Genomic DNA, 54008 nt, shown 5'->3' with positions numbered 1-54008 from the left:
ATGCGGCTGTTCACCTGCGCGAACATCGACGAGCCGCCGCCCCCGGCCCCGCCGCGCTTCCACGCGTCCTCGGTGACGGTGAACTCCGTGTCCATCGACAGGCGGCCGGATTTCAGCGCCTCGAACACGATGTCGGTGGTCATGAGCTTGGCCATGCTGGCCGGCGAGAACCGCTCGTCGGCGGCCTTCTCGAACAGGACCGAGCCGGAATCGGCGTCGATCAGGATCGCGTGCGGGGCCGCGGTCTGGAAAGTCTGCGCGGCGGCGGCGGCGAGGCCGGCGCCCAGCGCGCAGGCGGCCGCGAGAAGGGTGAGAAGGGGTCTGCGCATCACCGTTCCGTCCCGCGCCTGCCGTCGGGCCGGAAGCGTCCCGCCCGTATCCCAATAACAAGCGTGACCATATTACGGTTTCGGCGCCGGATCGAATGCGAAATGCCGCATCGGCCGCCACATCGGCCGCCACATCGGCCGCCACATCGACCGCCACATGGGCCGCCGGACCCGTCGGGCGGCCGCGGGTCGGCCCGGGCGCCGCCGTCAGTAGATCCCGGCGAGGCGGGCGTGTCCCGCCTTGCCGGCGGTCTTGGTGGCCGGCCCCTTGGCGGCGGGGGCCTTGGGGGCGGTCTTGGCAGAGGTGGTCGCGGAGCCGTTCGCGGCCGGCGCACCGGCCTTCGTGGCCGACGCCCTGGCCGGCACCGCGGCGAGGCGCGCCATGGCGAGCTTGGCCGAGGCCGGCATCGCGGCGGGCATCGCGGCCGGGGACGCGCCGTGCGGCGCGGAGGACGGGCCCGACGACGCCTTGGCGAGCTTCACGGTCCCGGGCGCCGGGACCGCCCGGCGATGGACCTCGGCGAGGGCCGGGCCGGCCTTCGGGCCGGCCTTCCCGGCGGCATGACCGTGCGCCGGCGGCGCGGCCGGGGCGAGGCCGGGGGTGTGGGCCGGGTTGAGGCCCGCGACCTTCAGGGTCCCGGCCCCGAGGCCGCCCCTGGCGGCGACGGCCGGCACGGGGGCGGGCCGGAACTCGCGCACCCGCGGGGCGGTGGGCTGCACGGCCGCCGGGACCGTCACGGCGGCCGAGGCCAGCACGATCGGCGCGCGCACCGGCGCCGTCCGCTCGGGCCGGGCGGCCGGGGCCTCGGCGGGCGCCTTCCCGGCCGCCGTCCCGGCCTCCGTCCCGCTCTCCTCCGCCTCCTGGGCGGGTTTGAAGGCCAGCGCCGGGGCGGAGCGCGTGTAGCGCTCGGTGTCCTCCGTCGGGCCGAGATCGGCCACCATCACGGTCGAGCGGCCGGCGGGCCGCCCGTCGGTGCGCAGGCTCGCGAGGAGCTTGCGGTCGTCGCTGCCGGCCACCGAGGCCTTGCCGACATACTCGACGCGCACCCGCGCGGTGCCCCTGCGGTGGAAGCCCAGCGCTTCGGCCGCATCCTCCGACACGTCCATGACCCGGCCGGCATGGTAGGGGCCGCGGTCGTTGACGCGCACCAGCATCGAGTAGCCGTTCTCGAGGTTCGTCACCCGGGCGTAGCTCGGCAGCGGCAGGGTCGGGTGGGCGGCGGCGATCGAGTGGCGGTCGAAGACCTCGCCGTTGGCGGTCATGCGGCCGTGGAAGGCCGAGCCGTACCAAGAGGCGAGCCCCTCGCGGACGTAGCCGCTCGGATTCTCCTTCGGCACGTAGGTCTGGCCGGCCACCACGTAGGGCTTGCCGGTGTAGCGGCGCCCGCCGCCCTTCGGGATCACGTCGCCCTCGTTATAGAGGCGCGGGCTCGCCTTGACCCCGTATTTCGGGTCGATTCCGTTCCCGGCGGCGAGCTTCTGCTGGGGCGAGGTCGCGCAGTTGGCCGTGGCCAGGGCCACGCCCGAGACGGCGATGAGCCGCAGGGCGAGGCGCGCCGGCCGGGGAAGCGTCGTGCGCACCATCGTGGGGTTCACCAAACTCTACGCGTGAGCGGGGCCCGACCGGACCGGAGCCGGCCGCGTGCACTGGGCCGCGATCGGTCCACCCAGATTTGTAGCGGTCGCGTAAAGGAAGCCTGAACGATGGGCTGCGGCCGGGTTCAGGAAGCGGGCCGCGCGGCCGGTCGGTTCTCGAGCATTGCGCGCGGATCGACGGGCAATATCTTGTTCGGGAACGGATTTTTCAAATTCTAACTGGCGCGCCCGTCCGACCGCCCCCGGGCGCGGCGCTCCACTTTTCCGTGTGGGAGCGGGGCCAGGATCGCGATGGCTCGGGACCGAGCCGGTGCGGAGGCCGCGGGCCGCTTGATCCGCGCCGGCCCTCCGCGGCGCCGCGGTCCCGGAGGGCCGGAAGGCGCCGCGCGCAGCAGCGGCACGCTCCGGAGCGGCCGCGCCGCCCCGGGTGTAATAGGCCGAAGGCCGAGTTCGCCCTCAGCGGGACTGCGTGTCGGTGAGCTGCCCGATCGACTGGGCGCCGCGCTGCTTGAACAGCAGGTCGAGGCCTTCCAGCATCAGCGCGTGCATCTTGGTCCGCTCGGCGTAGGCGAGGTCGCGCAGCTGGTCGTAGACCGGCGGCTCCAGGTAGACCGACATCTGGCGGGCGCGCTGCTTGAGCGTGGCCGCCTGCTTCGGCGCCGGGGGCGCGAGGGTGAGCGACACGATCTCGGCGCCCTGCGGCCGGGCCGCCTGGGGCCGGGCCGGCGGGCTCGCCGAGGCCACGATCGCCGCGAGGCTGAGCTTAGGCGGCTTGGACATGCTGGCCCGTCCTCAGGGACTGCGTGCGGCGCTCGATCCACGACCAGAGGCGGCGGACCTCGCCGGCGGCCTGGCCCTTGGGGTTGAACTCGGTGACGCCCTGGCCGAGGCCGATCGCGTCCTGGTGGTCGGTGCGGGCGACGATGTTCACGTCGGGCAGGATGCCGAGCACCGCGAGCCCGTCCGCGGCGTCGCGGACCCGGTAGGAGCGCGGCGGGGTCTGGTTCAGCACGAAGGCGAACTTCTTCTCCAGCCGGTAGACGGCGGCCAGGGTCGGCTTGAACGCCCGCAGGTCCGCGGGGGTCGGCCGGCACGGGATGATGCACAGATCCGCGGCGCGGATCGCCGAGAGAGTGCCGGTGGAATCGACGCCGGGCGTGTCGATGAACACGTAGTCGTAGGCGGAATCGCGCAGGCGCTCCATCACGGCGTCGATCTGGGTGGCGTCGATCTGCGCCACCTCGGGACCTTCGGCCGTGCGGTGGTCCAGCCAGTCGGAGATCGTGGCCTGCCGGTCCATCTCCAGGATGCAGACCGTGTGGCCCGCCTCCCGGGCGGCCACCGCCAGGGAGATGCACAGCGTGCTCTTGCCGCTGCCGCCCTTCTGCGTGACGAAGGTGATCGCTTTCATCCCGGGCGTCCTCCAGAAGGCCCCATGCATCCGTCCGGGCGCCCGCAACTGCCGGTCGCCGCGCCGTCTGTGCCAACCTCAGGTATGGGATTCGCGGCGTGCCGCGATCCTGTGACCCAAGGATGTCGGGGCACAGGTTGGGGCCGACATGGTTAACGAGCCGTTAAGACAACGGTCCCTCGCGGATATCCCCGCCCAGTGCGGCAGCAGGACAGCAGTCTAAACTTCAAGTTAAGATTCTTGGCATATAGAGGGTTAACAGCCTTTCCAGCGACGCCCGGATACCGTAGCGTGAGCGCGGGTGAGACGAGGAGCTTGGTGGGGGTGAAAACCTCAAGTTTAAAGACAAGGATCGCCCCATCGAGGAATGGCATGTCCGAAGCCCCGATCCCGCAATCCATTCTGGAGGCCTCCGGCGTCGTGGGCACCTGGGCCCACGATTACTGGGCGGGGCAGCTGGCGCTCTCGGCCCCGCTCGCGGATCTGCTCGGCCTGGACCCCGAGGCGGCCGCCGCCGGCGTGTCCCTGGAGGCCTTCCTCGACCGCACCCATCCCGAGGACCGCGTCCGGATCGAGAGCTATCTCCACGCGGTGGCCGAGACCGGCGGTCCCGTCGAGGCGGAGTTCCGCACGAAGGACACCCGCACCGGGATCCGCACGCTGCTGATGCGCGGCCGGATCGAGCGCGACCCCGCCGGCGGGGCGACCCGCGGGCGCGGCATCGCCATCGACCGCACCGAGGAGCAGGCCGCGAACCTCGTGCAGAGCGAGCGGGTGGTGAACCGGATGGCCGAGCACGTCATCGCCCTGCGCGACCTCGCCCGCGCCCTGCACCGGCCGTCGCTGACCGACCGGATCGAGCACCTGATGATCGAGATCGGCTTCGAGCTCGCCCGCTTCCTGCCCGAGCCCGAGGACGAGCCGCGCCACTGAGCGTGCCACTGAGAGCGCGACGGGGCGCGGAAGCCCCGCCGGACCGATTGATCGCGCCCGTTCCGGCAAGCTACTGTCCCGGCAACACTTTGCCGGGAGGACGGGGATGGCCCGCGACACGATCTACGACCGCGACCTCGACCGCGTCCCGGCCAACCACCAGCCGCTGACGCCCCTGCTCTACCTGGACCGGGCCGCGCGGGTGTTTCCCGACCACGTCGCGGTGGTCCACGGCCCCCTGCGGCGGCCCTACCGGGAGGTCTACGCCCGGGCCCGCCGCCTCGCCTCGGCGCTGGCGGCGCGCGGGATCGGCCGCGGCGACACCGTGGCGGCGCTGCTCGCCAACACCCCCGAGATGATCGAGTGCCACTACGGCGTGCCGATGACCGGGGCGGTGCTCAACACCCTGAACACCCGCCTCGACGCCGACGCGATCCGCTTCTGCCTGCAGCACGGCGAGGCCAAGGTGCTGATCACCGACCGCGAGTTCTCCCGGACGGCCGCCGGGGCCCTGGAGGGGCTGGAGCCCAAGCCCTTCGTGATCGACGTCGACGATCCCGAGTACGACGGCCCGGGCGCCCGCCTGGGCGCGACCGACTACGAGGCCTTCCTGGCCGGCGGCGACCCGGAGCACGACTGGCGGCTGCCGGACGACGAGTGGGACGCGATCACCCTGAACTACACGTCGGGCACCACCGGCGACCCGAAGGGCGTGGTCTACCACCATCGCGGGGCGGCGCTGCTGGCCCTCGGCAACGTCATCACGGGCGGGCTCGGCCAGCACCCGGTCTATCTCTGGACCCTGCCGATGTTCCACTGCAACGGCTGGTGCTTCCCCTGGACCCTGTCGATCGTGGCCGGGACCCATGTCTGCCTGCGGCAGGTGCGGGCCGAGACGATGTACCGGCTGATGGCCGAGCACGGGGTCACGCATCTCTGCGGCGCGCCGATCGTCATGCAGATGCTGATCAACGCCCCCGATGCCGAGCGCCGCGACCTGCCCCGGCGCGTCGCCTTCTTCACCGCCGCGGCCCCGCCGCCGGAGGCGGTGCTGGCCGGCATGTCGGAGGCCGGGTTCGACGTGACCCACCTGTACGGCCTGACCGAGAGCTACGGCCCGGCGGTGGTCAACGCCTGGCACGCCGACTGGGACGCGTTGGCGGCCGACCAGCGGGCAGCCCGGAAGGCCCGCCAGGGCGTGCGCTACCCGGTGCTCGAGGCCCTGGACGTGCGCGACCCGGAGACGCTGGAGCCGGTGCCCGCCGACGGGGCGACGATCGGCGAGGTGATGATGCGCGGCAACGTGGTGATGCGCGGCTACCTCAAGAACCCGGCGGCCACGCAGGCCGCCTTCAAGGGCGGCTGGTTCCGCACCGGCGACCTCGGGGTGAAGCACCCGGACGGCTACGTGCAGCTCAAGGACCGCTCGAAGGACATCATCATCTCGGGCGGCGAGAACATCTCGTCGATCGAGGTCGAGGACGCCCTGTTCAAGCACCCGGCGGTCGCCGCGGCCGCGGTGGTGGCCAAGCCCGACGCGAAGTGGGGCGAGACGCCCTGCGCCTTCGTCGAGCTCAAAGCCGGCGCGACCCCCACGGCCGACGAGCTGATCCAGTGGTGCCGGGGGCGGCTGGCCTCCTACAAGCTCCCCCGCCACGTGGTCTTCTGCGAACTGCCGAAGACCTCCACCGGCAAGGTGCAGAAGTTCATCCTGCGCGAGCGGGCCCGGCAGGACGGGGCCTGATCCGCGCCCGGCCCGACACCCGTCGATCGGAGCGGCGGGCCGGTCAGGCCTGCGGCGGATCCCGGCGGTCGACGCGCACCGGCACCGGCACGGGCTTCGGGGCGGACCCGGCGTCGCGGAGGTCGGCCAGGATCTGGGCGACGAACGCCTGGAGCGACACGAGGCTGAACAGGGTGATCGACGCGACCAGGGCGGCGGAGACCAGGGTCTTGGCGGTTTCGGGATCCACGGCGGGAGTCCTTGGCTTCGCCCCGCCGCGGGCGATCCGGGCGGGGGGCGCCGCTGTGGCGCCGGTGCCTCCCCAAGGTGGGCGCGCCGCCCGCGCCGCGCCAGCGCCGCCGCGGTCGCGCCTGGCATGCGCGGAGGGCCGGGCTCGGCCGCGATCCCGGTCGCCGCGACGCTTCGTCCGGCCGGGGATGATCGCGCGGGACCGTGCAGCTTTCCTGGCTGGTGGAACGTTGCGTTTCCCGCAATAAGCGCCGGCGCGGAGCGGCGCGCATCCGGGAGAGACGGCATGGCCGGCAGCGGCATCGCGGGCGGCATCGCGAACGGCACCGCGAACGGCACCCGCGCGGCGCTGCGCGCCGCTCAGGGGCTGATCCTGGCCGCCGGACTGGGAACTGTGCTGGGAGCCGGGCCTGTCGCGGGCCCCGCCCGGGCGCAGGGGCCTGTCCCGGCCCAGCCCGCGCCCCTGCCCGCTCCCCAGCCCGCGACGCCTCCGAACGCCCCGCCCCGGAGCGCGGCGCCCGCCCCCGCCGCGCCGGGAGCGCCGGCGGAGCCGGGCCCGGCCGAGCCGGTGACCCGCGCCGGCTACTTCTACATCGGCGGCCGCTACCAGAAGCTCGGCGACAAGACCGTGATGGTCGGCCAGATGTTCGTGCAGTCGCGCACCCCGGCCCGGGTCACGCAGCCCTACCCGGTGGTGATGGTCCACGGCCTCGCCCAGACCGGCGTGAACTACCTCGCCACCGCGGACGGCCGCCCGGGCTGGGTGCAGCGCTTCGTCGAGAAGGGCTACCAGGTCTACGTGGTCGATCAGGTCGGGCGCGGGCGCTCGGGCACCAACCCGGAGGTCTACGGCCCCTACGACCGGCTCGGCACCCGCAGCCTGGAGCGCACCCACACGGCGCCCGAGGTCTACGACCTCTACCCGCAGGCCAAGCTCCACACCCGCTGGCCGGGCGGGGCCGGCGTGCAGGGCAACGCCGCCTTCGACCAGTTCTTCGCCAGCCAGGTCCCGTTCCTCGCCAACAGCCAGCAGACCGAGGAATGGGTCGACCCGGCCCTGGTGGCGCTGCTGGACAGGATCGGGCCGGCGATCCTGCTCACCCACGGTCAGGCGGCCCTGTTCGGCTGGGCGGCCTCGGACGCGCGGCCGGACCTCGTGAAGGCCCATGTCGCCGTCGAGCCGAACGGCCCGCCCTTCTTCGACGTGCAGTTCCGCGGCGGCAAGGAGTTCTGGGAGAAGACCGGCGACGGGCGCGCCCGCGCCTACGGGCTGACCCGCATGCCGCTGACCTTCGACCCGCCGGTCCGGGCGCCCGAGGACCTGACGGTGGCGCAGGCGGCCAAGGGGTCCGAATCCAAGTCCGACAGGGCGGCGGACGGGCGGATCCGCTGCTGGCTGCAGGGCGAGCCCGTCCGGTCCCTGCCGAACCTCGCCAAGGTGCCGGCCGTGGTGGTGACCGCGGAGGCCTCCTTCCACGCGACCTACGACGACTGCACCGTCGCGTTCCTGACCCAGGCCGGCGCCAGGCCGGACGTGGTCCGGCTGGCCGACCGCGGCCTCCACGGCAACGGCCACATGATGATGCTGGAGACGAACAGCGACGCCGTCGCGGACGTCCTGGCCGGCTGGCTCGCGGACCGGGTGAAGTAGCCCCGCGGGACCGCCCCCCGCCGCACCACCGATACGTGTCGCTACGGCAACAGGCGTCGCCTTCCGCGTGAAGGCCGCTTGCGGCCGCGTCCGGCTGCCCGTAGTCCGGATGGAGAAAGATCAAGTTTTACAGTACTTTATCACAATTCTAAACAGCGCGGCCGAGACGCCGGGGTGGGTCCCGGCGCGCGCGGTCGGCTGCCCGCAGCGTCGCATCCGGCAAGAGACCATGAGAGCCGTCCACCCCCTCCCCGGCATCACCCTGCGCGCCCTGCTCGCCGGGGCCTCGCTCGCCGTGCTGGCGCAGGCCGCGCCGAGCCTCGCCCAGGACGCGTCGCGCCGCGGCGGCGCCGGCCCGACCGCCGGCGGCAGCGTGCAGCTCGAGGAGCTGAGCGTCACCGGCCAGGGCGGCGGCCCAGCTTCCGGGGCCCCGGCCGGCGCACCCGTGCGCGGTGCGGAGAGCCCGACCGGCCCGATCGACGGCTACGTGGCCCGGCGCTCGGCGACCGCGACCAAGACCAACACCCCGCTGATCGAGACGCCGCAATCGATCAGCGTCGTGGGCCGCAAGCAGCTCGACACCCAGAACGCCCAGACCCTCACCCAGGCGACCCAGTACGTCGCCGGCACCTACGCGGGCACCTTCGGCGCCGACACGCGCCTCGACTTCTTCCAGCTCCGCGGCTTCGTGGTCAGCGATTACGGCCTCTACCTCAACGGCCTGCAGCTCCTGAACTACGGCTTCGCCTACAGCCGCGTGAACACGTTCGGGCTGGAGCGCATCGAGGTGCTGCGCGGCCCCTCCGCGGTGCTGTTCGGCGCCGGCAATCCCGGCGGCCTGATCAACCAGATCAGCAAGCGCCCGACCGAGACCCCGTTCGGGCTCGTCGAGGTCGGCGGCGGCTCCTTCGACCAGCGCTACGCCGCCTTCGACGTCGGCGGTCCGGCCGACGCCGAGGGCCACTGGTTCGGCCGCCTGACCGGCTACGCCCGCAACGGCGGCACGCAGGTCCAGGGCGCGCCGGACGACAGCTACTACATCGCCCCGGCCTTCACCTATAAGCCGGACGGGTCGACCAAGTTCACGGTCCTGTCGAGCTTCCAGCACGACAACACGGCCGTGACGGCGAACTTCCTGCCCTATTACGGCACGGCCCGGCCGACCGTGCTCGGCCTGCGCATCCCGCGCTCGCTCAACGTGGGCGATGCCGGCTTCAACACCTTCCGGCGCGACCAGGCCTTCATCGGCTACGAGTTCGAGCACGTCTTCGACGACACCTGGGCGGTGCGCCAGAACGCCCGCTACGGCTACACGCAGAGCTTCCAGAACTCCTATATCGGCCAGCTCGGCTACACCGACCCGCTCCAGACCCGGCTCGGCCGCTACCTGTTCCGGGATTCCGCCAAGATCGCGCAGCTCGACGTCGACACGCAGGCCGAGGCCAAGTTCTTCGACGGCTTCTTCCGCCACGACTTCCTGATGGGCGTGGAGTACCGGAACTTCCAGATCCACGACAACCAGGCCTCGGGCTTCCCCGGCCCCGACCTCAACATCCTCGCGCCCTCTTACGGCCCGCAGGCGGTCTCGGCCTCGCCCTACCTGATCAACGCCAACTCGTTCCAGCAGGTCGGCCTCTACTTCCAGGACCAGATCAAGCTCACGCCGGAGCTGACCCTGATCCTCGGCGGCCGCCAGGACTTCGTCCAGAACACCGTCTACGACCGCCTGACGCCCGCCAACACCAACGGCCGCAACGACAGCGCCTTCACCTACCGGGCGTCGGCGATCTACAACTTCGACTTCGGCCTCGCGCCCTACATCATGTACGCGACCTCGTTCCAGCCCCAGATCGGCGTGGACATCAACAACCGCACCTTCAGGCCCGATACCGGCGACCAGGTCGAGGGCGGCGTCAAGTTCGAGCCGCCCGGCCAGGGCTACTTCCTGACGCTGGCGGGCTTCGACATCCACCGCAACAACGTGCTCACCCCCAACCCGGTGAACACGATCTTCCAGACGCAGGTCGGTGCGGTGCGCTCCACCGGCTTCGAGGCGCAGCTCGTCGCCAACGTCGCCGACGGCCTCAACCTCGTGGCGTCCTTCACCAAGTTCGACTTCACCACCGAGCGGGATGCCGATCCGGTGCGGGTCGGCAAGACGCCGGTCAACATCCCCCAGACCCTGGCCTCGCTGTTCGCCGACTACACCATCCCGCTCGGGCCGTGGCGCGGCTTCGGCTTCGGCGGCGGCGTGCGCTACGTCGGCAGCTCCTTCGCGGATGTCGGCAACACCCTGCGGGTGCCCGACTACGTGCTGTTCGACGCGCAGGTGCACTACGATTACGAGAACTGGCGCTTCCAGGTGAACGCCTCGAACCTCGCCGACCGACGCTACGTCGCCTCCTGCCAGTCGAACGTGTCGTGCTTCTACGGCGACGCCCGGCGGGTGCTGGCGAAGGTCAGCTACAAGTGGTGAGGTGGCCCGGGCGGTTCTTGTTTGCGGCCGCCCGCAGCATGGTGACCAGCCCCGTCATCGCGAGCGCAGCGAGGCGATCCAGGGCAGCGCGACATCGGCGGGTGTGGCGCTGCTGGATTGCTTCGCTCCGCTCGCAGCGACGGCGGCGCTCCGATCAGCCGTCCGCAGCCTCCGCCCCGGTGATCGGCTGCGGCCCGGAGAGCCGGGTCGGCAGGGTGTCGATCCGCAGGGACCGGCGGAGCGCCCGCGAGAACGCGTCGACCGCCATCGTCACCAGCGCGGTGGCGGCGATCAGCACCAGGGCCACGTCGAGGCGCAATTCCGAGATCGCGGCGTCGACATAGAAGCCCAAGGTCGTGACCCCCAGGATGCCGAAGATCGCGCTCTCCCGCAGGATCAGCTCCCAGCGGTAAAGCAGGTAGGCCAGGAACTGCCCGTAGAGCCGCGGCACGGTCTCGTAGGCGTAGAGGTCGAGGCCCCGGGGGGCGTCCGCCCGGTAGGGGATCGCGTCGGCGTGCCGGCCCATCAGGTAGGCGACGATGCCGGCATTGTGCAGGGCCAGCGCCAGGATCGCCGGCAGCATCGAGGGGCCGAGCAGCTGCAGGGCGACGTAGGCCAGCATGTATTCCGGCGTGGAGCGCACCACCACGAGGAGCGCCCGCCCCAGCGGCCGCCCGATCGGCCCGGCGAAGCGCCGCGCGGTCAGCGGGAACAGGACGAGGGCCCCGAGGGCGGTGGCGGCCAGGGCGATCTGCGCCAGGATCAGGGTCTGGGCGGTCCCGGGCAGGACCTGCTCGGTCAGGATCGGGCGCAGCCACGACCAGAGCCGCGCCCAGGTCTCGGGCTCGGCGAGCGGCGCGCCCCGGAGCGGGGCCGGCACGACGTCGTGGCCGAGGAAGCGGGCGAGGCTCGGGCCGATCGCCGCGCTGCCGACGGTCGGCGGCAGCGCCAGCACGGCGCCGACGAGGAGGAACGGCAGGGTCCGGGCGCGCACCCAGAGCCGGCGCGTGCCGATCAGCGCGTAGAAGATCAGGAGCAGCGCCCCGGCCTCGGCGTAGCGGCCCTGGCGGAAGGCGGATTCGAAGGCGAAGCCCATGGTCGGCAGGCCGATGAAGCCCAGCACGAGGCTGGAGCGCAGGCCGCATTCGAGGCGATAGAGGGTGTAGTCGCGCATCCGTCCGGCCACTTCGGGCAGGCGCGCGTACAGGAAGGCCGAGACCGCGCCGGTGCCCGCGGGCAGGACGCGGAGCGCCGCGAGGTCGGCCTCCTCGATCAACTCGGCGTAGACCTTGGCGCAGATGCCCGCGTAGGGCAGCGCGATGGCGAGGACGCCGGTGGTCGCCGACAGGCCGAAGACCTGCATCAGCAGCAGCGCCCAGAACAGCTCGTGGACGGCGCGCAGGCCCGCGCAGGCGAGCCGGACGGCGCGCGAGCGGGCGAAGGGGACGGCGAGCAGCAGCCCCGTCCCGGCCCCGAGCCCGACGCCGAGCATCGCGAAGGCCACGGTGTAGAGGACGCTCCAGCCCTCGACGGCGGGGAAATCGGGCCGGATCAGGCCGCCCAGCAGCCGGGCGAGGTCGGCGAAGGGATGGAGGGTCGTGACCTGCAGGTCGGCGACCAGCAGGCCGGCGAGCGCCGCCGCCAGGAACCAGCGGCTCACCGCCGCGTAGCCCGGCCGCGGCAGGAACCCGGCCTTGCCGGCGAGAGCGCCCATCAGGCGGCCTCGTAGAACGGGCTGAGCCGCGCCGGATCGAGGCCGGCCGACGGCGCGTCGAGGACGATCCGGCCGGCCTCCAGCACCACGATCCGGTCGGTGTGGGCGAGGGCCAGGGCCACGTCGTGGAGCGCCAGGATCAGGGTCTCGTGCCCGCGGGCCAGCTCGGCGAGGACCCGGCCGCCCTGCTGGCGGTCCAGCGCCGAGACCGGCTCGTCCGCCACCAGGATCGGCCGTCCGTTGTAGAGGGCGCGGGCCACCGAGACGCGCTGCTGCTGGCCACCGGAGAGTTCCCCGGCCCGGTCCCAGAGCCGGTCCGCGAGCCCGACCCGGTCGAGGACCGCCGCCACGGCGGCGACGTCGGCCCGCGCCGGCCGGACCAGGGTCCGCAGGTTGTGCAGGGTCGAGCGCCGGTCGAGGCGGCCCATGTAAACGTTGTGGAACACCGAGAGCGGCCTCACCAGGGCGGCCGCCTGCGGCACCAGGGCCACCCGCCCGGGGGCCTGCCCGTGGATCAGGCCGATCAGGGTCGACTTGCCGGCCCCCGAGCGCCCCATGAGCGCGACCCGCTCGCCCGCCCGCACGGTCAGGTCGAGGCCCGACAGAACCGGGCGCCCGTCATAGGCCGCGGAGGCGTTCGCCAGGACGATGGCCGCGCCGGACCCCGCGCCCGACTCGTCGCCCGACTCCTCGCCGGCTGCCGCGCCGCGCGACACGCGCGTCAGTCCAGGAGGCCGGTGGAGCGTCCGACCTCGACGAGGGGCTCGTAGGCCGCGTTGGTCACGGGGATGAACTTCGAGCGCCCGAACGGCTCCAGGATCGCCGGGTCGGCGATGCCGGTCAGCGCGGCCCGCAGCCTGTCGGTGAAGCCGGCGCCGTAGGTCTGCTCCACGTCGCCCCGCACGGTCCACTGGTAATCGGGGAAGGTCGGGCTCTCCCAGATCACCGAGACGGCCTTCGGGTCGACCTTGCCGGCCTTCGAGTCGAGGTCCCAGACCGAGTAGTCGACGGCGCCGACCGCGAAGGCGCCGGACTGGACCAGCTGGATCGTCCGGGTGTGGTCGCCCGAGAAGCCGACCCGGGCGAAGACCTGCTCCGGGGTCTTCCCCGGGAAGGCCTGCCGGACGAAGTACTCGGGCATCAGCCGCCCGGAGGTCGAGGCGCGGGCGCCGAACGTGAAGGTCCTGCCCGCGACGGCCTTCGGGAAATCCTTCTCCGGCTTCAGCCCGGTGGCGGCGTTGGCGATGACGTAGGTCTTGAACGCCGCGTCCTCGGCGCCCTGCGCGATCGCCTGGGAGCCCGGCACGGCCTTGCGCGCCTGGACGCCGGTGAAGCCGCCGAACCACGCGAGCTGCACCTGCCCGTTGGTGAAGGCGGTGACCGCCGCCGGGTAGCTCTTCACCGGGATGTAGCGCACCGGCACGCCGAGCTCGGCCTCCAGATAGGCGGCGACCTTGCCGAAGCGCTCGACCAGCCGGCTCTCGTCCTGGTCGGGGATGCCGGTGAAGACGAGGGGCGGGAGCGCCTTCGCGGCCGGCTTCTCCTGCGCCCGCGCCGGCCCGGCGGCGGCCAGGGCCGCCAGGACGCCCAGGGCGAGCCGCCCCAGCCAGCCCGGTCCCGGCTTCGATCCCGACCTCGATCCCGGCTTGGAGCCCGGCTTGGAGCCCGGCTTCGATCCCAGCGTCGATCCCTGCATTGCGTCCTCGTGGCACCACGCCCACGCACGGTGGGCTCGCAACACGGCGGGCGTAGCAGAAGACGCCGCGCGCGCCAGCCTCGATCCTCGCGATCCCGGCGCCCTGCGGCGCCGGGAGACCGCCGAGACGCCGCCGGGATCCACCCGGAAATCCGTCTCAGGCGCCGGGCGCCACCGCGATCGCCGACAGGGTGAGGTGCTCCGGCAGGGCGGCGTCCGGCACCGGCACGGCCCGGATCCCGGCCGGGAGCACGCCGCCGAGCAGGTCCAGGAAGTCTCCCGACGCGGCGATCTCGATCTCGGCCGCCTTGGCCTGGGTCTCGATCCGCGCCAGGGCGTTCATCGCCGGGCCCAGCACCGTGTACTCGGCCCGCACGCCGTCGTCGAAGACCCCGACCAGCAGGTCGCCCGCGTGCAGGGCGACCACGACCCGCAGGGGGAACAGATTCTCCCGGGCGCGGGCCGCGTTGAGCGCGGCGATCCGGTCGCGGATCGACAGGGCGCAGGCGAGCGCCGCGCGCGCCTGGACGTCGGGATGGCCGACGACGAACTGCACCAGCACCGCGTCGCCGATATACTTGTCGACGAGGCCGCCCTGCTCCGCCACCGCCGCCTGGGCCGCCGCCCGGACCCCCAGCAGGGCCGTCACCATGGCCTCGGGCGGGTGCTCGCGGGAGAGCCGCGAGAAGCCGCGGATGTCGAGGATCATCAGGCAGGCGTGGCGCCGGTGGATGCCGAGGCCGGAATCGCCGTCGTCGGCGGCGAGGTCGAGGGCGACCGTGTCGGGCACGAAGCGGGCGAGCTGGGTCCGCTCGTGCTCCATGCGCAGGGCCCGCACCACCGCGGCGCGCAGGCGGACCATGCCGTCGACCACCAGGAGGCCCGCCGCCATGAAGGTGGCGAGCCCGGTGAGCTGCGCGGTCGGGAAGGTGTCGGCGTTCGGGAACAGGTCCGGATGGATCAGGCCAACCAGGAAGGCCGCGCTCCAGCAGACGGTGACGAGCCCGCAGAATAGCAGGGTCTGCGCCACCCGCATGCTCAGGCCGGTCTGGAGCAGGAGCAGGAAGGCGGGCAGGCGGCTCACCGCGTCGGCGCCGAGCCCCGCCCCGCCCCCGGCCAGCATGTGCTCGATGATCACGTAGACGGCGAGCCCGGCATTGAGGCCGGTGCCGGCCCAGCTGTAGACGGTGGCCGCGGGGCCGCCGCCCCGCTCCCGCAGCCCGAACCAGATCGTGCCGAGGCCGTACAGGCCGAGGATGAACCAGTGGCTCAGGGCGTGCAGAGAGCCGTCATAGGCCTGGGCCGCCATCAGCAGCACCAGCACGATCACCACCCGGAGGCCGAGCAGGCGCAGGCCGCCGCCGGCCTGCATGGTCCGCAGCACCGCCTCGTCGTCCGATCCGGGATCCGCCCGGCCCTCGGCAGGAGCCCGCGCGGGCCGCAGCGCGGAGAGCGTCGGGTTGCCGGCGCTGCCCGAGGCCATCAACCGCCCCGGCCGAGGCGCCGGGCCGCCGCGAAGCGGTTGAGGAAGCGCGGCTCCTTCTCGGGGGCGATCCGGATCGCGAGGTGCAGGGTGCCGTCGGCCTCCGACCGGCGGTCGAGGATCTCGGCGTTCTCGTAGAGCCAGTTCAGCGCCGCCCCGTCCTCCGGCGGCAGCGCCACCGCGAAGCTCGCGCGGTTGCGCCCGATCCGCGCCTCGATCCGGGCCGACAGCGCGGCGAGCCCCTCCCCGGTCACCGCCGAGACCAGGACCGGCGCGGCGCTGTCGCGGTCGTTGCGGGCCCTGGCCTGGCCGCTGAGGTTCAGGAGCCGCGCGCGCTCGTCGTCGTCGAGCAGGTCGGCCTTGTTCCAGACCTCGATGATCCGGTCGGTGCTGGTCTCGATGCCGAGCTCGCGCAGGACCTCGCCGACATCCTCGGCCTGGGCCTCGGAATCGACGTGGGCGACGTCGCGCACGTGGAGCAGCACGTCGGCCTCGATGGCGTCCTCGAGCGTCGCCCGGAAGGCCGCGATCAGGGGCGTCGGCAGGTCGGAGATGAAGCCCACCGTGTCCGACAGGATCACGGTCTCGCCGTGGGGCAGCTTGGTCGCCCGCGCGGTGGGGTCGAGGGTCGCGAACAGCATGTCCTTGGCGGTGACCTCGGCCCGGGTCAGGGCGTTGAACAGGCTCGACTTCCCGGCGTTCGTGTAGCCGACGAGCGCGACGATCGGGTACGGCACACGGGCCCGGCTCTGCCGGTGCAGGCCGCGGGTGCGCACCACCGCGTCGAGGTCGCGCTCGATCCGGGTCATGCGCTCCTGGATCATGCGCCGGTCGGCCTCGATCTGGGTCTCGCCGGGGCCGCCCAGGAAGCCGAAGCCGCCGCGCTGGCGCTCCAGGTGGGTCCAGGAGCGGACGAGGCGGGACTTCTGGTAGGCGAGGTGGGCGTGCTCGACCTGCAGCGTGCCCTCGCGCGTGGAGGCGCGGCGCCCGAAGATCTCCAGGATCAGGCCGGTGCGGTCGATGACCTTGGCGCCCCAGGCCTTCTCGAGGTTGCGCTGCTGCACCGGCGACAGGGCGCAGTCCATCACGACGAGGCCGATCTCGCGGGCGCGGATCAGGCCGGCGATCTCCTCGACCCGGCCCTTGCCGAGATAGGTGGAGGGCCGGATCCGCGGCAGGCTGACGGCGAGGCTCTCGACCACGTCGAGCTCGATCGCGGCGGCGAGCCCGGTCGCCTCGTCGAGGCGGGCCTCCACGGAGCGCGACGGCGCGGCCGGTCCGGGGCCGGCCCCCGCCGCGCCACGGGCGAGGTAGGGGCCGATCACCAGGGTGTGGGTCGCCGCGGCGATCTCGCCCTCGGGGGCGGCCTGCGCCTGGAGGCGGGCTTCGCCGGACGTCAGCGTTTCGGTCATACGGCCTTCGGCGCCGCCGCCCCGGGCGACGGCTTCGTTGGAGAGGTCGGAGTATCAGAATGGGGATGCGGGCGGGCCGGGCCAAGATGCCGGCCGCGAACGGGCACAGATATCCGTCGGCGGGCGGGGTCTCCGCCCTCCCCCCGCCGCGGCCGCGCCGGTCGCGCGGCGTCGCCCGCGCGGCGCATCGGGCCTCCGACCCGCCCGATCCCCGGCTTCCGGCCCGCTAGGCGCCGGGGCCGCCGGCCCTCACGCCTTCTCGGCGGTCTCGTCCGGCTCGAACAGCTGCACCGGGTGGCCCGGCATGATCGTGGAGATCGCGTGCTTGTAGACCAGCTGCGAGTGCCCGTCCCGGCGCAGCAGCACGCAGAAATTGTCGAACCACGTCACCACGCCCTGCAGCTTGACGCCGTTGACGAGGAAGATGGTCAGCGGAATCTTGTTCTTGCGGACATGGTTGAGAAAGGTGTCCTGAAGGTTCTGTGCGCGTTCGCCCGCCATCTTCTTGGCCTTCTTGTTGTCCCGGCTCGCTCGGTCCGGGAGGAGTATGCCGCGGGCCGGATCGTCCGATCATCCGGTCCAGGGCCGTGTATACCAACACCATGACGACGTGAAAGCGTGGGTGCAAGCAACCCCCGTTCCAGCCGATCCGTGACGGATCGGCCCCGCCCTCAACGCGCGCGCCGGCGCCGCGGCCTCACGGGCCGATGCCGAGGGACTTCAACTTGCGGTGCAGAGCCGAGCGCTCCATGCCGATGAACTCGGCGGTGCGCGAGATGTTGCCCGAGAACCGCGCGATCTGCGCCACGAGGTACTCGCGCTCGAAGATCTCGCGGGCCTCCCGAAGCGCGAGGCTCATCAGCTTCTCGCCGCCCGCGCCGCCCGGCGTCGTCGGCACCAGGGCGCCGATCTCGGAGGGCAGCATCTCCGAGGTGACCTCCTGCTCCGGGTCGGCCTGGGTCAGGATCATCAGCCGCTCGACGTTGTTCTTGAGCTGGCGCACGTTCCCCGGCCAGTTGTGCGACTGCAGCACCGCCATGGCGTCCTCGGCGATCCGGCGCTTGGGCAGGCCGGTCTGGGACGAGATGTTGTCCATGAAGAACTGGATCAGCTCGGGCACGTCCTCCCGGCGCTCCGACAGGGCCGGGACCCGGATCGGCACCACCGACAGGCGGTGGAACAGGTCCTCGCGGAAGCGGCCGGCGGCGATCTCCTCCTGAAGGTCCCGGGAGGACGAGGAGATGATGCGGACATCGACGTGGACCCGCGTCGTGCCGCCGACCCGCTGGAAGTTCTGGTCGACGAGGACGCGCAGGATCCGGTTCTGGGTCTCCCGCGGCATGTCGGCGACCTCGTCGAGGTAGAGGGTGCCGCCGTGGGCCTCCTCCAGGGCGCCGACCCGCCGGCCGCTCTCACCCTCGACCCCGAACAGCTCGGCCTCCATGGTCTCGGGCAGGATCGCCGCCGCGTTGAGGAGCACGAACGGGCCGTTCGAGCGGGCCGAGGCCTTGTGCAGGCTGCGCGCCGCGAGCTCCTTGCCGGCGCCCAGCGCCCCGGTGATCATCACCCGGGCATTCGTCGGCGCCACCCGGTCGAGGGTCTGGCGCAGCTGGTTGATGGCGAGCGACGTGCCGACGATGCGGTTGGTGGCGCCGGAGCGCGCCGTCAGGTCGCGGACCTCGCGCCGGAGCCGGGAGGCCTCCAGCGCCCGCTCGGCCACCAGGATCAGCCGGTCGGCCTTGAACGGCTTCTCGATGAAGTCGTAGGCGCCCGCCTTGATGGCCGAGACCGCGGTCTCGATGTTGCCGTGGCCCGAGATCATCACCACCGGCAGGTCGGGATTGGCCGCCTTGATCAGGTCGAGCACCTGCAGGCCGTCGAGCCGGGAGCCCTGCAGCCAGATGTCGAGGAAGACGAGGTGCGGCCGGCGCGCCTCGATGGCGGCGAGCGCCTCGTCCGAGCCGCCGGCCGTGCGGCAGCGGTGGCCCTCGTCGTCCAGGATCCCGGCGACGAGGTCGCGGATGTCGGCCTCGTCGTCGACGATCAGGATATCGGCGCTCATGCGTGCATCTCCGCGATCCGGGGGGCCGTCGGCGCGGCGCCCTTCTCCTCTGTCGTGACGGGACTGGTCTCAGGGGCCGCCGCCGCCGGCTCGGGCCCGTGCTCGCGCGGGACCCGCATCCGGACCTGGCCGCCGCGGCCGGCGGGATTGTCGTTCAGCTCGATCCCGCCGCCGTGCTCCTCGAGCACCTTGCTGACGATAGCAAGCCCCAGCCCGGTTCCACCCTCGCGGGTGGTCATGTAGGGCTCGAGCAGGCGCTGGCGCCCCTCGGCCGGGAATCCCTTGCCGTTGTCGGTGACGGCGATCACCGCGAACCCGTCCTCGACGGCGAGGTTCAGGCTGATCTTGCCCTTGCCGAGCTCGGCCTCCGGCACCTCGGCCACCGCCTCGACGGCGTTCTTGAGGATGTTGGTGATCACCTGGCTGAGCAGCCTGATGTCGAAGGCCGCCACGATCTTCTCCGCACTGCCCGCGCCGCCCTGGGCCGAGAACGCGAAGTCGATGTCCGGGTGCGCGACCCGCATCATGAACAGGTTCTGCTTGGCGATCTCGGTGAGGTCGTTCGGCGCGATGGCGGGCTTCGGCATCCGCGCGAAGGCCGAGAACTCGTCGACCATGCGCTTGATCTCGTCCACCTGCCGGACGATCGTGGCGGTGCACTGGTCGAACACCTCCTTGTCGGCGGTGATGACCTTCCCGTACTTGCGGCGGATCCGCTCGGCGGAGAGCTGGATCGGGGTCAGCGGGTTCTTGATCTCGTGGGCGATGCGGCGCGCCACGTCGCCCCAGGCGGAGCTGCGCTGCGCCTGGACGAGGTCGGTGATGTCGTCGAGCGTCACCACCGAGCCGCGGGACGCCCCCTGCGCCTGCTCGCTCGTGACCCGCACCGTGATGGTGCGCTCGCCCCGGGACCGGGTGAGCTGGACCTGCTGCTGCTGCAGGCTGCGCGGGCGCGCCTCGCTCTCGGCCAGCACCGGCGCGAGCTCCGGCACCGCGCGGGCCAGCGGCTCGCCGACCAGGGCGTCGCTCGCGAGGTCGAGCATCCGCTCGGCGGCGGGGTTGGCGATGGTGACGAAGCCCGCCGCGTCGAGGCCGATCACCCCGGGCGAGACCCCCGACAGCACGGCCTCGGTGAAGCGGCGGCGGGTGTCGATCAGGTCGCTCGCGGCGATCAGGCCGGCGTGCTGGCGGCGCAGCTCCTGGGTCATCTTGTTGAAGCTCTCGCCCAGGTGGGCGAGGTCGCCGCTGGTCTTCTTGGTCGGCACCTGGGCGTAGAAATTGCCCGACGCCACCTGGTCGGCGGCGTTGATCAGCCGCCGGATCGGCGCCACGAACCGGTTGGCGAAGTTCATGCCGAACCAGACGGCCGAGAGCAGCGCGATCAGCGCGATCAGCAGGAACACCGACGCGAAGGTGATCTGGATCGAGCGGCGCAGCGAATCGTAGGTGAGGTACTCGGCCGCCGCCGCCCGGGACACGCCCGGGAACTCGATGGCGAGCTGGCTCACCTCCCGCTGCACCATCAGCACGGCGTCGTCGTAGGCCGGCATGCGCAGCAGCGCGGCGAAGACCCGGCCCTCGGTGGGCAGGAGGCAGATCGGGTCGGCGGAGTTCGCCGCGTCCTCGAAGGCCGCCGCCGAGGGCAGGCGGTTCGTCTTCAGGACGTCGATCTTGGCCCGGGCCACCACCTCGGTGGGGCCGCGCATGATCTGCGCCACCGGCAGGCCGAGATTGGTCGCCCGGGTGGTCAGGAAGGTCTGGAACCAGTCCCGGTTCACGTCGAAGTTCGGCCGGGCCCGGGTGAGGTCGTCGGCGAGGATGCGGATCTCGCGGGCGAGGCTCTGGCACTGGTTCTCCTGGTAGGCGTCGGCCACCTCCACGGATTTCAGCACCACGTCCCGGACCCGGTCGGTGAAGCCGAGCGACAGGCCCCGGTCGATCGTCACCGAGGCGACCACGGCGAGCAGGATCGTCGGCAGGATCGCGATCAGCGAGAACAGGCCGACGATGCGGGTGTGCAGGCGCGCCACCGCGGCGTTGGCCTTGCGGGCGTGCAGGAAGACCCGCGCCTCCCAGGCGATGATGACCGCGAGGCCGAGCACCAGGGCGGCGTTGATGGCCAGCAGCGTCACGCCGTAGGCCGGCGTCGGCGTCACCCGGATCACCCCGGCCAGGATCAGGAAGGTCGCGAGCGCCGAGACCAGGGCGGTGATCACCATGGCGGCGCCGATCCAGCCGGGACCGCGCGGGCCCGGCCGCAGCGATTCCGCCAGGGGCGTGCCGGACGGCTGGGACGCCTCGGGGCCCGCGGGCGTGCCCGCGTCCCGCTGATCCGCGGCCGGCTGGACAGCGTCCGGCTGGACAGCGTCCTGCTGGACCGCGTCCTGCTGGACCGCGTCCTGGCCCGCCCCGTCGGCACCCCTCTCGGGGACCGACGCGGGGCCTTCCTCTGTCCGTGAGCGTCTCAGGAACGGCATGACTGGTGCAGGGCCACAACAGTGTGGCGGAATTAATACGAATCCAGGCGTCCGGGCGGCGGATCGGCGGCGCGATCCGCCGCACGCGGGCGGCCTTGACCCCGCCCCGCCCCGCCCGTACCCCCGGTCGCGGAGGCGAACGGGGTCTGGTGGCCCTCCTGGTCTTCAAAACCAGCGGTACGCCAACAGCGTACGGTGGGTTCGATTCCCATCCGCTTCCGCCACGCTTCAGACAATCGAAACCGATGAACCAGTGTTCGCCGATATTCAGGCGACACGTGCGATTAAATTCGCGATACTGCTTCATCGGAACTGTGGGGGTGCCGGCTCGTTTCCCGCGATCGATCCCGCACGGGTGCCCGCGTGAAGAACCGATCCGCCGCCACCGTCCCGTTCCCGCCGGCCGCGGCCGGCCGCGCGCGCTGAGGCCGGCCATGCTGGACAGACTCGTCACGCTCCTCCCGCCCGGCGCCCGCGAGGCGCTGCGAACCCTCGCGGCGCGCCGGCCCGTGCGACTTCCCGTGGGACTTCCCCCGCGTCGGCCGGGCGCCGAGGCCACGATCCTGCCGGGGCTCGACACGCGGCCCGCCCCGATGGCGCCGCTGCACCCGCCCGCCGCCATCAACGACAATCCCCTCCAGGCCCTCCACGACGCCGTCGAGCGGGACCTGCGCGCCAGCGGCCACCTGCGCTGAGCGCGGGCCGCGCGGCCGACCGTCAGCGCTTGGCCGGTGCGGGGCCTTCGGGAATCGTCCCGGGCGCGATCCAGTGGCAGGCCGTGGTGCCGCGCACGGCGGCGCAGTCGTAGCTCGCGCCGCCCAGCGTCACCTTGTCGACGATGCCGGCGAGGTCCGTGCGCGCCAGCGCCGCGCAGCCGAGATGGTCCGCCTTGGGGTCGGCCAAGTGCGCCGCGGCCGCCGCCGCACCGTCGCGCATCAGCATGCGGTAATTGGCCAGCGACGGGCAGCCGATCACCGGCGGCCCGGCCCGCCGGTCCGGGACGCTCCTGTCGGGGCGGGGCGCGCGGGGCGCCTGCTGGGCCTGGACCTGCGCCGCGCCGAGGCCGAGGGCCAGCGCGACGAGGACGGCGTCGGGGAGGAGGCGGCGTGTCATGGGCCGCTCGTAGCACGGCGCGTCCGGTGTTGCGCATCCACCGCGCCGCTACGCTCAGCCCCCCGGCCGGCCCCCTCGCCCGGCCCCCGCGCCCCGCCCTTCGCCCGGCCGCCGCAGACCTGCGGCGGATTCGGGGCTCGCCTGCGGATGTTCAGGCTTGACCGCGAGCCCGCCATTTGCGAGCGCCGCGCAGGAACGGAGGACGGGCCATGACGACGGAAATCGACAGCGACCAGAGACTGCACTTGGTCTTCGGCGGTGAATTGCAGGATCTCGACGGGGTCCGGTTCCGGGACATCAAGAACCTCGACATCGTCGGCATCTTCCCGGACTACGCCACCGCCCAGGCCGCGTGGCGGGCCAAGGCTCAGGCCACCGTCGACAGCGCGCAGACGCGCTACTTCGTGGTGCACCTGCACCGGCTGCTGGAGCCGCCGGCCCCCTGAGGGGACCGGGCGCGCGGGGATCCGAACCCGGGTCCGGGTCCGGGTCCGCCGCGCGCGTCCGCGGTGAGAGCGGGGTAAGAGCGCGGTGAGGGCGCGGCCGTGAAGGCATTGTGACACTTCCGGCCCGCTGCTAAGAGCCTCGCCCGTCATCGGATCGTTCCGGCTCCTCGGGAGACCGGTCTGAACAAGAGCGGCGGGAGGTCCGGCCGCGAGCGAGCGGCCGCCCATGAAATCCTCGATCAAGATCATCGCCGGGAATGCCAGCCGGCCCCTGGCCGAGGCGATCGCGGCCTATCTCGAATTGCCGCTCGCCAAGTGCATGGTCCGGCGCTTCGCCGACATGGAGATCTTCGTCGAGCTCCAGGAGAACGTGCGCGGCGAGGACGTGTTCATCGTCCAGTCGACCTCGTTCCCGGCGAACGACCACCTGATGGAGCTGCTGATCATGATCGACGCCGCGCGCCGGTCTTCGGCCCGGCGCATCACGGCGGTGATCCCGTATTTCGGCTACGCGCGGCAGGACCGGCGCACCTCCGGCCGCACCCCGATCTCGGCCAAGCTGGTGGCGAACCTGATCACGGAGGCCGGCGCCGACCGCGTCCTGACCCTCGACCTCCACGCCGGCCAGATCCAGGGCTTCTTCGACATCCCCACCGACAACCTGTTCGCCGCCCCCGTGATGGTGCGCGACATCAAGGAGCGGCTGCCGAGCGCCGACCGGATGGTGGTCTCGCCGGACGTCGGCGGCGTGGTCCGGGCGCGCGCCATCGCCAAGCGGATCGACTGCCCGCTCGCCATCGTCGACAAGCGCCGCGAGCGCCCCGGCGAGTCCGAGGTGATGAACATCATCGGCGAGGTCGAGGGCCGCTCCTGCATTCTCGTGGACGACATCGTCGATTCGGGCGGCACCCTGGTCAACGCCGCCGAGGCCCTGCTCAACGCCGGCGCCAAGGACGTCTCGGCCTACATCACGCATGGCGTGCTGTCGGGCGGCGCGGTCTCGCGCATCGCCGCCTCGCGGATGAAGGAGCTGGTGATCACCGACTCGATCCAGCCGACGCAGGCCGTCAAGCTCGCCCGCAACATCCGGGTGGCGACGATCGCGCCGCTGCTCGGCGAGGCGATCGGCCGGACCGCGACCGAATCCAGCGTCTCCAGCCTGTTCGACTGACGGCGCCGTCCGGCCGATTCCGGCCGGCCCTGAGGCGCCCCGCCCCTACCGGCCCGGCACCCAGCCGCCCCGGTTGCCGGTCTCGGTGCCCGGCGCGGTGAGCACCAGGACCGTGCGGCCCGGCAGCGGCACGGCGGTCCCGGCCGCGATCGCCGGCGCGCCGGGGGTGCGGGCGCCCGCGGGCTCGCCCGTGTCGAAGGCCGGCGTCCACGGGCCGCCGATCACCGGGGCGAGGCGGAAGCTGACGGCCTCCGCCCCGGCATTGAACAGCATCAGCAGGCGCTCGCCCGGGTCGCCGTCGTTGCCGATCTGCATGCCGAACACCTGGAGCCCGTCGTCGGACCAGTGCCGGACCTCCATCTCGATGCCCTCGGGGGAGAGCCAGTGCACGTCGCGCAGGGGCTCGTCGGGGTCGATCAGCGCGCCCGTGAAGAAGCGCCGCCGCCGCAGGGCCGGTTGGGCCCGGCGCAGGGCCAGCAGGTTGGCCACGAAGTCCGTGAGGGCCGGATCCGGATCGACGCTCCAGTCCATCCAGCTCGTCGGGTTGTCCTGGGCGTAGGCGTTGTTGTTGCCGCCCTGGCTGCGGGAGCGCTCGTCGCCCATGAGCAGCATCGGGACGCCCTGGGCCAGCATCACCGTCGCCAGCATGTTGCGCTTCTGGCGGGCGCGGAGCGCCAGGATCGCCGCGTCGTCGGTGTCGCCCTCGACGCCGTAGTTGCGGCTGACGTTGTGGTTATGGCCGTCGCGGTTGTCCTCGCCGTTGGCCTCGTTGTGCTTCTCCTCGTACGACACCGTGTCGGCGAGCGTGTAGCCGTCGTGGCTGGCGATGAAGTTGACGCTGGCCAGCGGCGAGCGCCCGGACGGGGCGAACACCTCGCGCGAGCCGGTCAGCCCCTGCGTGACCTTGGCGAGCGTGGCGGAATCGCCCTTCCAGAAGCCCCGGGCGGCGTCGCGGAACTTGTCGTTCCACTCGCTCCAGCCGCGCGGGTAGCCGCCGAGCTGGTAGCCGCCCTCCCCGACATCCCACGGCTCGGCCACCATCTTGACCCGCGCCAGCACCGGGTCCTGCGCCACGGCCTGGAAGAACGCCGCCTGCGGGGTGAAGGCGAAGGGCGCGCGCCCGAGGCTCGAGGCGAGGTCGAAGCGGAAGCCCGCGATGCCGTAGGCGGTGACCCAGTGGCGCAGGGAATCGAGCACGAGCTGCATCACCCGCGGGTGGCTCGCGTCGAAGGTGTTGCCGCAGCCGGTGCAGTCGCGGTTGCGGCGCGGGTCGGCGGGATCGAGCTTGTAGTAGCTGGCGTTGTCGATGCCGCGGAACGACAGGGTCGGGCCGGTATGGTCGCCCTCGGCGGTGTGGTTGTAGACCACATCGAGCCAGGTCTCGATCCCGGCGGCGTTCAGCTCCCGGATCGCCGCCTTCAGGCCGCCGAGGCCGCCCTCCCCCAGGTAGCGCGGCTCCGGGGCGAAGTAGCCCAGGGGCTGATAGCCCCAGAAATTGACGAGCCCCTTCTCCACCAGGAAGCGGTCGTCCGCGAAGGCCTGGATCGGCAGCAGCTCCAGGGCGGTGACGCCGAGCTTGACGAGATGCTCGATGATCGCCGGGTGGGCGAGCGCCCCGTAGGTGCCGCGCTCCGCCTCGGGGATGTCGGGATGGGTGCGGGTCAGCGCCTTGACGTGCGCCTCGTACACCACCGTCTCGGCGAGCGGCCGGCGGACCGGGTTGAGGGCGAGGTCGGGCACCTCCGGCGCGGTGACCACGCAGCGCGGCATGTAGACCGCGCTGTCGCGCCGGTCGATCCGGTCCTCGCGCCCGCCGCCCCGGCGGTGGCCGTAGAGCGCGTCGTGCCAGCGGATCCGGCCGCGGATCTCCCGCGCGTAGGGGTCGAGGACGAGCTTCGAGGCGTTGAACCGGTGGCCCGCCGCCGGGTCCCAGGGGCCGTGCACTCGGTAGCCGTAGAGCTGGCCCGGCAGCACGCCGCGCAGGTAGCCGTGCCAGACGTCGTCGGTCCGGCAGGGCAGCCGCACCGTGCGGGTCTCGTGCCGCTCCCCCGGCTCGAACAGGCAGATGTCGACCGCGGTGGCGTGTTCGGAGAACAGGGCGAAGTTGACGCCGCGCCCGTCGAAATGGGCGCCGAGCGGTGCCGGCACCCCGTCGTCGACGGCGATCATGCGGGGCGTCCGGTCACACGGATGGCGGCGGGCGGGAGCAGCGGGAGGCGCCGGCTATTCGGCGGCCGCGGCGGCGGTGGGCGGCTCGCGCTCGACCGTGCGGAAGTTCTCGAGCTCCGCCAGGAAGTTGCGCGCCCACCAGTCGACGTCCTCGCGGGTCATGCGCTCGACCATCGGCTTCCAGCGCGCCAGCCGCTCGGCCTTCGGCATGTAGAGGGCCGCGCGGATCGCCTCGGCGACCTCGAACCGGTCGTAGGGGTTGATCAGCAGCGCCTCGGGCAATTGCCGGGCGGCGCCGGCGAATTTCGACAGGACCAGCACCCCCGGATCGTCCTCGCTCTGGGCGACGACGTACTCCTTGGCGACGAGGTTCATGCCGTCGCGCATCGGCGTGACGAGCCCGACCCGGGCGGCCCGGTAGAGGCCGGCCAGCACCGGTCGCGGATAGGCCTTGGTGATGTACTGGATCGGCGTCCAGGCCGGGTCGCCGAGCGAGCCGTTGATCTCGCCGACCTTCTCATTCACCTCGCGGGCGAGCTGCTCGTATTCCGGCACCTCGCTGCGGGATTTCGGCGTGATCTGGATGTAGGTGACGTTGCCGCGCTGGTCGGGATTCGAGGCGAAGAAGCTCTCCACCGCCTCCATCCGCTCGGGCACGCCCTTGGAATAGTCGAGCCGGTCGACGCCGATCAGCAGCTTGCGGGTGCGCAGGCCCGCGATGGTCTCGCGCACGACCTTGTTGGAATTGGCCTTCTCGGCGGCCTCCTTGAAGCCCGCGACGTCGATGCCGATCGGGAAGGCGCGGATCCGGGTCCGGCGGCCGTCGACCATCAGCGAGCCGCCGCCGAGCGGGATCGCCCGCTGGGTATCGACGAGGTTGCGCTGCAGGTTCTGGACGTCCGCCTCGGTCTGCAGGCCGATCAGGTCGTAGTCGACGATGGCGCGCAGGAGCTCGCCGCTCGCTGGCAGCGAGTTGAACACGTCGGCGGCGGGCCAGGGGATGTGGTGGAAGTAGCCGATCGGGTTGTCGAGCCCGAGTCCGCGCAGCTCGGCGGCGAGCGGCAGCAGGTGGTAATCGTGGACCCAGATGATGTCGTCGGGCTCGACCAGCTTGGCCAGCGCCCGCGCGAAGGTCCGGTTCACGCGGCTGTAGCCGGCATAGTCCGAGCGCGAGAAGGCGCCGAGCCCGAGCCGGTAATGCATGATCGGCCACAGGGCGCGATTCGCGAAGCCGGCGTAGTATTCCAGGTGATCCTGCGGCGAGAGGTCGACGACGGCGTACTGGACCCGGCCCCGGTCGATCAGCGTCGGCTCCTCGGACGGCTCGTCCGTGATGGTGCCGCTCCAGCCGAACCACAGACCTTCGTAGGCCGTGAAGGCCTCCTTGACCGCGACGGCGAGGCCGCCCGCCGCCACCGCCTTGCCGCCCTCCTCCGGGACGGCGACGCGGTTCGATACGATCACAAGGCGTGCCACGCGGGTCGGCTCCGGATCAGGGGCGCGGGTCGGGTCGAGGATCTCGCCGCGCCTGCATCGGGACGTCACTACTATGTCAGAACGCGCGGAGGCCCTGCGCGATCCTTTGTCGGTCGTCCCGCAACCCAAGCGTGAAGCCGGGCGCGGGTCAAGTCGAGGCCCTGCCGTTCCGGGACAGGGCGGCCGCTCCGTCCCGGTTGGGCGCCCCGGTCGGGCGCCCCGTGCGGGCGCCCCGTGCGGGCGTTGTACAAGCGTGGCGGTTCTGGCAGATCTTGCCTGAACGGCGCGTGAGCGGTGCCGCCCGTCGCGCCGGACCCCGCGCACGCATCGGAAGGGCGCACAGGGACCGGAACCCGCGACAGCCGAGTCGGTTACTCAGCCATCGCGGGGCCCGCGGTCGCCGCGAGCGGCCCCGTCCCCGCGCCGCGAGGAGTGTTTTCGAGATGGCCGGCAACGAGTTACCGCAAGGCACCCCCGCGGATCCGATCGCGGATCCGCACCGCGAGGGGCCGCACGCCGCGCCGCACGCCGCGCCGCACGACGCGCCCCACACCGCCGCGGAGGAGCGCGCGCAGTGGCGGGCCCTCCAGGGCGACGTCGAGGGGCTCGCCGACGTGGCGGCCGAGCGCGGGCGCGGTCTGCTCGACGCGGCCCGGCTGCAGGCGCAGAGCTACGTCGAGCAGCGCAAGAGCGACGCCGCGCAGTCGGTCCACGACCTGGCGCAGACGATCCGCAATTCCGGCCGCGATCTCGGCGACAAGCCGAACGTCCGCGCCTTCTTCGACAGCGCCGCGGACGGGCTGGAGCAGCTCGGCTCCTCGATCGAGCGCCGCAGCCTCGGCGAGTTCTACAGCGAGGCCGAGTCCTTCGCCCGGCGCGCGCCGGTGGCGGTGGCCGTGGGGACCTTCGTGGCCGGCCTGATCGCCGCCCGCTTCATCAAGTCGTCCAGCCTGCCGCCGGAGGCGCCGGACGGCGACGCCCGCGACAGCTTCCGGGCCTGACGCCATGACCTACGGCTCCGACCCGCGCCAGGCGGGCCCCTCCACGGGTTCCTCCACGGGCCCAGCCACGGGCCCCTCCAGCATCCAGAGCCTGATCGGCGACGCCCTGCGGGAGACCAACGATCTCGCCCGCAAGGAGATCGCGCTGTTCCGGGCCGAGATGGCCGGCAACGTCCGCCAGCTCATCGTCGGCCTCGCCTGCATGGTCGGCTCGGCGGTGTTCGCCGTGGTCGCCCTGCTGGTCCTGATCGGCGCCTTCGTGAAGTGGCTCGCCACCATCGTGGGCTCCGAGTGGCTCTCGGCCCTGATCGTCGGCGGCGTTCTGCTGCTCCTCGCCCTCGGGATGGCCCTGTGGGCGCGCAGTGTCCTCTCCCTCTCGACCCTGGCCCCGAAGCGCACGACGCGCCAGGTCCGCCAGGATGCCCAGGCCCTCTCGGAGCGCGTGTCCGGATGAGTACGATGAACGACCTCGAGAAGGAGATCGAGGAGAGCCGCGCCCGGCTCGACGACACGATCGACCGCATCCAGGGCCGGCTCTCGGTGCCGAATCTCGTGGACGAGATGCTGGGCAATGCCCGGCGGGTGCCGGCGCTGAACACGACCTACGATTCGGCCTTGGAGGCGGTGCGCCGCAATCCCGTGCCGGTGCTGCTGATCGCGGCGGGCGTCGGCCTGCTGTTCAACCGGATGGCCCGCGACGCCCAGCGCCGCCGCACCGAGGTCTCGGCCGAGCGCGTGCCCACCCTGAACACCGGCGCGGCCCGCGGCTACGACCCCGACCGCCCGACGGTCCGCCCGGCCCGCGATCCGCTGGACACGACCGAGATCTGAGGACCGGACCCGTCCAGGTCCGGCCGGATCCGGCCGGGTCCGGGACGAGACACCGTGCCGACCGGCCGGACGACCGGGCAGACCGGCGCCGAAGGCGGGCCGGCGAGACCGACATCTGAGGACAGCGCCATGACCGACAAGCCGGGTATCCCCTCCAGCACCCCCGAGCAGCTCGCCGCCGCGGCGGGGATGCCGCACGGCGCCGACGACAAGAGCCTGCGGCCGGATCCGGCCGGCCTCGGCGATCCGGGCGCGCCCGGCACCGCCGCGGGCGACTTCACCCTCCGGCCCGATCCGCGCGGCCTGCACGACCCGCTCCGGCCCGGCGCGGCGACGGGCTCGCACGACGCCGCCCATGACGCTGCCCAGGACGCTGCCCAGGACGCCGCTTCGGCCGCGAAGGACGGCATCCGGGCGGCGGGCGACCGGGCCACCGAGTTCGCCGGGCAGGCGCGCCGCACCGTCTCGGGCCTCGCCGACGACATCAACGACCGTCTCGGCGGGGCGGCCGATCAGGCGCGCGACCGCGCCACCGCGGCCTACGACGAGGCCCGGGAGCGGGCCGGCGCCCTCCATCGCCGCAACATGCGGGCGCTGGACGACCTGACCAACCAGGGGATCGAGGGGATCAACCGCGGGCGCACCGCCGTCGAGCGCTTCGTGGACGACAACCCGCTCCTCGTCGGCGTCGTCGGCGTGGCCGCCGGCCTGCTCCTCGGCGCGCTGCTGCCGCGCACCCGCCAGGAGGACCGGAGCATCGGTCCCTGGGCCGACGAGGTCCGCGACCAGGGCCTGCGCTACGCCCGCGAGGTGACCAATATCGGCCGCGAGTTCGTCCAGACCGCCCTCGATCCGGACAACCTCAACGCCGCCGCCCGCAAGGTGGTCGATCCGGAGAGTCACACGCCGCCCGCTGGCGAGCGCACGCAGCACAATCTCTGATTCGGTGGCCGGGGCCCCTCCGTGGGGCCCTCGGCGCCGTCATCCCGGGCGAGGCGACGTGCCCCGGAGTTGCGCGACGTCGAGCAGCGCGGCGCCGCCTGGATTGCTCCGCTCGCAGCGACGCGGTGGCCGGATGCTCGCTCCGTCGACCCTTCTGACGGGACGGCGCGTCAGTCCCGATACAGCCCCGCATGCGCCTCGCGGAGCAGATTCTTCTGGACCTTGCCCATCGTGTTGCGCGGCAGCTCGTCCACGAACAGGACGCGCTTGGGGCACTTGAACCGGGCGAGGCGCCCCTCCAGGGCGGCCTGCACGCCGGCCTCGTCCGGGCAGCCGGCGCCGCCCACCACCACGGCGGTGACGGCCTCGCCGAAATCCGGGTGCGCCAGGCCGATCACGGCGGATTCGACCACGCCCGGCAGGGCGTCGATCTCGGTCTCGACCTCCTTCGGGTAGACGTTGAAGCCCCCCGAGATGATCAGGTCCTTGCCGCGCCCGACGATGTGGACGTAGCCCCGGCTGTCGACCTTGCCGAGGTCGCCGGTGATGAAGAACCCGTCGGCCCGAAACTCGGCCGCGGTCTTCTCGGGCATGCGCCAGTAGCCCTGGAACACGTTCGGGCCCTTCACCTCGATCATTCCGACCGCGTCGGGCCCGAGGGCTGCGCCGGTCTCGGGATCGACCACCCGCAGGGACACGCCCGGCAGGGGGAAGCCCACCGTGCCGGCGACCCGGTCCCCCGCGTAGGGGTTCGAGGTGCTCATGTTGGTCTCGGTCATGCCGTAGCGCTCGAGGATGGCGTGGCCGGTGCGGGCCTGCCATTCCCGGTGCGTCTCGGCGAGCAGCGGCGCCGAGCCCGACACGAACAGGCGCATGCCCCGGGCCGCCTCCGGCGTCAGGCCCGGCTCCTTGAGGAGCCGGGTGTAGAAGGTCGGGACGCCCATCAGGGCGGTCGCCCGCGGCATCAGGCTCAGGATCAGCTTCGGGTCGAGCCGGGGCAGGAACAGCATGGAGCCGCCGCTCGCCAGCACCGTGTTGGTCGCCACGAACAGGCCGTGGGTGTGGAACACCGGCAGGGCGTGGATCAGCACGTCGTCGGCGGTGAAGCGCCAGTACGCGACCAGCGTCCGGGCGTTCGACGCGAGGTTGTCGTGGGTCAGCATGGCGCCCTTGGAGCGCCCGGTCGTGCCCGAGGTGTAGAGGATCGCCGCGAGATCCTCCGGACCCCGGGGCACGTCCGCGAAGGCGGCGCCCGCATCGGCGGCCCGGTCAGCGGCCTCCGCGGCGCTGCCGCCGCCCGCCGCGTCGAGGGTCCAGACCTGCCGGACGCCGGCGGCGGCCTCGGCGAGCGCGTCGCGCCGGCCCGGGTCGCAGACGAACACGGTCGGCTCGGCGTCGCCGAGGAAGTAGCCGATCTCCGCCGGGGTGTAGGCGGTGTTGAGCGGCAGGAACACGGCGCCGGCCCGGACCGCGCCGAGATACAGGAAGATCACCTCGGGGCTCTTCTCGACCTGCACGGCCACCCGGTCGCCGGGCGCGACGCCCGCCGCCCGCAGGGCCGCCGCGTAGGCGCCGGAGCGGGCGATCAGGTCCGCGTACGCGTAGCGGCGCCCGTCCGGCGTCTCGATCACGGTCTTGGCGGGATCGGCGGCGCCGTCCCGCACCAGGGAGAAGAGGTGGTTCGTCATCGTGAGGCTGGGCTATCACGGGCTATGGGTCGCGCGCACCCATAGCCGCCCGGAGGCCCCCTCGGCGAGCCCTTTCCGGCGGCGCGTCGTCCGCGCGGCCCGGTGAGTCGCGACGCCTACGCCTCGGCGAGCACCACGGCCCGGGGCGGCGGCAGCTTGGCGCGCAGCTCCCGAGTCACCGCCGGAGCCGCCACCACGGTGCCGAGATTGGCGTAGGTCTCGTGGTTCCGCTCGATGGCGGCGAGGTCGTAGAGGTAGTTGACCATCAGCCCGTGGGACTGCGCCAGCCCCTTCTTGGAGGTGTCGCCCAGGAAGTTGATCCGGTCGAGGCGCGCGCCGTTGCCGAGATGGAACCGGGCCACCGGGTCGAGGGGGCGCCCGCGCTCGTTCTTGGCGCGCAGGAAATAGGCGGCCGCGGCCGGGATCAGCGCCCGGCGCACCGTCTCGGCCCGGGCCTTGTCGGCCGGCCAGGCCGGGTCGTCCAGCGCCCGCAGGGTCTCGACATCCTCGGGCAGCAGGCCCTGCGGGCTGTCGGCCCGGCGCTCCCGCGCCAGCCACGCCGCGAAGCCCGGCACCGGCGAGAGCGTCACGAAGGTCTTGAGCGTGGGGACCTCGCGGGTCAGGTCCTCGACCACCTGCTTGATCAGGAAGTTGCCGAAGGTCACGCCGGCGAGGCCCTTCTGGCAGTTCGAGATCGAGTAGAACACCGCCGTGGTGGCCGCCTGCGGCTGCAGCGGCTTGCGCTCCTGCGACAGGATCGGGGCGATCGCCGGGGCGATCTGGTCGGTGAGCGCCACCTCGACGAAGATCAGCGGCTCGTCGGCGAGCGCCGGGTGGAAGAACGCGAAGCAGCGCCGGTCCGGCGGCTCGATGCGGGCGCGCAGGTCGTCCCAGCCGGAGATGGCGTGGACCGCCTCGTAGCGGATGATCTTCTCCAGGATGTGCGCCGGCGTCGTCCAGTCGATGTGGCGCAGCACGAGGAAGCCGCGGTTGAACCACGACGCGAACAGGTGCTCGAAGTCGCAGTCGAGGCTGTCGACGGCGTCCATCAGGGCGGGGTCGGCCTCGTCGCCGGCGCGCAGGGCCCGGCGCAGGTCGAACAGGTCCTCGCGCATCCGCACGAGGCTCAGCGTGCCGCCGCGGGCGAGGTTGAGGCGGCGAATCAGCTCCTGGCTGCGCGGCTCGGCGGCCTCGTGCAGGCTGCCGAGGCGGGCGCGGGACGGGGCGGCGCGGTAGGCGGCGATGGCCTCGTCGACGGCGGCGTGGTCCGCGTCGAAGTCGAGGGCGATGGCCCGCAGGAAGGCGTGGCGCTCCGCCTGGCCGAAGCTCGCGTAGCGGTCGAGGATCAGGCGGGCCAGCGCCACCCCGGAGGCCTCGCCGCGCCGAGAGATCAGGTCCTCGCAGAGCTTGACGAGGTCGCCGGCGCTCGCCCGGGGCCCGATGTCGCCGCGCCCGATCCCGATCAGGTCGCGGCCGCGCTCGCTGATGGTCTGAAGCAGGTCGCCGAAGAAGGAGATCGCCGCCATGACCTTCGCACTGACCCCTGTCGACCCGGATTCGAGACGTGTCCGGTCCCGCGACGCCGGCTCGTCGGTCGGGCGCGGACGGAACGGGATCCGGACGCCGGCGGGCGTCCCGATCCGCCCGCCATTCTACGGCGCCGCGGCCGCCGCGACCAGAGCTTGACCGGTCGCCGACACGGGGCTCCCCACGGGGCTCCCCGTGTGCGGGCGCGGCACGACCATCGTGTGACGGGGGTGGTGCGACGGATCCGGACGGTCGTCAGAGCCGCTCGGCCACGGTGGCGAGGTCCGCCCGCTCGCGCCAGTCGCCGACGCCGTGCTGGCGGGCGAAGCGCAGCTCCGCGGCGCGGCGGGCGCGCTCGGGATCGCGGGCCCGCGCGATCGCGACCGAGCCGATCGTGAACGGCACCCCGAGGATCTCCTTGGCGAAGTCGACGCGGTAGTTCGGCATCCCGTACTCCCTGCTGCGGCGGCCCCGGCGCCGTTCGCACGGAACGAAACCGCCCTCTCGTTCGTAGTCCGGTCCGTAAACCTCGCGAGGCCCGGCGCCCGGCGCATCGGTCGCGGCGCCCGCTGGCATGCGGGCGGCGCCGGCTGCGTCTGTTGCATATGGTGCGCCGCCGGCTCCGGTGAAGGGGCCCGGGGCGTCCCGGCAGGGATGCATCGCCGCAGCTTGCCCGGCGGCGCGCTCCGCCCGTATCGCTCGCCGCTCCGATCGCCCTCCCCACACGGACCCGACCATGGCTCTCCCGCGGCGGCCCACCCGCCTGCCCCCGACCCGGCCGTGACCGCACCCCTCGACGCGAAGGCCCGGCTCGGCCTGACGCTGATCGCCGGCGGGGCCGTGGCCAACATCTACTACAACCAGCCGCTGCTCGGCCTGATCGTGGCCGAGTTCGGCGACCGCGCCGCCCTGTGGGTGCCGACCACGGCCCTGGTCGGCTACGGGCTCGGCATCGTCGGGCTCGTGCCGCTCGGCGACGCCCTGCCGCGCCGCGCCCTGATCGTGGGGCAGTGCCTCGGCCTCGCCCTGGCCCTGCTCGCCGTGGGCCTCGCGCCGAACCTCGCCTGCCTCGCGCTCGCCCATCTGGTGGTCGGCGTGCTGTCCTGCGCGGCCCAGCAGGCGGTCCCGTTCGCGGCCGAGCTCGCCCCGGACGCGAGCCGCGGGCGGATCGTCGGCCAGGTCATGACCGGGCTCCTCACCGGCATCCTGCTCGCCCGCACGGCGAGCGGCTTCCTGGGGGCGCATCTCGGCTGGCGGCCCGTCTTCCTCGTCGCGTCCGTGGTGGCGCTCGCCATGGCGGGCATCGCGCGGGCCACCCTCCCCCACACGGTGCAGACGCACCCGCTGCGCTACCGCGCCCTGATGCTGTCGATCCTCCACCTCGCCCGCACGCAGCCGGTGCTGCGCACGGCGAGCCTGTCGCAGGCGCTGCTGTTCGCCGGCTTCAACGCCTTCTGGGCGACCCTGGCCCTGCTGGTCGAGGCGCCGCCCTTCGGCCTCACCGCCGCCGGGGCCGGGCTGTTCGGCGTGATCGGCGTCTGCGGGGCCTTCGTGGCGCCGATCTCGGGCCGCTTCACTGACCGGCGGGGGGCGAAGCCCGTCGTCCTCGGCGGCAGCCTGCTGGTCGCGCTGTCCTTCGTGGTGCTCTGGGCGGGGGGCACGTGGTCGCTCGCCGCGGTGGCGCTCGGCGTGCTGCTCATCGACATCGGCATGAACGGCGCGCTCATCGCCAACCAGACCCGCGCCTACGCGCTGGTCCCGGGCGCGCGGGGCCGCATCAACACCGTGCTGTTCACGACCCTGTTCGTGTTCGGGGCGCTCGGCGCCTATGCCGGTTCGCAGGCCTTCCTGCTCGTGGGCTGGCCGGGCGTCTGCGCGGTCGGCCTCGCCTTCTCGGCGCTGGCCGTGCTCGTGGCGGCCCGCGACCCGCACCCACCGGGGGCCCGGGCTACCTGAGCACCCGCGACAGCCGGCACCAGCCCACCCTGTCGGGCGGAAGTCCGAAGCGCAGGCGCTCCGGGCGCCCGGCGAAGCGCCGCACCGCGATCCCGGACGCCGCGAGCCGCCGGTAGAGGTCCGGCCCGTCGGGGAAATCGGCGGTCCGGAACAGGCAGGTGCCGCCGACGACCCGGCCGCCGGCCCGGGCGATCATCCGGTCGAGGCGGCCCGCATCCGCGGCCCGGGCGCGGGCGGCCTCGACGCGCCAGCCCGCGTCCGACAGGGCCGCGCGCCCGATCGCCAGGGCCGGGCCCGACACCGCCCAGGGGCCCAGCGCCGCGGCGATCCGGGCCGCCGTGCCGGGCTCGGTGACCGCGAAGCCGAGGCGCAGGCCGGCGAGCCCGTAGGTCTTGCCGAAGGAGCGCAGCACCACGGTGCCGGGCCCCGAGTCCGGTGCGGAGACGTGCGGGCACAGGCTCTCCACCGGCTCGAGGTCGGCGAAGGCCTCGTCGGCGACGAGCAGGCCGCCGCGCTGGCCGAGCGCCGCGGCGAGCGCCCGGCGCTCGGCCAGGGGATGGGTCCGCCCGTCCGGGTTGTTGGGATCGACGATCACCGCCACCCGGGCCTCGCCGAGGGCGTCGACGCTCGAGACCTCCGCCACCGCGTGCCCGGCCCGCGCCCAGGCGGCGGCGTGCTCGGCGTAGGTCGGCCCGAGAACCGCGACCCGGGTCGGGGTCAGGAGCCGGGGCAGGGTCTCGATCAGGACCTGCGTGCCGGGCGCGGGCACGACGTGGTCGGCGTCCGGCGCGCCGTAGGCCGCGGCGGCCGCCTCCCGGAGCGCGCGGACCTCGGCGGCCTCGGGCAGGCGCGCCCAGGCGCTGGCCTCCAGCGCGGGCACGGGATAGGGGACCGGGTTGATCCCCGTCGAGAGGTCGAGCCAGGGCTCCGGCGCGTCGGGAAAGGCTTGTCGGAGCCCGCCGAGATCGCCGCCATGCGCGATCGGGGCGGCCTCACGCGCGGGAACGCTCCACACCGAATGGTCCATCTGCCCGGTACGTTCGCCGACACGCTCGCCGTCCTCGCCGTCGCCCTCGGGATCGAGGCGGCGGCCGGCTATCCCGACGCGCTCTACAGGGCGGTCGGTCACCCTGTCACCTGGATCGGCCGGCTGATCACCGCCCTGGAGCGCGGCCTCAACCGCGGCTCGGCGCGCCGGCGGCGGGTCGCCGGCTGCGCCGCGCTGGCGCTGCTCCTCGCCGCGGTCGGCTCGGCCGCCCTCGCCGTCACGGCGCTGGCGGGGCTCGCCGGCCCCCTCCCCGCTCTGCTCCTCCTCGGCCTGCTCGGCGCGAGCCTGCCGGCGCAGCGCAGCCTGCACCAGCACGTCGCCGCCGTGGAGACGGCCCTGCGCGCGGGCGGCCTGGAGGCCGGGCGCCGGGCCGTGGCGATGATCGTGGGGCGCGACCCCGACCGCCTCGACGAGGCGGCTGTCTGCCGGGCCGCGATCGAGAGCCTGGCGGAGAACTTCTCCGACGGGATCGTGGCGCCGGCCTTCTGGATCGGCTGCCTCGGCCTGCCGGGGGGGGCCCTCTACAAGGCGGTCAACACCGCCGACAGCATGATCGGCCACCGCAGCCCGCGCTACGAGGCCTTCGGCTGGGCGGCGGCCCGGCTCGACGACGGCGTGAACCTGCCGGCCTCCCGGCTCGCGGGCCTGCTGATCGCCGGGGCGGCGGCCCTGCGCGGCGCCGACGCGCGCGGGGCGCTCCGGGCCATGGCCCGGGACGCGCGCCGGCACCGCTCGCCCAATGCCGGCTGGCCCGAATCCGCCATGGCGGGGGCGCTCGGCCTGCGGCTCGCGGGGCCGCGGGTCTACGACGGCACCCTCGTCCCGGACGCCCATATGGGCGACGGCCGGGACGCCGCCACCGCCGACGACATCGCCCGGGCGCTGGCCCTCTACCGCACCGCCTGCTGGCTGCAGGGCGGGCTCGTGCTGGCGCTCCTCGCGCTCTGCCTGTCGCTCACCGGCTGAGCCGTCCTCGCGAGCGGAGCGAAGCGCGCCAAGGGCGCGCGACCTCTGAGATCGTGGCGCCGACGGGATCGCTTCGCTCCGCTCGCAGAGACGGCGGCAATTCCCGATCGGGCCTTGGCACGGCCCGCGCACCGGACGCATCGTGGCCGGACGGGGCTGGATGAGGGAGACGCCGATGCGTGCCGTGTTCGTGGATGCCAGCGAGACCCTGGCGGCGGTGGCCCGGCGGCTGCTGCGGCCGGACGATCCGCCCTTCGCGATCCACGCGGATCCCGGAATCGCGCCGCAGGACCTGCCCGCGATCCTCGACGGCGCCGAGACCGCGGTGATCGACCACACCGCCCTCCCCCTCGACGTGGCCCGGGCCTGCGCGGGCCTGAAGCACGTCGTGTTCCTCGGCACCGGCGCCCGCAGCTACATGGACCCGGAGGCGCTCCGGGACGCCCTCGGCGTCACCGTCCACACCATCAAGGGCTACGGCGACACGGCGGTCGCCGAGTGCGCCTTCGCGCTGATGTGGGCCGCCGCCCGCGGCCTGCCCGAGATGGACCGGGCGATGCGCGCCGGATCCTGGCTGCGCACCGAGGGGATCCAGCTCACCGGCAAGACCGTCGGCCTCGTCGGGTTCGGCGGGATCGCGGCCGAGATGGCGCGCCTCTGCCGGGGCGCGGGCATGCGGGTGCTCGCCTGGAACCGGACCCCGAAGACCCATCCCGGCGTCGACTTCGTCCCGCTCGACCGCCTGCTCGCCGAGAGCGACGTGGTCTCGCTCCACCTGCTCCTGACCGACGCGACGCGCGGCTTCCTGTCGGCCGCGCGGATCGCCGCGATGAAGCCCGGCGCGATGCTGATCAACACCGCCCGCGGGGCGGTGCTCGACGAGGACGCCCTGGTCGCGGCCCTGCGCACCGGCCACGTGGCGCGGGCCGGGCTCGACGTGTTCACCGTCGAGCCCCTGCCGCCGGATCACCCGCTGGCGCACCTGCCCAGCGTCACCCTGTCGGCGCACTCGGCATTCCGCACGCCCGAGGCGAGCGACAACCTGATCGGCGCCGCCCTCGACCATTGCCGGCGGATCGCCGCCGGCTGACAGCTGCGCCGCGGGAGCGGCCGCCCCGGTGCTCGGCTCTCCTAGTGCTCGGTGCCCTGCATGTTCGGGCGCGGCTCGCCGCCGTGGTGGTGGATCACGCTGGAGCGCTCCGGGCTCCCCTTCGCGTCGGCGACCTGCTTCCGGGCCGCGGCGGCCAGGAACCAGATGCCGCCGAGCGTCCCGAAGGCGAGGATCATGAGCGGAAATCCCTGACTCATCGCGGTGCCCTCCTCGACGATGGCCCGCGGGCTTGCGGGTCTGCATCATCCTGCCGGTCGTGCCGGCCTGAGGAAGGATAACGCACGAATCCGGACCGTGTTCAGGCCGGTCTCGCGGCCGTCGGCACCGCCCGCCGCGCCGCGTCGCGGCGCAGGGCGGAGAGCACCACGAACATGAGGCCCGCCCCCACGGCGAGGCAGGCGGCCAGGAACAGCATCGGCACGAGGTCGCTCTGGGTCTGGTCGCGGATGAACGGCACGGCGTTCTGGGCGACGAAGCCGCCGAGATTGCCGACCGAATTGATCGCCGCGATCCCGGCGGCCGCCGAGGCACCGCGCAGGAACGTCCCGGGCATCGACCAGAAGACCGGCTGAGCCGCGAAGGTCCCGGCCGCGGCCACGCACAGGCAGGCGAACTTCACGGCGTTGCCCGGCAGGACGACGGAGAGCGCGAGGCCCGCCGCCCCGACCAGCGCCGGCCCGACCACGTGCCAGGTCAGGGCGTTGCCCTGCGCCCCCGTGCGGGCGGCGTGGCGCGGCACCCACCACAGGGCGAAGGCCGTGGCGAGCCACGGGATGATGTTGAGGAAGCCGTTGGTGAGGTTCGAGACGCCGAAGCCCTTGACCACGGTGGGGAGCCAGTAGCCCAGGCCGTAGGCGGCGAGCGGCAGGGAGACGTAGACCCCGGCGAGCATCAGCACCCGCCGGTCGAGGAGCGCCGCGAACGGGTTGCCGTGGTCGACGTGGCCGCCGTCCTCGCGCTCGGCCCGGAGCGTGCGGGCGAGCCAGTCGCGCTGGGCCTGCGACAGCCAGGGGGCGGTCTCGGGGCCGTCCGGCAGGACGAACAGCACCACCGCGGCCATGAGGATCGCCGGCGCGCCGGTGGCCAGGAACACCCACTGCCAGCCCTGGAGGCCGAGGAGCCCGTCGAGGCCCAGCAGCGCGCCGCCGATCGCCGCACCGACCGCGTTGGCGATGGCGCTGGCGATCATGAACCAGCCGATCATCCGCGCCCGGTGCGCTTGCGGGAACCACAGGGTCAGCGCGAACAGCACGCCGGGGAAGAAGCCGGCCTCGGCGGCGCCGAGCAGGAAGCGCAGCACGTAGAACATCGCCGTGCCCTGGGTGAAGCCCAGCAGAACGGTGACGATCCCCCAGGTGATCATGATCCGGGCGAACCAGATCCGCGCGCCGACCCGCTCCAGGAAGACGTTGGCCGGCACCTCGAACAGGAAGTAGCCGAGGAAGAACAGCGAGGCCCCGAGCCCGTAGGCGGTCTCGGAGAGGCCGAGGCTGCCGACCATCTCCAGCTTGGCGTAGGAGACGTTCTGCCGGTCGATATAGGCGATCAGGTAGAGCAGGCCGAGGAGCGGCATGAGCCGCAGGGTCACGGTCCGGACGGTGCTCGCGGCGAGATCCTCCCCGGCGGGGGACGGCGTGGGCGGCATGGGGCGTTCCTCCGGGGGCGTGCGGCCCTTCGTGGCGGGGCCGGCATAACACAGAGTAATCCCTGGCCCGCGCCCCGCCTACCGGGCAAGCGCCAGGAGGCGGTCGCAGTCGACATGGGCCGCGATGTGTCGCGCGAGGCCGTCCAGCGCCGCCTCGACCCCGGCCTCGTAGCCGGCGCCCGCCGAGACGGTGCCCAGGCGCGCGAGCCACGCCGCCCGCTGGGCGTCGTCGGCGAAGAGGCCGTGCACGTAGGTCCCGGCCACGCGCCCGTCCGCCGAGACCGCCCCGTCCGGGCGCCCGTCGGCGAGGCGCAGCAGCGGCCGGGCCGCGTCGGGGCCCGCGGTCGCGCCGATATGCATCTCGTAGCCGGAGAACGGCACGCCGTCGGGCAGGCTCGTGCCGGTGACGGCGGCCAGGCGCTTCTCGGGCGACATCACGGTGTCGACGGCGAGGAGCCCGAGGCCCTCCACGGTGCGCGGCGCCCCCTCGATCCCGTGCGGGTCGGCGAGGCTCTTTCCGAGCATCTGGTAGCCGCCGCACAGGCCGAGCACCCGGCCGCCCCGGCGGACATGGGCGCGCAGGTCGACGTCCCAGCCCTCGGCGCGGAAGAAGTCCAGATCGTCGATCGTCGTCTTGGAGCCCGGCAGCAGCACCAGGGCGGCCCCGGCGGGGATCGGCGTGCCGGGCCGGACCAGCACCACCGACACGTTCGGCTCCGCCCGCAACGGGTCGAGATCGTCGAAATTGGCGATGCGCGGCAGCACCGGCACCGCCACCGTGACGGAGCCGGCCCCGCGCGGGTCCGAGCCGGCGAGGCCCAGCACGTCCTCGGCCGGCAGGCGCGCGGCGTCGGGGAAGTGCGGCACGAGGCCGAGCGCCGGCCAGCCGGTCCGCTCGGCGATTAGCCGCATCCCGTCGGCGAACAGGCTCGGATCGCCGCGGAACCGGTTGACGAGGAAGCCGGCGACCATCGCGGCGTCCGCCGGGTCGATCACCGCCTTCGTGCCGACGAGGCTCGCGATCACGCCGCCCCGGTCGATGTCGCCGACCAGCACCACCGGCGTGTCGGTGGCCTGGGCGAAGCCCATATTGGCGATGTCGCCCGGGCGCAGGTTTATTTCCGACGCCGAGCCCGCGCCTTCGACCAGAACCAAGTCGGCCTCGTCCGCGAGTTGGGAGAAGCTGTCGAGGACGGCGGACATCAGCCGGGGCTTCCAGGCCTGGTAGTCGCGCGCCTTCACGGTGGCGACCATCCGGCCCTGCACGACCACCTGGGAGCCGACCTCGCTCTGCGGCTTCAGCAGGACCGGGTTCATGTGCACGGAGGGTGCCACCCGGGCGGCCCGGGCCTGGAGCGCCTGCGCCCGGCCGATCTCGCCGCCGTCGGCGGTGACGGCGGCGTTGTTCGACATGTTCTGCGGCTTGAACGGCCGGACCTTCAGGCCCCGCTCCGTGAAGGCGCGCGCCAGCCCCGCCACGATCAGGGACTTGCCGACATCGGAGCCGGTGCCCTGGATCATCAGGGCCTTCTTGGGCGCCGTCGCGCGCGGCGGGCTCAGAACTCGATCCCTTCCTGCGCCTTCACGCCGGCGGCGAAGTGGTGCTTGACGCTGCCCATCTCGGTGACGAGGTCGGCGGCCTCGATCAGGGCGGGCTTGGCGTTGCGGCCGGTGACGACGACGTGCAGGTCCGGCCGGCGCGCGCGCAGGGCGGCCAGCACCGCGTCGAGGTCGAGATAGTCGTAGCGCAGCGCGATGTTGAGCTCGTCGAGGACGAGCAGGCGGATCGCGGGATCGGCCATCAGGCCCTCGGCGACTGTCCAGGCGTGGCGGCAGGCGGCGATGTCGCGCGCCTTGTCCTGGGTCTCCCAGGTGAAGCCCTCCCCGAGGGTGTGCCACGCGACCCGTTCGCCGAAGGCCGCCACGGCGTGGCGCTCGCCGGTGTCCCAGCCGCCCTTGATGAACTGCACCATGCCGACCCGCCAGCCGCGGCCGAGCGCCCGCAGCATCAGCCCCAGGGCCGCCGTGCTCTTGCCCTTGCCGGGGCCGGTATGGACGAGGAGCAGGCCCTTCTCGAGGGTTTTGCCCGCGACCTCGGCGTCCTGGACGGCCTTGCGCTTCTCCATCTTCTCGCGGTGGCGCGCGGCGTCGTCGCTCATGCGGAGGCTCCTGTCTCAGAGGTTCGCGGCTTCACGACCAGCGGCAGGCCGGCCACGGTCAGGACGACCCGGTCGGCCCGCGCGGCGAGCTGCTGGTGGAGGCGGCCGGCGGCGTCGCGGAATCGCCGGGCGAGGGCGTTGTCGGGGACGATCCCGAGCCCGACCTCGTTGCCGACCAGCACGAGCGGGCCCGGGACGTCGGCGCAGGCGGCGAGGAGCCGCGCCGTCGCCTCCGCCACGTCGGCCTCCGCCAGGATCAGATTGGTGAGCCAGAGCGTGAGGCAGTCGACCAGGGCCGGTCCCTCGGCCTCGGCGACCGCCTCCGGCAGCGCGAGCGGCACGTCGCGGGTGCGCCAGGCGCCGCCGCGCCGCGCGCGGTGCTGGGCGATGCGGTCGACCATCTCGTCGTCGAAGGCCTGGGCGGTGGCGAGATAGAGCCACGGGCCGGGGCAGGCTTCGATCAGCCCCTCCGCGTAGGCGCTCTTGCCGGACCGCGCCCCGCCGAGGACGAGGGTCATGCGAGGGGTGGGCTGGGGCATGGCTCTCCATCGCCCCAACCCGGTGCGCGGTCAAACCCAGGACCGACAGAGTCAGGGTCTGTGACCTCAGGACCTGCAAACTCGGGACCTGTGGCACCTGTGCCGCGCCTGGACGGTTGCCGGGCGTCTCCGGTCCGACTATAGAACCCCGGCCCAGCCAGAGCGCCCTTCGTCTAGCGGTCCAGGACGTCGCCCTTTCACGGCGAAAACACGGGTTCGATTCCCGTAGGGCGCGCCAGCAAAATCAAGCACTTAGCTGAAATTGCTGATGCGGCTCACACTGGCGTCTCACACAGCCGATCTCGACAGCGTGTGAGATTGCAGCCTGAGCGCGTCAACGTGTGAGACGCTGCTAGCGTGGCCGCCCATGCGGTGGCGGGAACCTTGCGGTTTCATACGATCACGATGCCGCTGTCGTTTGTGATTGGTCCCGGAACCACGGCGAGCCAACTGATCGAGAAATCGTATCAACGGAGCGTGGCAGCATGCCGCACGACGTTGAGAGGTCTCGGGCGGGCGTCACGTTCGGCACCGCGAGGACCATGAGGGGTGCAATGATACGGTTTGCGACTGCTCCCCTGATCCCGGGCACCAAGAAGGAAGAAATCGAGTTACCGATGGCAAATGACGACACGCTCGCTAGGGCCTTGGCCAACGTCCGGCACCAGCGCGAGAGCCTTGAGGCTGAGTACGAGCGCGTGAGCGGCGAGCTGACGAAGCTCCACCTCGCTGAGCGCTCACTTGCATCTATCTTGGAAGGCACGCCGCTGGACGATCCTGCCGAAGATCTATCAACTCGCCGTCGCGCGCCGGCGAGCGAGGACCGGCCTCGTGGTAGTCGTGGCCCCCGAGGACCGCGCGCCAATTCGGCCAAGGGGCGGCTGAAGGCACTGCTTGAGGAGGCTGGCTCTGAGGGTCTGACGCACGCCGAGATCAGCGAGCGCCTGACAGACGTGGCGGCCAACACTCTGAACACGTACCTCAGCGTGATGGCGAACAGCGGCGAATTGGAGCGGCAGGGCGATAAGTACCGGGCTGGTGCTCTGACGGCGAGCGCAGAGGAAGAAGGCGCTGTTGAGCACGATCGGACTGAGGACGATCAGGAAGACAGCGAGAGGGCTGAGGCCGCCGAGTAGGCCCACCAGCCCTACGTGCTCTGACGATAGGTTGCACCTGCCGGGCAGCGACAGCTATGCGGACGCGGGGCCTGTAGCTCAACGGTTAGAGCCGACCGCTCATAACGGTCTGGTTGCAGGTTCGAGTCCTGCCGAGCCCACCAGATTACAGCCAGCCCCGAGGTTGCCGGCGTTCCATCGACGAGAACTGTGCGGGGTCGGAAGTACGGCTACGGAAGGCAGCGTATCCCTATCTTGCTCAGCATATGTGCCGGCCAGGTTGCGCTATCCGTGGTTGTATACAGTGAAATTGTGATCCAGGAAAACAATGTGAAAGATGCGCCCGTCTCGAAAGCCGACAACGGGACTTAATCCGTGATAGCGCAGCGCAAGCATTGCTGCGTCGGCCGGTACATTCGCCGGAATTTCCGTCTTGAAAGAATTGCGTGAAATAATCTCGCAGCCCAGTCCGTGTCGAGGTGCTCCTTGTATGTCTTGCCACGTCATCCGACTGAGCGTAAAAAGTTTAGACGCTAACGATGCCTTGTGTTCATTGTCGCAGCATGCGACACTATAGCCGCTATTTGACCTCATGTACTCAAAAGAGAACTGAGGTGATTGGCGGTTAGTGTTTACAGGTGGGGGCGGAGCGGTAGTTTTTCCAAAAGCCGATTGTTTAGGATTTGAGCCTTTAAACTTGCTCACCGTATTTGCGCCTATAATCGTCGTCTATCTGCGTGGAAAAATATTCTTTCAAAGCATCGATCGTGATGAGGTTGCTACACCCCTCATCGTAGACGTTCTTCCACGGCGGCTCGTCATGCGTCATCTGACGAAGCCGCCAAGCAGAGTACTGACCGTAATAATCATAGACATCATCCATGATCAGCCGATCGGCCAGTTCATAGTTCTCGATATCAAAATTTACCGGAGCCGGGATGGCCTCACGCCCATAAGAGCTGTATGTGTGATACAGCTGCGGCACGACCGGACCGTGCAGCCACGCCTCGATCGGTTCCTCAAAGAGCGGCTGGCCTCGTGTCGCCGTTCCGACGCCTTGCGCATAGTAGCAGAGCTTCTGAAGTTTGAGGTTCGAGATGAGATCGCCAACGCCAGCGTCGGCCTTCGCAAGGAAGTAGCGAGCGATCTCGTGGGCCGTGTACGTGCGCATCGGACGACCCCTCTCCCTGTCTGCCTGTCCAATGAAAGCCAGGAGCCTGTGGATATGTGCACCATATGCACGCTGTCCACAGCTTATAGCACTAGTTCCCTATTTGTTCCACACCTGTAGGTGCGGCATTGCAGTTATGTCACATCCCCTCTGGCGCGGAGAGGAACCGTCTAGTTTTGGACGTGGCGAGCATGCGCAGTAACAGAGCGTACCCGGCCTTGAAGGTTGCCGACGACCACGCCTCCGCTATCCTGCCGCCATGCGTACAGCCCTCGCAGCCCTCGCACTTATCGTCGCTTCCGGGGACGCGCAGGCGCAGAGCGCATCAGACATCGCCGCCTGCCGAGACGTAAAGGACTCGCTGCTCCGTCTGCGGTGCTTCGACGATGTCTCGAAGCCGGCGGCTCAGGCCGCGCCCAGTGCACCTACCGTGGCGACCCAGCCGAAGGCGCCGGACTTCGCCGCCTATGCGGTCGCTCCATACCGCGGACCCATCGGCCTTCCGGATTTTCGAGGCCGTGACCGCCAGCACGCCTCATATCGCACCCGCATCCTGGCCGGTGCCAAGGCCGGTCCGAACTTCGCAGGCCACCTCACCCTTGTGCCTATCGGCTGCGGGGCCGGATGCGTGTTCGTGCCTGTGGTCGATGTTCAAACAGGAAGGGTGTTCGACTCACCGCTTGGGGGCGAGGATCAGCTCTCGCTCGACATGAAATACCAGGTCAACAGCCGGCTGATTGCCGCTCGCTATATCGCGGAGGACCGCTGCAAGTTCGAGGAGATCGTGTGGACCGGCAGTTCGTTCCAACGAGGTGCGGTCAAGGATCTCGGCGAGCGTGAGGTTTGCTGGGCAGCCGATTAGTCCGCTAGCGAGCCTGCGTGTCGCCGCGCCGCGCGACCTCTTAGACGGGCTTCCCCACAGGCAGAGATGCGCTATCGCTCGCAGATGCGCCACTCCCTCGCCGCCCTTCTGATCCTCACCGGCCCTGCCCTGGCCGCCGAGCCAATCGTGGGCCGTGCCTCCGTCACCGACGGAGACACCGTCGTGATCCGTGGGACCCGCATCCGGCTGCACGGCATCGACGCGCCCGAGAGCGCGCAGCTCTGCCAGGACGCTGCCGGGAAGTCCTACCGCTGCGGGCAGGTGGCGGCGCTCGCTCTGGCGGACCGGATCGGAGAGGCGAACATCTCGTGCGAGCCGCGCGATACCGACCGGTACGGCCGCACCGTTGCGGTGTGTCGGAAGGGCGACGAGGACCTAAACGCCTGGATGGTGAGCCAGGGCTATGCCACGGCCTACCAGCGCTACTCCCGCGACTACGTCGGGGCCGAGACCACCGCGAGGGCGCTGAAGCGCGGGCTCTGGGCTGGCACCTTTGATCCGCCATCAGACTGGAGGCGCGCCAAGCGCGCCAGCGGCATCGAGACCCGGCCGGAGATGGAGAAGCCACCGGCGGTCGCTCCGGCGCCCTTACAGGCCGCCTGTGCGATCAAGGGCAACATCTCGCGTAAGGGCGACAAGATCTACCACCTGCCCGGGACGCGGGACTACGACCGGACCGTCATCGCCACGAGCTCCGGCGAGCGCATGTTCTGCAGCGAGGACGAGGCGAAGGCGGCCGGATGGCGAGGTGCGCGAGGCTGACCGCGTCTCATCCGCTCGGCCATGCCACGACTTGCTCGCGGGGCGTGGAGGCGTCCGATCTCACCAGCATGTGAGCCCGATGCGATACTACAGCTCGACGACGGTGAGGCTGACCTGTGCTCGCATAACCAGTCGTCGGTCCTCATCGTAGACCTTGGCAGTCAACGCGTTGACCCCACAGTTATCCGCCTCGTCACGGAGCATCGCGGTTAACGTCCGGCGAATCATCACGCGCAGGGCGTCTCGGTCAGGAAGTTCGACACCCCCGTCTTCTTCGTTTTCGACACTGCTGCCGATTTTGAAGAAGTAGCGCGGCATGCGGTTTTCCCTGATGGTGAGGACGCGTGCCTTTCGGTCATTCTCACCCAAATCTTCAAGCCGACGCCGAGTCACGGAGACGTGATCGGCGGTTGGCAGAATTTAGATTCATGGCGCAAAATTGAAGATTGTAAATATCTGAGCGATAGGGATATTCGTCAAATTCTCTGTTCACGACATATCAGAAATGCGCATTGCGAATGCAGCTGCCGCCTTCTGCTCTGATTGATGCGCCATTACGTTTGCTGCTGGCCTGAGCCGCCACGGATTTTGATTTGGGATCACTGAAGTGACTGAAGCGATCGCTCCTACGGGCTTTCAGGGTAGAGCGACAAATCGCCCTCCGCTGCCGCTGGTCATCGCCTCAGTCGTCGCTGCGATCGCCATCTGGGTGCCGATCTATATGCAGGCGGCCCGACTGATCTGGTTCTGGTGATCCGTTCGGCTGTGCATAGCGTAGCAATTCGAGACGGCAATTATGGATGACGAAGAAAACGACTTCGAGCATTCCCCGCTATCGGGCTTCTTCACGCGCGACGGACACGAGGTCGAGGTCGAGATCTACCGCCTTGCCGGCACGCAGGATCGATGGCGGATGGAGGTGGTGCACTTCTCCGGCTGTTCCCGCTGGCAGGGCACATTCGAATCGGATGCGGATGCCCATGCCGCCTTCCTCGCGACAGTGGAGGCAGCCGGGATCGGTCCCTTCGTAGGTAATCAGCCCAACGCGGTGAGCTGAGTGCCGCGGCATCGCGAAAAGCCCGCGCCGGTGAACCGGGCGGGCTTCTCACCAGAGGCCGTAGTGTCAACGCGGGACCTCTGGTTCGGCGTCAGCGGTTGAGACGGGCGCCTGAGCCGGACTGTAGCACGATGGCCACGAACGAATAGCCAGCGAGTTACCGGGTTGGCTACGCGGCTGCAGCGGCCTTCTTCGATTTACGAGTGTGGGCAGGCTTCTCGGCCGGTGCCGCGGTAGGCTCGACCACCTTCTTCCGGCCCCAGGCCTTGGGCGCCTCCGCAACCGTCTCGTCGGCGGCAGCAGCCTTCGGGGCTGCGTTCCGGCGCTGTGTCCCCAGCCCCGCGTTGCGAGCGAACTCGGCACGCATGGCTGAGTAGTTGGCCGCCGTGGTCGGGTAGTCCCGCGGTAGGCCGAAGCGCTCCCGGTACTCCTCGAACGTCAGGCCGGCGCCGGTCAGGTGCCGCTTGAGGGTCTTGTACGGCTTGCCGTCGATGAAGCTGATCAGCGCGTCGGGTGTGATGGATTTCCGGATCTGCGAGGGGGTCGCCTTCTCTACCTTTGACTCGGCGGAAGCAGCGGCACCCTTGAGCCCGGAAAGAGCCCCATGGACCTCGGCCAGGAGAGGCGGAAGGTCGCCCGGTCGCACCGAATTCTTCGACACATAGGCCGCAACGATCTCGGTGGTCAGTTCAATAAAGTCGGTCTGTTCCGAAGCAAAAATTGTGGGACTCTCGTCCATTTGCAACTCCTCGATAGCTGCGCCACGAACGGGGCAAATGCGAACGATAGTCAAGTGATATTCACGGGTTTCTGCGAGAATGCGGCGGATATCATTCTCCTTCTTGAAAGATTTCTGATTTGTATCAGCGGCAACGCTCGCTTAGCCCCAGTCGCGCAGGTTTCCCATTCGCTTCGGACTCGCGGATGCCGAGGTCCATCGACATGCCACCTAATCCGCAGACCTTGAGGGCCGTAGCCCGAAGGCCGCTCAGGCCCGGGCCCGTGACCTCAATCTGAGCGTGGAAACCAATGTTCGAGGGGCGTCGACTTGGTGACCGAACTCCTCGAAGTGCGCTGGTGCCGCCGCCGCGCCCGCCGCGCAGCCCTTCCACCAGTGGATCGAGGATCTCTAGTCCGCTGTGGGTGATCGACCGGATCGAGCCATGTTGTCAGAAAGCTAACGTTCGGCTGTGCGCCTATTCCAGTCACCAGATGGCTCTCGTGTGCGTCTCCGAAACGGAAATCGCTCAAGCCAGCGGCCAGCACATTTTCGTAGCCGGTCAAGCGTAGCGCCGCCCGCTACGCGCTACCCTTCGAGTCGATTCGGGCTTCCGCCGGGCGCGCGTCACGACCCTCCCGTGACCGTGACCGACCACGCGGAACGACGCCTGGGCGAGAGCCGCTCCCGGTACCCGTGGCCGCCCTGGTCGCGAAGGAGAACCGCCATGAGCAGCACCACCGACAAGATCAAGGGCCTGGCCAACGAGGCCGTCGGCAACGTGAAGCAGGGCATCGGCAACGCGACCGACAACGACAGGCTGAAGGTCGAGGGCAAGGCGCAGGAACTCAAAGGCGGTGCCCAGAAGGCCACAGGCGACGTCAAGGACGGGGCCAAGCATGTCGCCGATAAGGTCACAGGCAAGGCCTGACGCGTTCGACCCGGGGCAGTTTACGCCCCGGGAGCCCCCTATGGTTCCCCCACCGCTTTCGGCCAAGGCTTCCGCATCTCTGAAGATTTTTCCGACGCGCCAGTGATCTAGAAGCCATACGAGGCAGAAGACCTCCTGCGCGCCGTCCCGCCTCAGGGCCAGTATCGGGTGCTAACCGGGTCGGTGATCTGGCTGGCCGGCGGTTCGGGCTATGTCGGACGCGGTCGCTGGCCCGGTGGGATGTTCCGCCGTGAAGCGCTCGAAGGTCGCGCGATCCGTGGCGCGCTTCAGCTTGTCGACGAAGTCTTCGAAATCATGGAGACGGATTTCAAGATCTCGGCGTTGTGCCTCGATGCGGCAGATCTCGCCGTCGCGCCATTCGTCGAAGGCGGTGTTACCGCTGGTCCGTGCCGAGGTGAACGAGGGCCGCTCGCCGGTCATGGTGCCGAGCCTGAAAGGCCGGCGCAGGTGTTCGAGACCCGGCAGGCCGGACAGCCTGAGATCGCGCCCTACGAGCGCCTGCCGCGCCACGAGGGCGAGGCCGGCGAAGCCGCCGACATAGAGCGCGTCGTGGATCCAGGGCATGATGGGCATGGGACAGCTCCTTGCGCGTGTCGGTGCCGTTTGAGGACGGTTGGAGCATGCCGACATGCCGCTGCCGCAGGCTGAACGGGTCGTTTAAGGTCGGGTTAAGCCATCAGGCCCAGTCGACCGGCCGCACTTCGGTCGGAGCCACGAACGCGGTGAGCCTGTCGAGACCGTCGAGGGGCACGTCGAAGCTGCGGCGCAGGCCCCTGGGCGCGAACTCCAGGCTGACCGTGCCGCCGAGCTCACAGCTGGCCCCGCCGGAGATCAAGCGCGTGCCGAACTCGCGCTTGCCGGTCTCACGCACCGGCGGCCCCCGCGCTCCAGCCATTCCAGGGCGAGCCACCTTGCACCGCTCGCGCCGCAACGATTTTCCAGGCGATGCCGACCTGGCCTGCGTCGGTCGGGAGTTTCGCCAGAGCGAGCACGCCGGTGCGGCGCTGCGACCAAAACATCAACGACGGCATGCGCGCCATGGCGGCTCCGGTTCTCTGCGCAGGGCCATCCCCTTCATGGGCGGCCCTGGGGTGCGCCGAAAGTCGCCCTCTGCACATAAGCCCGATGAACCGTGGACCCCGCTGAGCGAAGCCAACGCGCCGGCTCCCACAGGGTTGGATTTCCACAGTCGAAGGAATTTATAGTTGGAAAATCCACTTGCCTTCATATGAGTAAAACAATCTTCTTGTTGACTGGCCTGCAATAAATAGTCAGACCTGCATCTCTTTTTCGTGAATAAGTCCGTATCTCCGCGACGATACAGGCATTCTGGAGCCAGACATGTTCAATCAGCGCTGGAGCCGGCGTGCGCGCAGGCGGTTTACCCTCATAGTCGGGAGTCTAGCGCTTGCCGGGATGATCGGTCCCGCAGCGGCGGCGGAAGGCCGGCTGCGCATCGCCAAGCAGTTCGGCGTCGTCTACCTGCTCCTGAATGTCATCGAGGATCAGAAGCTCGTCGAAAAGCACGGTAAGGAGGCGGGCCTCGATATCGCGGTCGAGTACATGCAGCTCTCCGGCGGCTCGGCCGTGAACGACGCGCTGCTCTCTGGCTCGGTCGATATCGGCGGGGCTGGCGTCGGACCGCTCTTTACCCTGTGGGACCGCACCCGTGGGCGGCAGGGCGTGAAGGGCGTCGCCTCGCTCGGCAACTTTCCCTACTACCTCGTCAGCAATCGGCCGGGCGTGAAGACCATTGCGGACTTCACCGACTCCGACCGCATCGCCGTGCCTGCGGTCGGCGTGTCGGTGCAGTCGCGCATCCTGCAATGGGCGTCGGCCAAGCTCTGGGGCGACAAGGACTTCGCCAAGCTCGACAAGCTCACCGTCGCGATCCCGCATCCTGAGGCAACGGCAGCGATCGTCAAGGGCGGTACCGAAGTGACGGGTCACTTCGCCAACCCGCCCTTCCAGGACCAGGAACTAGCCGAGAACCCGAACGCCCACGTTGTCCTGAACTCCTATGATGTCCAGGGCGGCCCCTCGTCCTCGACGGTCCTGTACGCGACCGAGCGCTTCTACAAGGAGAGCCCGAAGACCTATGCAGCCTTCGTCGACGCCCTCGACGAGGCGGCGAAGTTCGTCACGGCTAACCCCGAGAAAGCGGCCGACATCTACCTAAGTGCGACGAACAGCAAGCTCGACCGAGAATTTCTTCTTAAAGTGATCAAGAACCCGCAGGTCAGCTTCAAGATCGAGCCGCAGAACACCCTCGGCCTCGGCCAGTTCATGCACCGGGTGGGCGCGATTAAGGCGGAGCCGAAGAGCCTGTCGGACTATTTCTTCGCCAGCCCGCGCACCGCCACCGGTAGCTGAGCAGGCGCATGACCCTGACGGAAACGAGCTTCCGCGTCGTGCCTCCGGAGCCGGAGACCGCGGCCCGGAGCGGCCCGGCCACGGCGTCACCCACCTTGCCAGACCCGCTCCTGCGCATCGCGGGCGTCAGCCTCGAATACCGCACGCCAGCGCGGGTCGTGCGCGCCGCGCATCGCATCGACCTCGACGTCTTCGAGGCGGATCGCTTCGTGCTGCTCGGTCCTTCGGGCTGCGGCAAATCCACCCTGCTCAAGGCCGTGGCGGGGTTCATCCCGCCCATCGAGGGTGAGATCACCCTGGACGGCGTGCCCGTGCGGGGACCGGGGCCGGACCGCATTGTCGTGTTCCAGGAATTCGACCAGCTGCCGCCGTGGAAGACGGTGCTGCAGAACGTGGCCTTCCCTCTGCGCGCCTCCCGCCGCCTCGGCCGGCGCGAGGCCGTGGAGCGGGCGCGGCAGGCCATCGACAAGGTCGGCCTAACGTCCTTCGCCAACAGCTACCCGCACCAGCTTTCCGGGGGCATGAAGCAGCGCGTGGCGATCGCCCGGGCGCTCGCCATGCAGCCCCGGGTGCTGCTGATGGACGAGCCCTTCGCGGCGCTCGACGCCCTCACCCGGCGCCGGATGCAGGAGGAGCTGCTGGCCCTCTGGGACGAGGTCCGCTTCACGCTGCTATTCGTGACCCACTCCATCGAGGAGGCCCTGGTCGTCGGGAACCGGGTGGCGCTGCTCTCGCCCCATCCGGGGCGGGTGCGCAGCGAGATCAACAGCCACGCCTTCGATTTGACGAGCCTCGGCAGCCGCGAGTTCCAGGCCGCCGCCCGGCGCCTGCACGAGCGCTTATTCGAGACCGACGGGAGCGCCGCATGACCGCTTTCGCCACGACAGCGCGGACAGTACCGCCGATCCGCCCGGAGGTCGATCGGGTCCTGCCGCCCTTCGTGGAGGCGCCGGTCACTCGCGCCCTGCCGATCGGCGTGCGCCTCTGGCAGCAGAGTTGGCTGCGTAAGGCGCTGATCCTCGCGATCCTGGCCGTGGCCTGGGAGGGACTGGCGCGGTTCAAGGACAATGACCTCCTGCTACCGGGCTTCGCCGCAACCCTGTCGGCCCTGGCCGAGGGGCTGGCCGACGGCGAACTGATCGAGCGCGTGCGCATCTCCCTCGCCGTGCTGGCGCAGGGCTACGCGATCGGCGCCCTCCTCGCCTTCGGGCTGACGACGCTGGCAGTCTCGACGCAGTTCGGTCGCGATCTGCTCTCGACCCTAACCGCGATGTTCAACCCGCTCCCGGCCATCGCGCTGCTGCCGCTGGCCCTACTCTGGTTCGGGCTCGGCAACGGTAGCCTTGTCTTCGTGCTGGTCCACGCGGTCCTGTGGCCGCTGGCGCTCAACACCTTCGCCGGCTTCCAGGGCGTGCCCGAGACCCTGCGCATGGCGGGCCGGAACTACGGGCTGACCGGGCTCGCCTACGTCTGGCAGATCCTGATCCCGGCGGCGCTGCCGGCGATCCTGTCGGGTCTTAAGATCGGCTGGGCCTTCGCGTGGCGCACCCTGATCGCCGCCGAGCTCGTGTTCGGCGCAGCCTCCGGCAAGGGCGGCCTCGGGTGGTACATCTACCAGAACCGCAACGAACTCTACACAGACCGGGTCTTCGCTGGCCTGCTTGTCGTCATTCTGATCGGTCTCTCCGTTGAAAATGTCGTCTTTGCCACCCTGGAGAGGGTGACGGTACGGCGCTGGGGCGTCGTCCGCTGAAGGACTTCCGCGGCCACTCAAGCCGCATTCCGATTTGGCAGACTGCTCCTCAGGCCCCTGCTTCCAAAAACATCTACGATGCTGCCCTGATCGACGATTTTTCCATCCTGGAACACGAGCACCCGATCGGCGAGGTGCTGAACCACGCCCCAGTCGTGGGAAATGAATAACAAGGCAGTGCCGAGCTGGCTTTGGAGGTCGGCCAACAGATCCAGGATCTGCGC

Annotated in this window: 54 protein-coding genes and 3 tRNA genes (2 of these 57 only partly in view); 25 read left to right on the top strand and 32 right to left on the bottom strand. The window is 71.2% G+C overall.

The features are described 5' to 3' along the window. The 4 genes from ACQKQD_RS12165 to ACQKQD_RS12150 form a co-directional block, all read right to left on the bottom strand. On the bottom strand, positions 1–329 hold the 5' portion of the coding sequence (locus ACQKQD_RS12165) for a D-alanyl-D-alanine carboxypeptidase family protein (RefSeq protein ID WP_020095558.1). 916 nt of this gene lie to the left of the window's left edge; the window shows 329 of its 1245 coding nt (coding positions 1–329); it begins with the start codon at positions 327–329; its stop codon lies beyond the left edge, outside the window. 207 nt (positions 330–536) lie between these two features. Further along, positions 537–1913 carry a septal ring lytic transglycosylase RlpA family protein gene (locus ACQKQD_RS12160; RefSeq protein WP_427508473.1) on the bottom strand — a complete coding sequence of 459 codons (1377 nt, stop codon included), beginning with the start codon at positions 1911–1913 and terminating at the stop codon, positions 537–539. A gap of 468 nt (positions 1914–2381) precedes the next feature. Further along, the gene (locus tag ACQKQD_RS12155) at positions 2382–2705 is read right to left on the bottom strand and encodes a ribbon-helix-helix domain-containing protein (RefSeq protein WP_020095560.1); all 324 of its coding nucleotides are present in this window, start codon (positions 2703–2705) and stop codon (positions 2382–2384) included. After that, on the bottom strand, positions 2689–3336 hold the full coding sequence (locus ACQKQD_RS12150) for an AAA family ATPase (protein ID WP_427508465.1): 648 nt from the start codon (positions 3334–3336) through the stop codon (positions 2689–2691). Before ACQKQD_RS12150 ends, ACQKQD_RS12155 begins: the two co-directional genes overlap by 17 nt. Positions 3337–3708: 372 nt before the next feature. Between ACQKQD_RS12150 and ACQKQD_RS12145 the strand changes: the two genes are divergently transcribed. Together ACQKQD_RS12145 and ACQKQD_RS12140 are read left to right on the top strand one after the other, a co-directional pair. Then, a complete protein-coding gene (locus tag ACQKQD_RS12145; RefSeq protein ID WP_020095561.1) occupies positions 3709–4269 on the top strand; it encodes a PAS domain-containing protein in 561 nt (186 codons plus the stop codon). Between the two features lie 106 nt (positions 4270–4375). Then, entirely contained in the window at positions 4376–6013 is a 1638-nt protein-coding gene (locus tag ACQKQD_RS12140) for an acyl-CoA synthetase (protein WP_427508464.1), read from the top strand. 43 nt (positions 6014–6056) lie between these two features. Here the strand turns inward: ACQKQD_RS12140 and ACQKQD_RS12135 are convergent, their stop codons facing one another. Further along, complete coding sequence (locus ACQKQD_RS12135; protein WP_056524620.1) at positions 6057–6242, bottom strand: hypothetical protein; 186 nt, start codon at positions 6240–6242, stop codon at positions 6057–6059. A gap of 285 nt (positions 6243–6527) precedes the next feature. On the opposite strand from ACQKQD_RS12135, the gene ACQKQD_RS12130 reads away from it, so the two are divergent. After that, entirely contained in the window at positions 6528–7892 is a 1365-nt protein-coding gene (locus tag ACQKQD_RS12130; RefSeq protein ID WP_427508463.1) for an alpha/beta hydrolase, read from the top strand. A gap of 229 nt (positions 7893–8121) precedes the next feature. Beyond that, positions 8122–10368, top strand: coding sequence for a TonB-dependent siderophore receptor (locus tag ACQKQD_RS12125; RefSeq protein WP_427508462.1), 2247 nt, complete (start codon positions 8122–8124; stop codon positions 10366–10368). 154 nt (positions 10369–10522) lie between these two features. Here ACQKQD_RS12125 and ACQKQD_RS12120 read toward each other — a convergent pair whose 3' ends face one another. From ACQKQD_RS12120 to ACQKQD_RS12085, 8 genes are all read right to left on the bottom strand, one after another. Next, positions 10523–12082: a PhnE/PtxC family ABC transporter permease gene (locus ACQKQD_RS12120; RefSeq protein WP_354455948.1), complete on the bottom strand. Its 1560-nt coding sequence runs from the start codon at positions 12080–12082 to the stop codon at positions 10523–10525. Beyond that, complete coding sequence (locus ACQKQD_RS12115) at positions 12082–12798, bottom strand: ATP-binding cassette domain-containing protein (RefSeq protein ID WP_427508461.1); 717 nt, start codon at positions 12796–12798, stop codon at positions 12082–12084. Before ACQKQD_RS12115 ends, ACQKQD_RS12120 begins: the two co-directional genes overlap by 1 nt. 5 nt (positions 12799–12803) lie before the next feature. Next, positions 12804–13778 (bottom strand): putative selenate ABC transporter substrate-binding protein, encoded by a 975-nt coding sequence (locus ACQKQD_RS12110; RefSeq protein WP_244527071.1) that lies wholly within the window; start codon positions 13776–13778, stop codon positions 12804–12806. 157 nt (positions 13779–13935) lie between these two features. After that, the gene (locus ACQKQD_RS12105; RefSeq protein ID WP_020095569.1) at positions 13936–15261 is read right to left on the bottom strand and encodes an adenylate/guanylate cyclase domain-containing protein; all 1326 of its coding nucleotides are present in this window, start codon (positions 15259–15261) and stop codon (positions 13936–13938) included. Further along, positions 15261–16673 carry a GTPase HflX gene (hflX, locus tag ACQKQD_RS12100; RefSeq protein WP_020095570.1) on the bottom strand — a complete coding sequence of 471 codons (1413 nt, stop codon included), beginning with the start codon at positions 16671–16673 and terminating at the stop codon, positions 15261–15263. The genes ACQKQD_RS12105 and hflX overlap by 1 nt, the downstream gene beginning before the upstream one ends. 249 nt (positions 16674–16922) lie before the next feature. Further along, positions 16923–17174, bottom strand: coding sequence for an RNA chaperone Hfq (hfq, locus tag ACQKQD_RS12095; protein WP_007563033.1), 252 nt, complete (start codon positions 17172–17174; stop codon positions 16923–16925). 196 nt (positions 17175–17370) lie between these two features. After that, complete coding sequence (locus ACQKQD_RS12090; protein WP_020095571.1) at positions 17371–18735, bottom strand: sigma-54-dependent transcriptional regulator; 1365 nt, start codon at positions 18733–18735, stop codon at positions 17371–17373. After that, a complete protein-coding gene (locus ACQKQD_RS12085) occupies positions 18732–21212 on the bottom strand; it encodes an ATP-binding protein (protein WP_427508460.1) in 2481 nt (826 codons plus the stop codon). Before ACQKQD_RS12085 ends, ACQKQD_RS12090 begins: the two co-directional genes overlap by 4 nt. A 131-nt stretch (positions 21213–21343) precedes the next feature. On the opposite strand from ACQKQD_RS12085, the gene ACQKQD_RS12080 reads away from it, so the two are divergent. After that, a tRNA-Sec gene (locus ACQKQD_RS12080) sits at positions 21344–21436 on the top strand. 210 nt (positions 21437–21646) lie between these two features. Next, positions 21647–21907 carry a hypothetical protein gene (locus ACQKQD_RS12075; RefSeq protein WP_427508459.1) on the top strand — a complete coding sequence of 87 codons (261 nt, stop codon included), beginning with the start codon at positions 21647–21649 and terminating at the stop codon, positions 21905–21907. A gap of 22 nt (positions 21908–21929) precedes the next feature. Here ACQKQD_RS12075 and ACQKQD_RS12070 read toward each other — a convergent pair whose 3' ends face one another. Continuing rightward, on the bottom strand, positions 21930–22325 hold the full coding sequence (locus tag ACQKQD_RS12070) for a hypothetical protein (protein WP_020095574.1): 396 nt from the start codon (positions 22323–22325) through the stop codon (positions 21930–21932). A gap of 209 nt (positions 22326–22534) precedes the next feature. Here ACQKQD_RS12070 and ACQKQD_RS12065 point away from each other — a divergent pair, with 209 nt between their 5' ends. Together ACQKQD_RS12065 and ACQKQD_RS12060 are read left to right on the top strand one after the other, a co-directional pair. Then, complete coding sequence (locus tag ACQKQD_RS12065; RefSeq protein WP_020095575.1) at positions 22535–22771, top strand: DUF4170 domain-containing protein; 237 nt, start codon at positions 22535–22537, stop codon at positions 22769–22771. 226 nt (positions 22772–22997) lie between these two features. Continuing rightward, positions 22998–23942, top strand: coding sequence for a ribose-phosphate pyrophosphokinase (locus tag ACQKQD_RS12060; protein WP_012318471.1), 945 nt, complete (start codon positions 22998–23000; stop codon positions 23940–23942). Between the two features lie 45 nt (positions 23943–23987). Here ACQKQD_RS12060 and glgX read toward each other — a convergent pair whose 3' ends face one another. Beyond that, positions 23988–26111 carry a glycogen debranching protein GlgX gene (glgX, locus tag ACQKQD_RS12055; protein WP_020095576.1) on the bottom strand — a complete coding sequence of 708 codons (2124 nt, stop codon included), beginning with the start codon at positions 26109–26111 and terminating at the stop codon, positions 23988–23990. Between the two features lie 54 nt (positions 26112–26165). After that, positions 26166–27587 carry an alpha,alpha-trehalose-phosphate synthase (UDP-forming) gene (locus ACQKQD_RS12050; RefSeq protein ID WP_042672419.1) on the bottom strand — a complete coding sequence of 474 codons (1422 nt, stop codon included), beginning with the start codon at positions 27585–27587 and terminating at the stop codon, positions 26166–26168. Between the two features lie 443 nt (positions 27588–28030). On the opposite strand from ACQKQD_RS12050, the gene ACQKQD_RS12045 reads away from it, so the two are divergent. From ACQKQD_RS12045 to ACQKQD_RS12030, 4 genes are all read left to right on the top strand, one after another. Continuing rightward, positions 28031–28588, top strand: a complete 558-nt coding sequence (locus ACQKQD_RS12045; protein ID WP_427508458.1) for a hypothetical protein — start codon at positions 28031–28033, stop codon at positions 28586–28588. 4 nt (positions 28589–28592) lie between these two features. Further along, positions 28593–29042, top strand: coding sequence for a phage holin family protein (locus ACQKQD_RS12040; RefSeq protein WP_427508457.1), 450 nt, complete (start codon positions 28593–28595; stop codon positions 29040–29042). A 5-nt stretch (positions 29043–29047) separates the two neighbouring features. Beyond that, positions 29048–29419, top strand: coding sequence for a DUF3618 domain-containing protein (locus ACQKQD_RS12035; protein ID WP_020095580.1), 372 nt, complete (start codon positions 29048–29050; stop codon positions 29417–29419). 129 nt (positions 29420–29548) lie between these two features. Next, complete coding sequence (locus ACQKQD_RS12030; RefSeq protein WP_427508456.1) at positions 29549–30361, top strand: hypothetical protein; 813 nt, start codon at positions 29549–29551, stop codon at positions 30359–30361. Positions 30362–30531: 170 nt separating this feature from the next. On the opposite strand, the gene ACQKQD_RS12025 is transcribed toward ACQKQD_RS12030, so the two are convergent. The 3 genes from ACQKQD_RS12025 to ACQKQD_RS12015 form a co-directional block, all read right to left on the bottom strand. Continuing rightward, positions 30532–32049 carry a malonate--CoA ligase gene (locus ACQKQD_RS12025; protein ID WP_427508455.1) on the bottom strand — a complete coding sequence of 506 codons (1518 nt, stop codon included), beginning with the start codon at positions 32047–32049 and terminating at the stop codon, positions 30532–30534. A 116-nt stretch (positions 32050–32165) separates the two neighbouring features. Then, complete coding sequence (locus ACQKQD_RS12020) at positions 32166–33575, bottom strand: malonyl-CoA decarboxylase (RefSeq protein WP_056524651.1); 1410 nt, start codon at positions 33573–33575, stop codon at positions 32166–32168. A gap of 256 nt (positions 33576–33831) precedes the next feature. Beyond that, positions 33832–34023 (bottom strand): hypothetical protein, encoded by a 192-nt coding sequence (locus ACQKQD_RS12015; protein ID WP_012318462.1) that lies wholly within the window; start codon positions 34021–34023, stop codon positions 33832–33834. Between the two features lie 333 nt (positions 34024–34356). On the opposite strand from ACQKQD_RS12015, the gene ACQKQD_RS12010 reads away from it, so the two are divergent. Then, on the top strand, positions 34357–35532 hold the full coding sequence (locus ACQKQD_RS12010) for an MFS transporter (RefSeq protein WP_091683150.1): 1176 nt from the start codon (positions 34357–34359) through the stop codon (positions 35530–35532). On the opposite strand, the gene cobD is transcribed toward ACQKQD_RS12010, so the two are convergent. Continuing rightward, on the bottom strand, positions 35525–36559 hold the full coding sequence (gene cobD, locus ACQKQD_RS12005) for a threonine-phosphate decarboxylase CobD (protein WP_427508454.1): 1035 nt from the start codon (positions 36557–36559) through the stop codon (positions 35525–35527). The two genes, ACQKQD_RS12010 and cobD, sit on opposite strands and share 8 nt — an antisense overlap. On the opposite strand from cobD, the gene cbiB reads away from it, so the two are divergent. Together cbiB and ACQKQD_RS11995 are read left to right on the top strand one after the other, a co-directional pair. Further along, positions 36551–37546, top strand: coding sequence for an adenosylcobinamide-phosphate synthase CbiB (gene cbiB / locus ACQKQD_RS12000; RefSeq protein WP_427508453.1), 996 nt, complete (start codon positions 36551–36553; stop codon positions 37544–37546). The two genes, cobD and cbiB, sit on opposite strands and share 9 nt — an antisense overlap. Positions 37547–37721: 175 nt before the next feature. Next, positions 37722–38636 carry an NAD(P)-dependent oxidoreductase gene (locus ACQKQD_RS11995; protein ID WP_056524660.1) on the top strand — a complete coding sequence of 305 codons (915 nt, stop codon included), beginning with the start codon at positions 37722–37724 and terminating at the stop codon, positions 38634–38636. 41 nt (positions 38637–38677) lie between these two features. On the opposite strand, the gene ACQKQD_RS11990 is transcribed toward ACQKQD_RS11995, so the two are convergent. The 5 genes from ACQKQD_RS11990 to cobU all read right to left on the bottom strand — a co-directional run bounded on the left by ACQKQD_RS11990 (position 38678) and on the right by cobU (position 43000). Continuing rightward, positions 38678–38854 carry a hypothetical protein gene (locus ACQKQD_RS11990; RefSeq protein WP_010687019.1) on the bottom strand — a complete coding sequence of 59 codons (177 nt, stop codon included), beginning with the start codon at positions 38852–38854 and terminating at the stop codon, positions 38678–38680. Between the two features lie 101 nt (positions 38855–38955). Continuing rightward, positions 38956–40302: an MFS transporter gene (locus ACQKQD_RS11985; protein WP_020095589.1), complete on the bottom strand. Its 1347-nt coding sequence runs from the start codon at positions 40300–40302 to the stop codon at positions 38956–38958. Between the two features lie 78 nt (positions 40303–40380). Then, positions 40381–41823 carry a cobyric acid synthase gene (locus ACQKQD_RS11980; protein ID WP_427508452.1) on the bottom strand — a complete coding sequence of 481 codons (1443 nt, stop codon included), beginning with the start codon at positions 41821–41823 and terminating at the stop codon, positions 40381–40383. A 35-nt stretch (positions 41824–41858) separates the two neighbouring features. Further along, complete coding sequence (gene cobO, locus ACQKQD_RS11975; protein ID WP_427508451.1) at positions 41859–42461, bottom strand: cob(I)yrinic acid a,c-diamide adenosyltransferase; 603 nt, start codon at positions 42459–42461, stop codon at positions 41859–41861. Next, complete coding sequence (gene cobU, locus ACQKQD_RS11970; protein WP_427508450.1) at positions 42458–43000, bottom strand: bifunctional adenosylcobinamide kinase/adenosylcobinamide-phosphate guanylyltransferase; 543 nt, start codon at positions 42998–43000, stop codon at positions 42458–42460. The genes cobO and cobU overlap by 4 nt, the downstream gene beginning before the upstream one ends. A gap of 162 nt (positions 43001–43162) precedes the next feature. On the opposite strand from cobU, the gene ACQKQD_RS11965 reads away from it, so the two are divergent. The 3 genes from ACQKQD_RS11965 to ACQKQD_RS11955 all read left to right on the top strand — a co-directional run bounded on the left by ACQKQD_RS11965 (position 43163) and on the right by ACQKQD_RS11955 (position 44279). Next, a tRNA-Glu gene (locus tag ACQKQD_RS11965) sits at positions 43163–43238 on the top strand. A 379-nt stretch (positions 43239–43617) separates the two neighbouring features. Then, on the top strand, positions 43618–44136 hold the full coding sequence (locus ACQKQD_RS11960) for a hypothetical protein (RefSeq protein WP_427508472.1): 519 nt from the start codon (positions 43618–43620) through the stop codon (positions 44134–44136). 67 nt (positions 44137–44203) lie between these two features. Then, a tRNA-Ile gene (locus ACQKQD_RS11955) sits at positions 44204–44279 on the top strand. A gap of 527 nt (positions 44280–44806) precedes the next feature. Here ACQKQD_RS11955 and ACQKQD_RS11950 read toward each other — a convergent pair. Next, entirely contained in the window at positions 44807–45286 is a 480-nt protein-coding gene (locus tag ACQKQD_RS11950) for a Panacea domain-containing protein (protein WP_091683162.1), read from the bottom strand. Between the two features lie 259 nt (positions 45287–45545). On the opposite strand from ACQKQD_RS11950, the gene ACQKQD_RS11945 reads away from it, so the two are divergent. After that, on the top strand, positions 45546–46148 hold the full coding sequence (locus ACQKQD_RS11945) for a hypothetical protein (RefSeq protein WP_427508449.1): 603 nt from the start codon (positions 45546–45548) through the stop codon (positions 46146–46148). 66 nt (positions 46149–46214) lie between these two features. Continuing rightward, complete coding sequence (locus ACQKQD_RS11940; protein WP_427508448.1) at positions 46215–46931, top strand: thermonuclease family protein; 717 nt, start codon at positions 46215–46217, stop codon at positions 46929–46931. Between the two features lie 87 nt (positions 46932–47018). Here the strand turns inward: ACQKQD_RS11940 and ACQKQD_RS11935 are convergent, their stop codons facing one another. Then, the gene (locus tag ACQKQD_RS11935) at positions 47019–47249 is read right to left on the bottom strand and encodes a DUF6894 family protein (protein ID WP_091683950.1); all 231 of its coding nucleotides are present in this window, start codon (positions 47247–47249) and stop codon (positions 47019–47021) included. A gap of 478 nt (positions 47250–47727) precedes the next feature. On the opposite strand from ACQKQD_RS11935, the gene ACQKQD_RS11930 reads away from it, so the two are divergent. After that, positions 47728–47988 (top strand): hypothetical protein, encoded by a 261-nt coding sequence (locus ACQKQD_RS11930; protein ID WP_091683948.1) that lies wholly within the window; start codon positions 47728–47730, stop codon positions 47986–47988. A 169-nt stretch (positions 47989–48157) separates the two neighbouring features. Here ACQKQD_RS11930 and ACQKQD_RS11925 read toward each other — a convergent pair whose 3' ends face one another. Beyond that, the gene (locus ACQKQD_RS11925; protein WP_091683946.1) at positions 48158–48727 is read right to left on the bottom strand and encodes a MucR family transcriptional regulator; all 570 of its coding nucleotides are present in this window, start codon (positions 48725–48727) and stop codon (positions 48158–48160) included. A 706-nt stretch (positions 48728–49433) separates the two neighbouring features. Here ACQKQD_RS11925 and ACQKQD_RS11920 point away from each other — a divergent pair. After that, positions 49434–49637, top strand: coding sequence for a CsbD family protein (locus tag ACQKQD_RS11920; RefSeq protein WP_091683944.1), 204 nt, complete (start codon positions 49434–49436; stop codon positions 49635–49637). A 171-nt stretch (positions 49638–49808) separates the two neighbouring features. On the opposite strand, the gene ACQKQD_RS11915 is transcribed toward ACQKQD_RS11920, so the two are convergent. The 3 genes from ACQKQD_RS11915 to ACQKQD_RS11905 form a co-directional block, all read right to left on the bottom strand. Beyond that, positions 49809–50231, bottom strand: coding sequence for a DUF2852 domain-containing protein (locus ACQKQD_RS11915; protein ID WP_091683942.1), 423 nt, complete (start codon positions 50229–50231; stop codon positions 49809–49811). 103 nt (positions 50232–50334) lie between these two features. Next, entirely contained in the window at positions 50335–50529 is a 195-nt protein-coding gene (locus tag ACQKQD_RS11910; RefSeq protein WP_091683940.1) for a hypothetical protein, read from the bottom strand. Next, positions 50522–50698, bottom strand: coding sequence for a hypothetical protein (locus ACQKQD_RS11905; RefSeq protein WP_170855293.1), 177 nt, complete (start codon positions 50696–50698; stop codon positions 50522–50524). Before ACQKQD_RS11905 ends, ACQKQD_RS11910 begins: the two co-directional genes overlap by 8 nt. A gap of 301 nt (positions 50699–50999) precedes the next feature. On the opposite strand from ACQKQD_RS11905, the gene ACQKQD_RS11900 reads away from it, so the two are divergent. From ACQKQD_RS11900 to ACQKQD_RS11890, 3 genes are read left to right on the top strand one after another with little or no spacing between them, the layout of a single operon-like run. Continuing rightward, complete coding sequence (locus ACQKQD_RS11900) at positions 51000–52031, top strand: ABC transporter substrate-binding protein (protein ID WP_091683938.1); 1032 nt, start codon at positions 51000–51002, stop codon at positions 52029–52031. Positions 52032–52039: 8 nt separating this feature from the next. After that, positions 52040–52900 (top strand): ABC transporter ATP-binding protein, encoded by an 861-nt coding sequence (locus ACQKQD_RS11895; RefSeq protein ID WP_244527114.1) that lies wholly within the window; start codon positions 52040–52042, stop codon positions 52898–52900. Next, complete coding sequence (locus tag ACQKQD_RS11890; protein ID WP_091683936.1) at positions 52897–53784, top strand: ABC transporter permease; 888 nt, start codon at positions 52897–52899, stop codon at positions 53782–53784. Before ACQKQD_RS11895 ends, ACQKQD_RS11890 begins: the two co-directional genes overlap by 4 nt. Positions 53785–53801: 17 nt before the next feature. Here ACQKQD_RS11890 and nikE read toward each other — a convergent pair whose 3' ends face one another. Then, positions 53802–54008 carry the 3' end of a nickel ABC transporter ATP-binding protein NikE gene (nikE, locus tag ACQKQD_RS11885; RefSeq protein WP_091683934.1) on the bottom strand. 1449 nt of this gene lie beyond the right edge of the window, so 207 of the gene's 1656 nt are visible here — the last part of the coding sequence; its start codon lies off the right edge, out of view — the gene reads right to left on this strand; it ends in the stop codon at positions 53802–53804.

This window comes from Methylobacterium sp. NPDC080182 (assembly GCF_050281105.1).
In the GTDB taxonomy this organism is placed as follows: domain Bacteria; phylum Pseudomonadota; class Alphaproteobacteria; order Rhizobiales; family Beijerinckiaceae; genus Methylobacterium.
Note: the sequence above shows the minus strand (reverse complement) of the source record. Positions and strands in the feature narration are given on the sequence as shown.

Bases quoted from the DNA above. Each gene is read 5' to 3' on its own strand.
- ACQKQD_RS11890 (WP_091683936.1), top strand. From the start codon at position 52,897: ATGACCGCTTTCGCCACGACAGCGCGGACAGTACCGCCGATCCGCCCG.
- ACQKQD_RS12110 (WP_244527071.1), bottom strand. From the start codon at position 13,778: ATGCAGGGATCGACGCTGGGATCGAAGCCGGGCTCCAAGCCGGGCTCC.
- ACQKQD_RS11990 (WP_010687019.1), bottom strand. From the start codon at position 38,854: ATGAGTCAGGGATTTCCGCTCATGATCCTCGCCTTCGGGACGCTCGGC.
- hflX (WP_020095570.1), bottom strand. From the start codon at position 16,673: ATGACCGAAACGCTGACGTCCGGCGAAGCCCGCCTCCAGGCGCAGGCC.
- ACQKQD_RS11940 (WP_427508448.1), top strand. From the start codon at position 46,215: ATGCGCTATCGCTCGCAGATGCGCCACTCCCTCGCCGCCCTTCTGATC.
- cbiB (WP_427508453.1), top strand. From the start codon at position 36,551: ATGGTCCATCTGCCCGGTACGTTCGCCGACACGCTCGCCGTCCTCGCC.
- ACQKQD_RS12155 (WP_020095560.1), bottom strand. From the start codon at position 2,705: ATGTCCAAGCCGCCTAAGCTCAGCCTCGCGGCGATCGTGGCCTCGGCG.
- ACQKQD_RS12035 (WP_020095580.1), top strand. From the start codon at position 29,048: ATGAACGACCTCGAGAAGGAGATCGAGGAGAGCCGCGCCCGGCTCGAC.
- ACQKQD_RS12120 (WP_354455948.1), bottom strand. From the start codon at position 12,082: ATGGGCGCTCTCGCCGGCAAGGCCGGGTTCCTGCCGCGGCCGGGCTAC.
- ACQKQD_RS12045 (WP_427508458.1), top strand. From the start codon at position 28,031: ATGGCCGGCAACGAGTTACCGCAAGGCACCCCCGCGGATCCGATCGCG.
- ACQKQD_RS11915 (WP_091683942.1), bottom strand. From the start codon at position 50,231: ATGCCCATCATGCCCTGGATCCACGACGCGCTCTATGTCGGCGGCTTC.
- ACQKQD_RS12040 (WP_427508457.1), top strand. From the start codon at position 28,593: ATGACCTACGGCTCCGACCCGCGCCAGGCGGGCCCCTCCACGGGTTCC.
- ACQKQD_RS11900 (WP_091683938.1), top strand. From the start codon at position 51,000: ATGTTCAATCAGCGCTGGAGCCGGCGTGCGCGCAGGCGGTTTACCCTC.
- ACQKQD_RS11980 (WP_427508452.1), bottom strand. From the start codon at position 41,823: ATGATCCAGGGCACCGGCTCCGATGTCGGCAAGTCCCTGATCGTGGCG.
- ACQKQD_RS12145 (WP_020095561.1), top strand. From the start codon at position 3,709: ATGTCCGAAGCCCCGATCCCGCAATCCATTCTGGAGGCCTCCGGCGTC.
- ACQKQD_RS11960 (WP_427508472.1), top strand. From the start codon at position 43,618: ATGGCAAATGACGACACGCTCGCTAGGGCCTTGGCCAACGTCCGGCAC.
- ACQKQD_RS12150 (WP_427508465.1), bottom strand. From the start codon at position 3,336: ATGAAAGCGATCACCTTCGTCACGCAGAAGGGCGGCAGCGGCAAGAGC.
- ACQKQD_RS12090 (WP_020095571.1), bottom strand. From the start codon at position 18,735: ATGAGCGCCGATATCCTGATCGTCGACGACGAGGCCGACATCCGCGAC.
- ACQKQD_RS12160 (WP_427508473.1), bottom strand. From the start codon at position 1,913: ATGGTGCGCACGACGCTTCCCCGGCCGGCGCGCCTCGCCCTGCGGCTC.
- ACQKQD_RS11935 (WP_091683950.1), bottom strand. From the start codon at position 47,249: ATGCCGCGCTACTTCTTCAAAATCGGCAGCAGTGTCGAAAACGAAGAA.
- ACQKQD_RS11995 (WP_056524660.1), top strand. From the start codon at position 37,722: ATGCGTGCCGTGTTCGTGGATGCCAGCGAGACCCTGGCGGCGGTGGCC.
- ACQKQD_RS12070 (WP_020095574.1), bottom strand. From the start codon at position 22,325: ATGACACGCCGCCTCCTCCCCGACGCCGTCCTCGTCGCGCTGGCCCTC.
- ACQKQD_RS12025 (WP_427508455.1), bottom strand. From the start codon at position 32,049: ATGACGAACCACCTCTTCTCCCTGGTGCGGGACGGCGCCGCCGATCCC.
- ACQKQD_RS12015 (WP_012318462.1), bottom strand. From the start codon at position 34,023: ATGCCGAACTACCGCGTCGACTTCGCCAAGGAGATCCTCGGGGTGCCG.
- ACQKQD_RS12105 (WP_020095569.1), bottom strand. From the start codon at position 15,261: ATGGCCTCGGGCAGCGCCGGCAACCCGACGCTCTCCGCGCTGCGGCCC.
- ACQKQD_RS12140 (WP_427508464.1), top strand. From the start codon at position 4,376: ATGGCCCGCGACACGATCTACGACCGCGACCTCGACCGCGTCCCGGCC.
- ACQKQD_RS12030 (WP_427508456.1), top strand. From the start codon at position 29,549: ATGACCGACAAGCCGGGTATCCCCTCCAGCACCCCCGAGCAGCTCGCC.
- ACQKQD_RS11920 (WP_091683944.1), top strand. From the start codon at position 49,434: ATGAGCAGCACCACCGACAAGATCAAGGGCCTGGCCAACGAGGCCGTC.
- ACQKQD_RS11895 (WP_244527114.1), top strand. From the start codon at position 52,040: ATGACCCTGACGGAAACGAGCTTCCGCGTCGTGCCTCCGGAGCCGGAG.
- ACQKQD_RS12085 (WP_427508460.1), bottom strand. From the start codon at position 21,212: ATGCCGTTCCTGAGACGCTCACGGACAGAGGAAGGCCCCGCGTCGGTC.
- ACQKQD_RS11930 (WP_091683948.1), top strand. From the start codon at position 47,728: ATGGATGACGAAGAAAACGACTTCGAGCATTCCCCGCTATCGGGCTTC.
- ACQKQD_RS11925 (WP_091683946.1), bottom strand. From the start codon at position 48,727: ATGGACGAGAGTCCCACAATTTTTGCTTCGGAACAGACCGACTTTATT.
- ACQKQD_RS12060 (WP_012318471.1), top strand. From the start codon at position 22,998: ATGAAATCCTCGATCAAGATCATCGCCGGGAATGCCAGCCGGCCCCTG.
- hfq (WP_007563033.1), bottom strand. From the start codon at position 17,174: ATGGCGGGCGAACGCGCACAGAACCTTCAGGACACCTTTCTCAACCAT.
- ACQKQD_RS11950 (WP_091683162.1), bottom strand. From the start codon at position 45,286: ATGCGCACGTACACGGCCCACGAGATCGCTCGCTACTTCCTTGCGAAG.
- ACQKQD_RS11905 (WP_170855293.1), bottom strand. From the start codon at position 50,698: ATGGCGCGCATGCCGTCGTTGATGTTTTGGTCGCAGCGCCGCACCGGC.
- ACQKQD_RS12125 (WP_427508462.1), top strand. From the start codon at position 8,122: ATGAGAGCCGTCCACCCCCTCCCCGGCATCACCCTGCGCGCCCTGCTC.
- cobO (WP_427508451.1), bottom strand. From the start codon at position 42,461: ATGAGCGACGACGCCGCGCGCCACCGCGAGAAGATGGAGAAGCGCAAG.
- ACQKQD_RS11945 (WP_427508449.1), top strand. From the start codon at position 45,546: ATGCGTACAGCCCTCGCAGCCCTCGCACTTATCGTCGCTTCCGGGGAC.
- ACQKQD_RS12020 (WP_056524651.1), bottom strand. From the start codon at position 33,575: ATGGCGGCGATCTCCTTCTTCGGCGACCTGCTTCAGACCATCAGCGAG.
- cobD (WP_427508454.1), bottom strand. From the start codon at position 36,559: ATGGACCATTCGGTGTGGAGCGTTCCCGCGCGTGAGGCCGCCCCGATC.
- ACQKQD_RS12130 (WP_427508463.1), top strand. From the start codon at position 6,528: ATGGCCGGCAGCGGCATCGCGGGCGGCATCGCGAACGGCACCGCGAAC.
- ACQKQD_RS12065 (WP_020095575.1), top strand. From the start codon at position 22,535: ATGACGACGGAAATCGACAGCGACCAGAGACTGCACTTGGTCTTCGGC.
- glgX (WP_020095576.1), bottom strand. From the start codon at position 26,111: ATGATCGCCGTCGACGACGGGGTGCCGGCACCGCTCGGCGCCCATTTC.
- ACQKQD_RS12075 (WP_427508459.1), top strand. From the start codon at position 21,647: ATGCTGGACAGACTCGTCACGCTCCTCCCGCCCGGCGCCCGCGAGGCG.
- ACQKQD_RS11985 (WP_020095589.1), bottom strand. From the start codon at position 40,302: ATGCCGCCCACGCCGTCCCCCGCCGGGGAGGATCTCGCCGCGAGCACC.
- cobU (WP_427508450.1), bottom strand. From the start codon at position 43,000: ATGCCCCAGCCCACCCCTCGCATGACCCTCGTCCTCGGCGGGGCGCGG.